The sequence below is a fragment of the Mediterraneibacter glycyrrhizinilyticus genome, from assembly GCF_015560805.1.
Classification (GTDB): Bacteria; Bacillota; Clostridia; order Lachnospirales; family Lachnospiraceae; genus Schaedlerella; species Schaedlerella glycyrrhizinilytica_A.
Window position 1 is genome coordinate 1 of the sequence record NZ_JADMSO010000018.1, and the last position, 41,073, is coordinate 41,073.

At 45.0% G+C, this 41,073-nt stretch carries 33 protein-coding genes and 3 tRNA genes; 4 read left to right on the plus strand and 32 right to left on the minus strand.

Translation table 11 applies throughout. From position 1 onward, the window contains the following. Positions 1 to 854 precede the first annotated feature (854 nt). From xylB to I2H87_RS13070, 3 genes are all read right to left on the minus strand, one after another. The gene (gene xylB, locus I2H87_RS13060) at positions 855 to 2,324 is read right to left on the minus strand and encodes a xylulokinase (protein WP_195610242.1); all 1,470 of its coding nucleotides are present in this window, start codon (positions 2,322 to 2,324) and stop codon (positions 855 to 857) included. Positions 2,325 to 2,426: 102 nt separating this feature from the next. Then, positions 2,427 to 3,911 carry an L-fucose/L-arabinose isomerase family protein gene (locus tag I2H87_RS13065; protein ID WP_009266987.1) on the minus strand — a complete coding sequence of 495 codons (1,485 nt, stop codon included), beginning with the start codon at positions 3,909 to 3,911 and terminating at the stop codon, positions 2,427 to 2,429. Between the two features lie 100 nt (positions 3,912 to 4,011). Continuing rightward, on the minus strand, positions 4,012 to 4,629 hold the full coding sequence (locus tag I2H87_RS13070) for a DUF4867 family protein (RefSeq protein WP_009266988.1): 618 nt from the start codon (positions 4,627 to 4,629) through the stop codon (positions 4,012 to 4,014). 184 nt (positions 4,630 to 4,813) lie between these two features. On the opposite strand from I2H87_RS13070, the gene I2H87_RS13075 reads away from it, so the two are divergent. After that, positions 4,814 to 5,644, plus strand: a complete 831-nt coding sequence (locus I2H87_RS13075) for an AraC family transcriptional regulator (protein ID WP_009266989.1) — start codon at positions 4,814 to 4,816, stop codon at positions 5,642 to 5,644. A gap of 122 nt (positions 5,645 to 5,766) precedes the next feature. Here the strand turns inward: I2H87_RS13075 and I2H87_RS13080 are convergent. The 11 genes from I2H87_RS13080 to I2H87_RS13130 all read right to left on the minus strand — a co-directional run bounded on the left by I2H87_RS13080 (position 5,767) and on the right by I2H87_RS13130 (position 14,890). Next, a tRNA-Cys gene (locus I2H87_RS13080) sits at positions 5,767 to 5,838 on the minus strand. Between the two features lie 26 nt (positions 5,839 to 5,864). After that, positions 5,865 to 5,936, minus strand: a tRNA-Glu gene (locus I2H87_RS13085). A 104-nt stretch (positions 5,937 to 6,040) separates the two neighbouring features. Further along, on the minus strand, positions 6,041 to 7,411 hold the full coding sequence (locus I2H87_RS13090) for an MATE family efflux transporter (protein ID WP_009266990.1): 1,371 nt from the start codon (positions 7,409 to 7,411) through the stop codon (positions 6,041 to 6,043). A 39-nt stretch (positions 7,412 to 7,450) separates the two neighbouring features. Continuing rightward, positions 7,451 to 8,851, minus strand: coding sequence for a DUF6612 family protein (locus tag I2H87_RS13095; RefSeq protein WP_009266991.1), 1,401 nt, complete (start codon positions 8,849 to 8,851; stop codon positions 7,451 to 7,453). A gap of 128 nt (positions 8,852 to 8,979) precedes the next feature. Beyond that, complete coding sequence (locus tag I2H87_RS13100; protein ID WP_117549900.1) at positions 8,980 to 9,714, minus strand: DUF3810 domain-containing protein; 735 nt, start codon at positions 9,712 to 9,714, stop codon at positions 8,980 to 8,982. Beyond that, the gene (locus I2H87_RS13105) at positions 9,711 to 10,394 is read right to left on the minus strand and encodes an ABC transporter ATP-binding protein (RefSeq protein ID WP_022151204.1); all 684 of its coding nucleotides are present in this window, start codon (positions 10,392 to 10,394) and stop codon (positions 9,711 to 9,713) included. The genes I2H87_RS13100 and I2H87_RS13105 overlap by 4 nt, the downstream gene beginning before the upstream one ends. Positions 10,395 to 10,396: 2 nt before the next feature. Beyond that, on the minus strand, positions 10,397 to 11,206 hold the full coding sequence (locus I2H87_RS13110; protein WP_117549902.1) for an ATP-binding cassette domain-containing protein: 810 nt from the start codon (positions 11,204 to 11,206) through the stop codon (positions 10,397 to 10,399). A 29-nt stretch (positions 11,207 to 11,235) separates the two neighbouring features. Then, complete coding sequence (locus I2H87_RS13115; protein WP_117549904.1) at positions 11,236 to 12,051, minus strand: ABC transporter permease; 816 nt, start codon at positions 12,049 to 12,051, stop codon at positions 11,236 to 11,238. Beyond that, positions 12,048 to 13,040 carry an ABC transporter permease gene (locus tag I2H87_RS13120; RefSeq protein ID WP_117549906.1) on the minus strand — a complete coding sequence of 331 codons (993 nt, stop codon included), beginning with the start codon at positions 13,038 to 13,040 and terminating at the stop codon, positions 12,048 to 12,050. The genes I2H87_RS13115 and I2H87_RS13120 overlap by 4 nt, the downstream gene beginning before the upstream one ends. A 62-nt stretch (positions 13,041 to 13,102) precedes the next feature. Further along, the gene (locus I2H87_RS13125; RefSeq protein WP_117549909.1) at positions 13,103 to 14,749 is read right to left on the minus strand and encodes an ABC transporter substrate-binding protein; all 1,647 of its coding nucleotides are present in this window, start codon (positions 14,747 to 14,749) and stop codon (positions 13,103 to 13,105) included. A gap of 68 nt (positions 14,750 to 14,817) precedes the next feature. Next, a tRNA-Ala gene (locus tag I2H87_RS13130) sits at positions 14,818 to 14,890 on the minus strand. Between the two features lie 345 nt (positions 14,891 to 15,235). Between I2H87_RS13130 and I2H87_RS13135 the strand changes: the two genes are divergently transcribed. After that, positions 15,236 to 15,742: a QueT transporter family protein gene (locus I2H87_RS13135; RefSeq protein ID WP_009266998.1), complete on the plus strand. Its 507-nt coding sequence runs from the start codon at positions 15,236 to 15,238 to the stop codon at positions 15,740 to 15,742. A gap of 184 nt (positions 15,743 to 15,926) precedes the next feature. On the opposite strand, the gene I2H87_RS13140 is transcribed toward I2H87_RS13135, so the two are convergent. The 17 genes from I2H87_RS13140 to I2H87_RS13220 all read right to left on the minus strand — a co-directional run bounded on the left by I2H87_RS13140 (position 15,927) and on the right by I2H87_RS13220 (position 37,676). Next, on the minus strand, positions 15,927 to 17,813 hold the full coding sequence (locus I2H87_RS13140) for a heavy metal translocating P-type ATPase (protein WP_022151725.1): 1,887 nt from the start codon (positions 17,811 to 17,813) through the stop codon (positions 15,927 to 15,929). A gap of 130 nt (positions 17,814 to 17,943) precedes the next feature. Continuing rightward, positions 17,944 to 18,162, minus strand: coding sequence for a cation transporter (locus I2H87_RS13145; protein ID WP_009267000.1), 219 nt, complete (start codon positions 18,160 to 18,162; stop codon positions 17,944 to 17,946). A 214-nt stretch (positions 18,163 to 18,376) separates the two neighbouring features. Continuing rightward, positions 18,377 to 20,851 (minus strand): C39 family peptidase, encoded by a 2,475-nt coding sequence (locus I2H87_RS13150; protein ID WP_195610244.1) that lies wholly within the window; start codon positions 20,849 to 20,851, stop codon positions 18,377 to 18,379. After that, positions 20,841 to 22,037 carry a class I SAM-dependent methyltransferase gene (locus I2H87_RS13155; RefSeq protein ID WP_022151713.1) on the minus strand — a complete coding sequence of 399 codons (1,197 nt, stop codon included), beginning with the start codon at positions 22,035 to 22,037 and terminating at the stop codon, positions 20,841 to 20,843. Before I2H87_RS13155 ends, I2H87_RS13150 begins: the two co-directional genes overlap by 11 nt. A gap of 123 nt (positions 22,038 to 22,160) precedes the next feature. Next, complete coding sequence (locus tag I2H87_RS13160; RefSeq protein ID WP_195610246.1) at positions 22,161 to 22,757, minus strand: TIGR04100 family radical SAM protein; 597 nt, start codon at positions 22,755 to 22,757, stop codon at positions 22,161 to 22,163. 2 nt (positions 22,758 to 22,759) lie between these two features. Beyond that, a complete protein-coding gene (locus tag I2H87_RS13165; RefSeq protein WP_009267004.1) occupies positions 22,760 to 23,665 on the minus strand; it encodes a pyridoxamine kinase in 906 nt (301 codons plus the stop codon). A 251-nt stretch (positions 23,666 to 23,916) separates the two neighbouring features. Beyond that, complete coding sequence (locus I2H87_RS13170) at positions 23,917 to 24,423, minus strand: transcription repressor NadR (protein ID WP_009267005.1); 507 nt, start codon at positions 24,421 to 24,423, stop codon at positions 23,917 to 23,919. Positions 24,424 to 24,430: 7 nt separating this feature from the next. Continuing rightward, the gene (nadC, locus tag I2H87_RS13175; protein WP_009267006.1) at positions 24,431 to 25,288 is read right to left on the minus strand and encodes a carboxylating nicotinate-nucleotide diphosphorylase; all 858 of its coding nucleotides are present in this window, start codon (positions 25,286 to 25,288) and stop codon (positions 24,431 to 24,433) included. Beyond that, entirely contained in the window at positions 25,281 to 26,474 is a 1,194-nt protein-coding gene (locus tag I2H87_RS13180) for an L-aspartate oxidase (protein WP_009267007.1), read from the minus strand. Before I2H87_RS13180 ends, nadC begins: the two co-directional genes overlap by 8 nt. A 41-nt stretch (positions 26,475 to 26,515) precedes the next feature. Next, entirely contained in the window at positions 26,516 to 27,421 is a 906-nt protein-coding gene (gene nadA, locus I2H87_RS13185; protein WP_009267008.1) for a quinolinate synthase NadA, read from the minus strand. Positions 27,422 to 27,650: 229 nt separating this feature from the next. After that, a complete protein-coding gene (gene pgmB / locus I2H87_RS13190) occupies positions 27,651 to 28,280 on the minus strand; it encodes a beta-phosphoglucomutase (protein ID WP_195610249.1) in 630 nt (209 codons plus the stop codon). Between the two features lie 33 nt (positions 28,281 to 28,313). Next, a complete protein-coding gene (locus I2H87_RS13195) occupies positions 28,314 to 31,067 on the minus strand; it encodes an alpha-L-rhamnosidase (protein WP_195610252.1) in 2,754 nt (917 codons plus the stop codon). A 72-nt stretch (positions 31,068 to 31,139) separates the two neighbouring features. Next, positions 31,140 to 32,831 carry a glycoside hydrolase family 3 protein gene (locus I2H87_RS13200; RefSeq protein WP_195610254.1) on the minus strand — a complete coding sequence of 564 codons (1,692 nt, stop codon included), beginning with the start codon at positions 32,829 to 32,831 and terminating at the stop codon, positions 31,140 to 31,142. A gap of 80 nt (positions 32,832 to 32,911) precedes the next feature. Further along, complete coding sequence (locus I2H87_RS13205) at positions 32,912 to 33,907, minus strand: ABC transporter permease (RefSeq protein WP_195610256.1); 996 nt, start codon at positions 33,905 to 33,907, stop codon at positions 32,912 to 32,914. Positions 33,908 to 33,990: 83 nt separating this feature from the next. Then, positions 33,991 to 35,151 (minus strand): sugar ABC transporter substrate-binding protein, encoded by a 1,161-nt coding sequence (locus I2H87_RS13210; protein WP_195610257.1) that lies wholly within the window; start codon positions 35,149 to 35,151, stop codon positions 33,991 to 33,993. Between the two features lie 52 nt (positions 35,152 to 35,203). Then, positions 35,204 to 36,163: an ABC transporter permease gene (locus I2H87_RS13215; protein WP_195610258.1), complete on the minus strand. Its 960-nt coding sequence runs from the start codon at positions 36,161 to 36,163 to the stop codon at positions 35,204 to 35,206. A 10-nt stretch (positions 36,164 to 36,173) separates the two neighbouring features. Then, complete coding sequence (locus I2H87_RS13220) at positions 36,174 to 37,676, minus strand: sugar ABC transporter ATP-binding protein (RefSeq protein ID WP_195610259.1); 1,503 nt, start codon at positions 37,674 to 37,676, stop codon at positions 36,174 to 36,176. 178 nt (positions 37,677 to 37,854) lie between these two features. Here I2H87_RS13220 and I2H87_RS13225 point away from each other — a divergent pair, with 178 nt between their 5' ends. Both I2H87_RS13225 and I2H87_RS13230 read left to right on the plus strand, forming a co-directional pair. Then, positions 37,855 to 38,583 carry a LytR/AlgR family response regulator transcription factor gene (locus I2H87_RS13225; RefSeq protein WP_195610260.1) on the plus strand — a complete coding sequence of 243 codons (729 nt, stop codon included), beginning with the start codon at positions 37,855 to 37,857 and terminating at the stop codon, positions 38,581 to 38,583. Beyond that, on the plus strand, positions 38,577 to 39,959 hold the full coding sequence (locus I2H87_RS13230) for an ATP-binding protein (protein ID WP_195610261.1): 1,383 nt from the start codon (positions 38,577 to 38,579) through the stop codon (positions 39,957 to 39,959). Before I2H87_RS13225 ends, I2H87_RS13230 begins: the two co-directional genes overlap by 7 nt. A 239-nt stretch (positions 39,960 to 40,198) precedes the next feature. Here the strand turns inward: I2H87_RS13230 and I2H87_RS13235 are convergent, their stop codons facing one another. Beyond that, complete coding sequence (locus I2H87_RS13235) at positions 40,199 to 40,933, minus strand: helix-turn-helix domain-containing protein (RefSeq protein ID WP_022151716.1); 735 nt, start codon at positions 40,931 to 40,933, stop codon at positions 40,199 to 40,201. Between the last annotated feature and the right edge of the window lie 140 nt (positions 40,934 to 41,073).

The window sequence follows — 41,073 nt, forward strand, 5'->3', positions numbered from 1 at the left end:
AATGGTAATTTCAGCTGACGAGCTGTATAATTATCATTGGTATTTTGATTTAGTAGCATAATTCATTATACCAAAAATCGCCCAGACCGTAAGGTCTGAGCGATTTTCTATTAGGGGAGTTTTTTTACAGCCCCTTTATCGTATAGTGCATGGAATCTTCGGCTGTTACATTTCTTGGCTGTCAGATATAGTTTGTTTTGAAGTTGTCGAACTTTTTCTTTGGAGTTGTTAGTCTTCATGACATTCTCTCACTCTTCCCCTCTCTACAAACATGAATGAAGTAAGGAGCCTTCCCATAAACTGCGTTTTCTTGCACAATCATTATCGGTACTATGTTCCTCTCCGACTCCCTCCCATCAGAAATGCGATTTCGCCAAGCTTATACGCTTTCTCTTTACCTTTCGGTGATGGGTAGGGTCTCTCCAGTTCCGAACCACACTTTCCATACATACCGTTTCCTATATACCGAGAGATTCTTCCGTGCTGCTTTCCAGTTTCTTCACACGTTCCATGGTTTTCGCCTATATACACAAGACTCAACTTCTCTTTACTCTCTTTCGAGACCTTTTTAACGATACGGCAGAATTCACTTTATGTTACGGTCTGCATGTTTGCTCGCTCCTCTTATCAAGGTTACTTTATCCACTCGCTTAGCACCCTGTATTACTACAACGCACCGAGTTTAGCTACACGGCTCACTGGCGATTACCGTGACCGGACTTGCACCGGCAAGTGTGGTCCAGCTTCGCTGGACACACTATACAAAAAAGGGGAAAGCACCTATTTTGATGTTTTCCCCAAAAACTTCCATTCTTCCACTTTTCTTGCCGAATACCGGATTTTTAATCCTTTCCTTACGCCAGTTCCCGGAACAGTCCTTTCACCGCCGGATAGATCTTTCTGAATTTCTGATACCGTTCCTCATATTTTGCCGCCAGCTCTGCATCCGGCTCCACGGTATCCACAACTTTTACCAATTTCTGTGCCGCTTCTTCCACAGACGCAAATTCACCGCAGCCGACCGCCGCAAGAATCGCGCCGCCGTATCCCGGTCCCTCCTCGCTTTCGATCACATCTACTTTCAGATTCATCACATTTGCGATGATCTTTTTCCAAAGCGGACTCTTCGCGCCGCCGCCGCAGATCTTCGTGCGCTCGATCCGGATACCGAGACTTTTCGCCACTTCCAGCGAATCGCGAAGTCCGAATGCCACGCCCTCCAGCACTGCCTGCGTCATCTCCTCCCTTGTCGTATCCATCGACATTCCGATAAATGCCGCGCGCGCTTTCGGATCGTTGTGCGGAGAACGCTCTCCCATCAGATACGGCAGATAGAATACGTTATTCTCGCCGAGTTTCGTGATCGCTTCCTGCTCTTTGGAATACTCCGCCGTCTTCAAAATCTCATCCATCCACCATTTGTTGCAGGAAGCCGCGCTCAGCATACATCCCATCAGATGATAATATCCGTCCGCATGGTCAAACGAATGAAGCGCATTGTGTTCATCCACACCGAACGTTTTGCTGGAAATAAAAATCGTACCGGACGTTCCGAGTGAAATGTTGCACATTCCGTCCCCGACGGTTCCTGTTCCGACTGCCGCCGCCGCATTGTCTCCGGCGCCCGCAACTACTTTGACATTCTCCGAAAGCCCCAATTCTGCCGCGATCTCCGGCTTTAATGTTCCGACAACTTCATAACTCTCATATAATTTCGGAAGCTGCTCTTCTGTCACTGAACAGATTTCCATCATCTCTTTTGACCAGCATTTATTTTTCACATCCAAAAGCAGCATGCCGGACGCATCCGAATAATCGGTGCAGTGTACGCCGCTTAAGCGGTATGCCAGATAATCTTTCGGAAGCATGATCTTTGCGATCCGCGCAAAATTTTCCGGCTCATTTTCTTTCATCCATAGGATCTTCGGCGCTGTAAATCCTGCAAATGCAATATTTGCCGTGTACTCTGACAATTTTTCTTTCCCGATCACCTGATTCAGATAATCGGTCTCTTTCTCGGTTCTTCCGTCGTTCCAGAGAATTGCCGGGCGGATCACCTCGTCATTTTTATCCAATGCGACAAGCCCGTGCATCTGTCCGCCGAAACTGATTCCGGCTACTTGACTTTTATCACACTCCGCCGTCAATTCCCGGATTCCCTCCATAGACTGTGTAAACCAGTCTTTCGGATCCTGCTCCGACCATCCCGGATGCGGAAAATACAGCGGATATTCTTTTGACACGATTTTGTGGATCTTTCCGTTCTCGTCCATCAACAGCAGTTTTACCGCAGAAGTTCCGAGATCAACACCAATATACAACATAACGTTTCCCTCCTTGTTTTTATTGAAAAGGGACAGCTCTCTCAAAAAGAGGGAACCGTCCCCTTGGGATTATCCTGATGATTTATGTCCTTTAAAATTTTCTTATTTCCACGGATTCTCCGTCGGATAACGTACGCCTGCCGGCTGGTTATATCCGATCTCCTCAACCGGAACGCCGATGTATTTGAATACTTCAAACAATGCTTTTCCATGGTTGCCAAATGCCACTGCACCGTGATGCGGATAGTTGCCCTCGATCAATACATGACGGTAGAATCTTCCCATCTCCGGAATTGCAAATACACCGATGGATCCGAAAGAGCGTGTCGCTACCGGAAGCACTTCTCCCTGTGCGATGTATGCGCGCAGTTTGCAGTCTGCTGTGCTCTGCAGACGGAAGAATGTGATATCTCCAGGTGCGATGTCACCCTCAAGTGTTCCCTGTGTCACTTCTTCCGGAAGAGATCTCGCCATGATCAGCTGATATCTCATCTCACAGAATGAAAGCTTGCTGGACGCTGTATTTCCGCAGTGGAATCCCATAAATGTATCTTTGTGTGTATATGGGAATTTGCCCTCGATCTCTTCTTTGTACATATCTGCCGGAACGTTGTTGTTGATGTCAAGCAGCGTCACTGCATCCTGGCTGACTACGGTTCCGATAAACTCGCTCAACGCTCCGTAAATGTCTACCTCGCAGGATACCGGAATGCCCTGTGCGGTCAGACGGCTGTTCACATAACACGGAACAAATCCGAACTGTGTCTGGAATGCCGGCCAGCATTTTCCTGCGATCGCAACATATTTGCGGTATCCTCTGTGCTCCTCTACCCAGTCTTTTAAGGTCAGTTCGTACTGCGCCAGTTTTGCGAGGATCTCCGGTTTCTTATTTCCTGCACCAAGTTCTTCTTCCATCTCTTTCACCACTGCCGGGATTCTTTCGTCTCCTGCATGTTTGTTGAATGCCTCAAACAGATCCAGCTCGGAGTTCTCTTCAATCTCGACGCCCAAATTGTAGAGCTGCTGGATCGGTGCGTTACATGCGAGGAAGTTCAACGGACGCGGTCCGAAGCTGATGATCTTTAAGCTGTTCAATCCGATGACTGCACGGGCGATCGGACGGAATTCCGCGATCATATCCGCACATTCCTCTGCGGTTCCGATCGGATATTCCGGAATATATGCTTTTACATTTCTCAGTTTCAGGTTGTAGCTTGCGTTGAGCATACCACAGTATGCGTCTCCTCTTCCCTGAACAAGGTTGTCGCCTCTTTCTTCCGCTGCCGCAACGAACATCTTCGGCCCGTCAAAATGCTTTGCAAGCAGTGTCTCGGAAATCTCCGGTCCGAAGTTTCCAAGATATACAACAAGCGCGTTACATCCTGCTTTCTTGATATCCTCAAGAGCCTGTACCATGTGGATCTCGCTCTCTACGATACAGATCGGACATTCGTAAATATCCGCGTCTCCGTATTTTTCTTTGTATGCTTTCATCAGAGCTTCTCTTCTGCTTACAGACAGACTCTCCGGAAAACAATCTCTGCTCACTGCAACAACTCCGATTTTCAATTCTGGCATGTTATTCATTGTAATACTTCCTTTCTTTGCTTTCTTGACTTTCTTTGCTTTCTTGACTTTCTTTGTTTTATCTTTGCGTCTTTCTTCACCTTACCCGTTTTCTCTCGGCTCAGATCTCGATATTCTCGCCTTTCAATCCGCAAAACGCACCGTCAATCCCGGCTTCCTCATGGGCGATCAGCCATTTATTCTTTGCGGTAATCAGACGTTCTTCACCGTCCTCCCCTGCCGGGAATGTCAGATCGGTGTTTGTTCCCGCCGGAAGTACGACTACGCAGCGAAATCCGCTCTCGCCCTCCGCTGTACACGGCGCATAGTGCAGCGTCGTCGCATATACTTCGATCACCGTTCCCGCCGGAACGAGGAACGCCTCCACAAGCGAAGTGTCATATGTATAGTCCGCCTGAATATCCTGCTCTGCTCCCAGCAAAAGCACAAGATCATTCACTGCGATATTGATCTCCGAAGAACGGTGATATTCCAGCGCATTCAGCTTCTTGTTGTCTCCGTTGCAATACCCGATCTGGATCGGCAGTCCTCCAAACGCACGGTTCTTCATCTCCTCCGCGTCCGGCAGCGCCTCCATCTCTTCAACTGACGGAACATATACAACCTCTTTTGTGAGTGGTGTGTGTTCCATTTCTTTTAAGATACCGGCTACATGATATCCGTTCAGAACTTTTCCGTATTTTTTGAATGATTCGTCATTCACATTTTGGATCTTCATCAAAGTCCTCCTTTCCGATTTCCCTGTATGCCAATATCATAGCAAGATTTTTTGTGAAACTCGACCATTTATTTATCTAAAACATGGCACTTTTTTGTCCTTTTTTATGTTACAATAAAGCAAGAAATACAAAACCAGATAATATAAAGAGTAATCATTAAGAAACATCATTCAGGAGGTCACCATGCAGTACAGTCATGAACTGATCATGCCAAATAAAGATCTGCCGTTTAAAATGTTCCTTTTCGAGGGAAAGGACGGCAACTATTTTCGGGACAAGCACTGGCACCGTTCGATCGAGATCTTCGCAGTGCTTGACGGAGGACTCGTTTTTCATATCGGAGACCGTACTTATCCGCTCTCCCGCGGTGAATTTATTCTTGTCAATTCCAACGAGATCCACTCCGTCGATTCGCCAAAACCGAACCGCACCGTTGTACTTCAAATACCGCTGAAAACATTTGAAGAATATTTTACCGGCGATCAATTTATCTTATTTTCGCACGACCCGAAAATACAGGATGAACAGGTCATGGCGCTGATCCGCGAAATGTACGACGCGTACACCGGAAAAGACTGTGGCTACGAAATGAAAGTGAAGAGTCAGTATTATATGCTACTCTATCTTCTTGTCACAAAATACCGGGAACTCGATGTCAGCCGTGACGCTGTAAAGCGCAGCAAAAAACTGACGAAATTGTCCGCAATCACGAACTACATCAAAGAAAATTATACCGAAGACCTCTCTCTTGAAACGCTCGCGGAGATCTTCGGCTATTCTCCCGCCTACCTTTCCCGAATGTTCCAGAAATACGCCGGAATCAACTACAAGTCCTATTTACAGGGAATCCGTCTGGAATATGCCTACCGGGAACTGCTCGAAACCAACCACACGATCAGCGATACCGCTTTGAACAACGGCTTTCCGAACAGTAAAGCATTTTCCAAAGCATTTACAGAAAAATACGGACGGCTCCCAAGTGAATTCCGGCGGGAGCAGAAAAAACGATTCTGAAAATACAAAGCCCCTTGAGATGCAAAAAACATCATCTCAAAGGGCTTTCTTTTTCATTTTTCTGTAAAATGCAAACACCCCCGGAACGCTGTACTTCCAACGTTCCGGGGGTGTCTAAGACGAGGCGCAGACCGGATTTGAACCGGTGAATCAGGGTGTTGCAGACCCACGCCTTACCACTTGGCTACTGCGCCTTATAACACTTATTCATAAGTGTCAGTGACTCCAACGGGAATCGAACCCGTGTTACCGCCGTGAAAGGGCGATGTCTTAACCGCTTGACCATGGAGCCATTATCGGTCAACCGCTAAGCAGTGACCGATAATTATATTAACACATCTACATGTAGATTGCAAGTGTTTTTTCATTTTTTTACAATGAATCTCTTTTCTGCTTCTAATCCACGGACATATTATCCTGATATTTCTTAAAAATGTGCCTCAGCATGATCACTGCGCAAATACTCAGTACCAGTTCCGCTCCTGCCTGTGCGTATGCCAGTCCGTAAAGCGGAAACAGATAATTCAGCAAAAACAGCAGCGGGATTTCCAATATGACTTTCCGCATGATCGCAAAGATCAGCGCATATTTGCCAAATCCCAATGCCTGAAATACACCCACAGATAAGAAGTCCACACACAGGAATACAAATCCCAGACTGAACCCTCTCAAAAATGCCGCTCCATAGGAAACGATCGCCTCATTATCCATAAACGCACGGACGATCCCACCGGCGCCGATGTTGTAAAGAACGGTCATCGCCGCAAGGATCGGAAGCATGATCTTCATCGCAAACAAGATCGTGTCTTTCATTCTCCGCCGGTTTCCGGAAGAAAATGTATAGCTGACCAGCGGCATGATCCCCTGTGAAAATCCAAGCGTGATCTGCATCGGAACCATATAAATCTTATAAGAGATTCCCATCGACGCCACCGCATCCGCACCGTAAACAGAAGTAAAATTGTTCAGGATCGTCATTCCGGTCACGTTCAGAAGATTCTGGATCGACGCCGGGATTCCGACACTGCATATCTCGGCTGCGATCGCTTTCTTAAAGCGGAACCGCTTCGGGTTCACACAGACAAATGTTTTCCCCCTTTTTACATACAGCAGAACGAAGAAATAAAGACACGCCGCACAATTGGAAATAAAAGTAGCGCATCCGGCGCCTGCCGCCCCCATATCCAATCCCCAAGGCAAAATAAAAATGGGATCCAGTATAATATTGAGGATACAGCCGCTCATCGTTCCGATACTCGCATGAAGTGAAGCGCCCTCCGACCGGACCAGATATGCCATGACCACATTTACGATCGCCGGAGCTGCTCCTAATGATACTGTCCAGAACATATACCCCTGTGTGGCGGCTCTCGTCGTCTCATCCGCACCGATCAGCGTAAGAAGCGGACTGCCGAATACCGTGCAGAGAATCCCGAAGATAATACCGCTGACCAAAGCGCAGTAAAATCCAAATGCCGAGCTCTCCTCCACCGTATTGTAATCTTTTCGTCCCATCGCACGGCTCATCATGCTGGATGTGCCGACGCCGAACAGATTATTGACCGCATTGAACGCCAGCAGCACCGGAGCTGCCAGCGCAACTGCCGCATTTTGTACCGGGTCGTTGAGCATTCCTACAAAATAAGTGTCCGCCATATTATAAAGTACCATGACAAGAGAACTAAACACCATCGGAATACTCAGTTGGGCAACCGCCTTTGGAATCGGCATACTTTCAAATAATTGGATCTTCTGATTTTGTTCCATAAAATAACTACTCCTTTTTCTTCCCCTTTCCCGCCGATACTATTCCTGACAATTCATCTGCATGGACAATACTTTTCCGTCCGGGTCAAAGTTGATCTGACAGCTGCGGAAGAAATGTTCTGCATCATGCCATGTATACATACTGACAGACTCATTTTCAAATACGTCCTCACATTCCCCGTATTTTTTCAGCACATCTTCTTTCAGACTTCCGATCTGTACGCCGCCCGGAAACTGTACCGTCAGCCCTCCGGCTTCCAGCGCCTTTGTATCCACGGAAATACTTCCGATCAGACATTGACTGACCGGCAGAGCTTCCGCCGACGGATTGACTAATGTAACTTTCAGTCGGTTTCCCGCCGTATCATTGTAATATCCCGTTATATATTCTCCGATCTCCACGGTCTGATCTTCCGCTGTCACAGACTGATCCATCTTAAGTCCCGCGGCTTCCAGATCTGCCGCCGCACACGGCAATGTTACCACCGCGTCATTGAGCTGAACCGTATAACTGTCCCAGCTTTCACCAAGCGCTTCGGACTTCGATGCCGCATCCATTTCACCGACGTCTTCCGCCGTAAACTGATCGATCCCGGTCACGACCGGTCCGTTTTTTACCTGTGTACGGACTTCCTCCGGAACCTGCACCTTTTCCGCCGTATTATATTCCAGGATCGTCAGATCCATATAATAAGTATTGATCTCATTTTCCCCAAAACCAAGCGTCTCTGCAGCACTTTCTTTCAGATCCACAAAGATTCTGGCCGGAAGCAGTTCCTCCTGATAAACCAAAATCTCGCATGGGAACCGCATCTGCTCCAACGCCCCCTCTGTCAGTCTTCCGCCTAACCCGAGTGAATTGAGCATCTTCGCATCCGCCGCGCCCTCAAGAACGTCTCCTGCGACAGCTCCGGTCAGCTTATAGCAGGCTTTTCCGTTTACCTCCGCAGTTTCCTCTTCCAGCGTCAGCGATCCCGCTTCCTCGGCAAATTCTTCTGCGATCTCTTCCGCAATCTCCGGACTCAATTCGATCTCCGCATCCTCCGCCGGACTGCGCGACCATGTATTCTGCATATTGGTATAAGACACCGTCTCATCCTTTTCTTCGGTCTGGTAAATCTCCGTGTCCAGCGTATAGCCTCCGCCCTGTACGTTCACTTCGATCTGCCCTTTTGCATGGACCGCCTCCGACTTCCGATCCGTTTCCATATCCAGATCCATTTTTACACCGGATGCCGATCCCGCATTCCCGGTTTCCGCCTCCAAGATCAGATTACATTTCATCGACTTCACAAATTCGCTCTCTTTTTCCATCATCTGCAGAAGCGTCTCCGCTGTCTTTGGGTCCTGTTCTCCCGCGCATCCCGTAAATACTGCTGTCATCACAAACACGCCGATCCCCAGTACGATCCGACGACATTTTTTTATTTTCCGATCCAAAAAATCACTTCCCTCTTTTTTCAAACACTGTTGTTAGCGTCGATGTACAAGGGAAAACACGCCTGCTTGTACACCGACGCTACTTCTTTATTATAGACTGCCTTTACATCGTTGCACAAGAAAGAATTTTATCTGCTTCCTTCCTGCTCCGTCTTCCGGTAAGAAACCAGCAGATCCACCATCCGGTCATAACTCTTTACCCCGTCGCTCTGCCCGTTCACTTTCAGGTAAGTATCATTGATCTGATTGGCGACCTCCGACACTTTCCCCTCATACGAATCCCAGAACCGGCTGTTTGCTTCCAGATCCGGCTCCACGCTCTGATCCAGACCGGAACGTACTTCCTGCCAGACCTCATGATCCGCGCGATACAGCGCATTGGTGCTGTAAATCCATGCCATCAGATATCCGCTGTACTGAAAATCGATCCTCTCTGCATGCTCGCATGCCAGAAACGCGATAAAATTCGCTTCCTGTTCCTGCATAAATCCACGCAGATGCGACAGTTCGTGACATGCAGTGAACGGAATGTTATAAGACTGCATATCTCCGTTATAATTTGCCTCGACCGTAAACGGCGCATAGATCCCCGTCAGACTCTGATAGGAAAGGATTTCCGAAACGATCAGCTTTTTCGGACGCGGATAAAATCCCTGTAAAGATTCATACTTTGCGGAAAGCGCCTCCATCGCCCGCACTGCATCCGTCTCCTCCGGCGCATCCAGTCTCATTTCTCCGTCTGCAAATCCCGGTATCTTCGCCGCACAAAAAAGCAGGATTCCGGAAACCAGAAGCAACACACACGAAAGATACGGCAGAAAATAAGAAATCTTTTTCCGTCTTTGTCCCTGTTTTTCTTTCATCTCCCAGCCCCCTGTTCCGCCTGAAGATCGATCTGCCGCGTACAGATCCGATCCAGCAGTTCCCGGTCATGGCTGACTGCCAGTAGCCCGATCCCACGACGCCGGATCTCATCCATCAGAAAATGCCAGATCTCACTCTGTGTCACAAGATCCAGCATTGTCGTGATCTCGTCCGCAAGCAGAAAACGGGTGCGCTTCCCAAGCGCCCGCGCAATGCAGAAACGCTGCAGTTCTCCGCCGGAAAGTTCCTGCGGATACCGTCCCATCCATTCTTCTCGTATCCCCAATGCATCCAGCACACGAAGTTCCACCTCATCGCCCTCCGCGATCATATTCCGCATCCGCATTTTCGGATCCACTGCCAGCTCCGGCTGCTGCCAGATCATCTGCACCGGACAATATCCGCGATACGAAGCAAGCGGCTTTCCATCCAGAAGAATCTCTCCGGCGGACGGTTTCAAATATCCCGCCAGCAAACGGCACAACGTAGTCTTTCCAAATCCACTCGGTGCTGCTGCGCCAACCAGTTCTCCGCTCTCAAGCGTCAAATCGAAACGGGATAAAATTTCCCTCGTCGTTCTGTTTCTTTTCGTTCGTTTGCTCTCATTTCCCGGAAATCCGATCTCATTCATCCCGGACATATCATACGAAAAACAAAGCGCTTTTGCTTCCAGTTTCATCTTCATCTCTCCTCATCATTTGCACCACGAGCCGATACAGACCAATGAGACGGCATCGCCCTCCAAAGTGCCTTTGTGTAAGGATGACGCAGTGTTTCTTCCGCCTGAAAATCCGCAGGAAACGCCTCTTCCGCCACACGCCCCTCATGCATCACCAAAATACGGTCTGCCGTCTCGACCGCCAGTTCCAGATCATGGGTGATCACAAGCACGCTGCTCCCCATCTCCGCCAGTTCCCGAAAATGTCCCATGACCATCTTGGCTGTCTTCTTTTCCAGTCCCGGTGTCGGCTCGTCCGCGATCATCAGCTTCGGTTCTTCGATCGTCGCCGCCGCGATCAACACCCTCCTGCTCATTCCTCCTGACAGCTCAAACGGATACAGCGCCGCCGCATCCTCCTTTAAATGATAACGTTGAAAAATTTCTTTCAGCTTTGCTTTTTTCTGTGGATCCCGGCTTCCCTTTAATATCTGTGCGCCCGATTTCATCAGCGGATCCAAATAAGACGCCCCCTGCGGAACCAGTAAAATTTCGCTTCCGCGCAGTTGTTCGATCTGTTCTTTCTCCAGCAGTCTTCCACGATAAAAAATCTCCCCATCCATCGAAGCATTATAAGGAAGAAGCCCCATCACGGCATGTGCCAGCAGACTTTTTCCCGACCCGCTCGCACCGACAAGGGCGGTCACTTCTCCGGCATATGTGGAAAAAGACAGCCCACATACATTTTCGATCGTCCGCCGCTGTAGCCCGCGGGTATACTGCGTAAAAGAAATATGTAGTTCTTTCAACTCCAAGATTTTCTCACTCTGCATCTTTTTCCTCCCCTTAATCATGCACGTCCTTAATCATGCACGCTGCCCGGATCCGTCAGTTTCCGCAGATTCTGTCCGACCGCATAAAACAGTCCGGTCACGATCGTCAAAAATACCCCCGGGAACACCGCAAGCCACCACTGCCCTCCGAGCAGATACCGCATGGATTCCGCCAGAATATTTCCAACCGCCGGCTGGTTCGACGGCAAGCCAAATCCAAGGAATGTCACACTGGATTCATGCAGCACCGCGTGCGGAAACAGGAGAACCGTCCCGACAAGAAACTGCGGCAGCACATGTGGGATCACATGACGCCGGATCAGATGCCATTTACTTTTCCCCAATTTCTCGGCAACCTGAATGTACGGACTTTCCCGCAATTGGATCACCTCCGCCCGGATAACACGGGTCAGCGCCGGCCAGTGCGTCAGAGCGATCCCCACAGCCACCCCGAAAAATCCTCTTCCCAATGCCACGGTGACCAAGATCAAAAGCAGGATATGCGGGATCCCCAGCACAAGATCGATCAAAAAGGATATCACAGCATCCACTTTCTTTCCAAGGACTGCAGCCGCGATCCCCAATATCAGTGCGATCCCGGCGCTCACAGCCGCAGAAACGATCCCAAGCCCGATACTGAGCGCAAGTCCCCGTAGCGTCCTTGCAAACATATCTCTCCCCATCCAGTCTGTGCCAAATGGATGTGCAAGACACGGCGCGATATTTTTCGCGGTAAAATCAGTCGCCACCGCCACATCCGCAAAGTAAATCCCTCCGATTCCGACCGCAAGCAAAAAGAACATCGCGCCAACCAGCCCGATCAGACTCCGTTCTCTCATCGTCATCTCTGTGCGCCTCCTTTCCGGATACGCGGATCAACCAGCCCATACAAGATATCCGCGGTCAGATTTCCTGCCGCCGCCAGCGCCGCGCAGATCAGCGTCACAGCCATCAAAAGCGGCATATCGCTTCCAAGTCCTGCCTGCACTGCCGCCTGTCCCAATCCCGGATAAGAAAAAACCTGTTCCACCAGCACCGAACCGCCGATCAGCTCCCCGATGGAAGCCGCCTGTAATGTGATCGCCGGGAGCAGGATATTGCGCAGTCCGTGCCGCCAAAACAAACGAAACCCACGCTCCCCTCCCGCACGGGCAAACAGCATATAATCGCTGTCCATTACCTCGATCATTTTTTCTCTCGTGTGCAACGTAATATTCGCGGTTCCGGTCAGACTCAACGTCAGCGCCGGAAGCACAAAATGTGAAATCCGCTCCGCCAGAGACACTTCGGACGCCGCAACACCGATCGGTACGCTCATCCCGATCGGGAACCATCCAAGCCAGACTCCGAAGACGATCAAAAGCAGCATAGCGACCCAGAATGCCGGAGTGTCCGAGATCAACAGGCTGTACCCGCGGATCAGCCGGTCGCACCACTTTCCACGCCGCATCCCTGCCACCGCGCCGAGCATTACGCCGAGAAGTCCCGACAATGCCCACGCAAAAAGCAGCAGCGGCAGCGAGTTTGCCAGCCGTACCGCGATCACCTGACTGACCGGCTGCCGATATAAAAGAGACGTTCCCATATCCCCTTTCAGAAAATCTGTGATCCATGCAAGGTACTGCTGAACCGGAGAGGCATTCGTCCCCCAGTATGTTTCCAGTTTTTCAATCTGCTCGGCGCTCATACTGCCAAGCGCAGTCTGTCCCACATTTGCCTGAAGAGGATCCACCGGCGAACATTTCATCAATGCAAATGCGGCGATGCTCGTACAAAAAAGAAGCAGCAAAAACCGTATGCACTTTTTCCCGATACGAATCCATGTATCTCTCACAGCGATCCTCCTTCATTTCTTCTATTTCTTATGTGTTTTCCACATTCACTGCTTTTTTCAGATCAGTTTTCCACATTCCATGACCACTGATCCACATTATTCACGATCGACCACCCATGTCCGTGTGGATGGATCTTCTGCTCCGCAACCTGCAGTCCGTCCCGCACAAAATACAGATGATCGATGTTGCAAAGCCAGATCCACGGAATATCTCCCTCCTGCGTAATTCCGGTCGTACCATCCCACTGTGCTTTTTTCCATAATTCATAAGATTCCGTCTCCGAAGATGCGGCAAGCGCCTGATCCATATACGAATCTACCGATGCATTTGCATAAGGAGAGTACTGTGCCGTCTTTGCATCTCCCATCGTATGGTAAATGTTGTAAAGTTCCATCGGCGTATGCGCTCCCCAGCCCCATATCATCGGATCCGACTGCGCCCGGTCATACGCGGTATCCCAGCCGACTCCCTCAACCGTCACTTCAATGCCGAGTTTGGCAAGCTGATTCGCTGTGTCCTCCGCAAGCGCCTGCCTGACAGAATCTCCGTTATTAAACAATAATGTGAACGCTGCTTTCTCTCCGTCTTTCCTCCGGATCCCGTCTTCAGCCATTTTCCATCCGGCTTCGTCCAGAAGCTGTTCCGCCTGTTCCGAATCATAAGAAACGGCGCTCTTTTCATTATACCACGGCATCTGATCGCAGACACTGTACGCCTCAGTTCCGTATCCATTCAGTACATGCTCGATCATTTCCTCCCGGTCGATTCCGATGTTGATCGCGCGGCGCACGTTTACATCCGCGGTAAATGCATTTCCATACACAATACCGTCACGCGTCTCTTCCTCACTGCACGGCAGATTAAATCCGCGGTTATCCACCGTATGAACTGCCATCAGATGATATCCCTCGATTTCCTGATCGCTGTACGAAGCTGCCGTGTGCGCTACATCTGCCTGACCTGCCAGCACTGCCGCAAGCGCCGCATCCTCCTCCATGAACAACACCGTCACGGTTTCCATTTTCGGAGCCTCCCCGTAATAGTCCGGATTTGCCTCAAAAATCATCTGCTGTCCTCTATCCCATTGTTTCAGCTGATATCTTCCCGAGCCAATCGGATTCTGCCCGTAATTTTCGTCGTATGCATGCTTGGGCATGATCCCCACGACCGCCATCGTATACGGCCAGATCGAGTATGGTTTTGTCATGGAAAATTCCACCGTTGTCTCGTCCAGCGCTCTCGCTTCTTTCAGCATCGTAAAGTCTGCCACAGTGCTTTCATCCCGGCAATGATTGTATGTAAACGCCACATCTTCCGCGGTCAGTTTTTCCCCATCTGTAAACGTCACGTCATCCCGGATCGTCACCGTCCACGTCAGACCGTCCTCGCTGACTTTATAATCGACAGCAAGATCTTTTCCGATCTGCAAGTCTTTTGTTGTAGTCGTCAATGTGCTCTGGATCAGCGGTTCATGGGTATGTTCCCCGGCACCCCAGCCATATGCCGGATCGAATCCCGCCTCCGGCTCCGACGTCTTCGGCATCGTCACGACCACTGAATCTTTGCTTTCCCCTGTCAAATGTTCCTGTCCTGTCTTCTCCGATACTGCGTCCTTTTTTCCGCAGCCTGCCGCCAGACTTCCGGTCATCCCGATCAAACAGACCGCCGCCAAACCTGCCAGCACAGCCCTCTTCTTTCTCATCTTCATTTTCTCTCCTGTAAGTTCAAACTATCTCAGAATACAATAAAACCCGGTACAAACTGTACCGGGTAAAGTGGAGAATACGAGATTCGAACTCGTGACCTCCTGCTTGCAAGGCAGGCGCTCTCCCAACTGAGCTAATCCCCCATATCCATTCTATATTGCTTCATCGAACTTTTATAAAATAGCATATTCCAAACGTTCTGTCAACTGTTTTGAAGTGATTTCGTTGTTTTTCTGTGACAAATTCCGGACAAACCTTGATTTTCCACTTTACTCATGATATACTACAACACGTTGCAAAGCCCACAAAAACAAGGTCTTATAAGGGTTTCGCCGATTTCCGGCGCAAGCCAAATACCTACGGTATTTGACTCTCGCGACATTCGCCAAATGGATGTGCAAGCACCTCCACATGGCTCATTGTTTCACGGAAATGAATCGAGTGTTCGTGACCTTCCACTCGTAAAACAAAACTAAAGGAGCTTAAAAATGAAAGAAAAGAAAACCTTCTCTGTGCTCTTCATGGCACAGGCAGCGATGATCGCTGCAATCTACGTCGTAGTAACTCTTGTGTTCGCGCCATTCAGTTATGGTGAAGTGCAGGTTCGCCTGTCCGAAGCACTGACGATCCTCCCGGTGTTCACTCCGGCTGCAATTCCAGGACTTTTTATCGGCTGTCTCATCAGCAATATCTTAGGCGGATGCATCATCCCGGATATTATTTTCGGTAGTCTTGCCACTTTGCTTGGAGCGGTCTTCACTTACATGCTTCGCAATCGGAACAAATTCCTTGCACCGCTGCCGCCGATCCTGTCCAATATACTGATTGTACCGTTTGTACTTCGTTATGGATACCAAGTGCCGCTGCCGATCCCATTTATGATGCTGACCGTCGGAATCGGTGAAGTCATCTCCTGCGGTGTGCTCGGCATGATCGTCTATGCCGCATTGAACCGTTATAAACATACCATTTTCAGAACGGCTTCGCTTTCATAGATTGAAGCAGATAAATCACCGGAAGTGCCAAAAGGCACATTCCGGGATTGTAAGCAGTCGCCAAGGTCTCGGGCAAGCCCGGACTTTGGCTCGTCGCCTCTACAAGAAAAGACGTCGAAACAATCTTTCCCCGGAACTCCAAGGGACACGATTGTCTCGACGTCTTTCTTTTATTTCATTTGTTTTATAAATTTTGTACCCGCAGGGCACGGATCGCGTTCAGGATCGCAAGGATCATCACTCCGACGTCCGCAAAGATCGCCGCCCACATATTTGCGATTCCCAATGCCCCCAACCCAAGGCAGGCAAATTTGACAACAAGCGCAAATACAATATTCTGATAGACGATCCGCAGACATTTTCTCGAAATCCCGATCGCTTTCGCTATCTTTTGCGGATCATCATCCATCAGCACAACATCCGCAGCTTCGATCGCCGCATCCGATCCCATCGCTCCCATTGCGATTCCGATATCCGCCCGTGTCAACACCGGAGCGTCGTTGATCCCGTCGCCGACAAATGCCAGTTTCTCTTTCTCCGATTTTTTCGCAAGCAGCTCCTCTACCTTTTCGACTTTATCTGCCGGAAGCAATTCACTGTATACTTCATCAATTCCAAGTGTTTCTGCCACCTGTTCCGCTACACGCCCGGCGTCTCCGGTCAGCATGACCGTCTTTTTCACTCCGGCTTTTTTCAGTTCCGCAACGGCTTCTTTTGCATGTGGCTTCACAAGATCGGAAATCACGATATGCCCTGCATACTCGCCGTCGACCGCCATATGGATGATCGTCCCGACTTTATGGCAGTCACGATATTTTACATGCAGCCGCTCCATCAATTTACTGTTTCCTGCTGCGACTTCCTGCCCGTCAACCTTTGCAAGAATACCATGACCGCTGATTTCCTGAATCTTGGTCACACGGTTCCGATCGATTTCTTTTCCGTATGCTTTGCGGATACTTTTACTGATCGGATGGGACGATGCACATTCCGCAAGCGCCGCATACTCCAACAATTTTTTCTCATCCATTTTGTTATGATGAACCGCGCTCACCTCAAACACACCCTGTGTCAAAGTTCCTGTTTTATCAAACACAACGTATTTTGCCTGCGACAATGTTTCCATATAATTAGAACCTTTGATTAAGATTCCTGCTTTGCCGGCGCCGCCGATTCCGGCAAAAAAGCTGAGCGGAATACTGATCACGAGCGCGCACGGACAACTGATCACCAGAAATGTCAATGCACGGTAAATCCATACGCTCCACTGTGCAGTCTGCCCCAAAAACAACATCTGGACAAGCGGCGGAAGAATTGCCAGCGCAAGCGCTCCATAACAGACTGCCGGCGTATATACTTTCGCAAACTTCGAGATAAAATTCTCCGATTTCGATTTACGGGAACTGGAATTTTCCACAAGTTCCAGTATCTTAGATACCGTAGACTCACCGAATGCTTTTGTTGTCCGCACTTTCAGAACACCTGTCATGTTGATACAGCCGCTGATGATCTCATCTCCCGGTTTTACATCTCTCGGAAGACTTTCACCAGTCAATGCGCTCGTATTCAGGCTCGCCGTTCCTTCGGTCACGATACCGTCCAGCGGAACTTTTTCTCCCGGCTGCACAACGATGATGCTTCCGATCTCCACCTCATCCGGATCCGCCTGTTCCAACTTGCCGTCTCTTTCCACATTGGCATAATCCGGACGGATATCCATCAGCGCGCTGATATTTTTCCGGCTTTTCCCTACCGCATAACTCTGAAAAAGTTCCCCGATCTGATAAAACAGCATCACAGCGATCGCTTCATTATAGTCGCCGCTTCCGGAATAAATCGCCAGAGCAAATGCGCCGACGGTCGCAACTGCCATCAGAAAGTTTTCATCAAACATCCGGCGGTTTAAAATTCCTTTTCCCGCTTTCCGCAAAATGTCATAACCGATCACAAGATATGCCGCCAGATAAAGAGTCAACTGCAAGACTCCCTCTATTGGGATCAGATTTAGCACAAGTACCATCGCCGCAGTGATCAGAATCCTGTAAAGCATCTTTTTCTGCTTCTTATTCATAGCCGTTCTCTCCTTTTCATTTTCTCCACTTTATGATCTCACTCGTTTTATCATATGTTCAATCATTCATATGTTATCTTTAAATTTACACCCCTTTTGCTCTCGCAGCCGGGGTGCTCTTTTCCATTTCCTATAATTCGATCTCGCAGTCTGGTTCTACCTTTTTACAGGCTTTCAATACGTCTTTCATAACCGCTTTTGCATCCTGACCGTCTTCAAATTCAACGATCATCTTCTGTGTCATAAAATTCACGGTTGCATCCGCAACTCCTGCCGTTTTCTTTGTAGCTTCCTCCATCAGGTTCGCACAGTTTGCACAGTCCACTTCAATTTTGTAAGTTTTTTTCATGATGATTACCTCTCCTTTTATCATTTTATCAATTAATCATTTGTTTAATCTTTGTAAGATTAATATAGTCCTTTTCTTGCAAAATGTCAACTGCTATTTTCAAAATTTTCGTATCGGTATATCAAAAAGCAGATCTCGCAAACGGCAATTTCAATTCCGAAAACTCACCGCCCTGCAAAGTCTGCTTTTCCTGTTTCTTCTTTTTTTACTTTTTTTATTTCATATACGCAACAAATGTATTTCCGCTTCCCGCAGTCATCGCTTCCATCTCTTCCATTGTCACCGTATATTCTGCCGCGCTTTCCGGATCCACATAAGTCACCGTGTCCGTACTGTATCCGGTCAAAAGGATCGTATGGCTCGCATCCGTCATCGCCAGCACCGGCGTTCCCCTGTTGATAATGTAGAGCACCTGACTCAATGTACATCCGCTCAGATCAATTTTCTTTAAGCCGTACTGTTTTGCAAATTCCGTACATGCATCGAATGACGTCTGCCCCTCCGCAAGTCCAAACGGCTGGATCTCATTATAATAGACAAGATCGCGATTTCCTTTTTCCCAGATGTAAGCCTGTTCCGAAGAAATCACCACTCCGGATACCTGTTCCGCTTTCTGGATCGCATACGCCGCTTTGTCGTAGATTGCTACAAGCTCGCCCATTCCATACACATAATACTGATCGGACGGTATCTTATCATTCAGGGCGATCGTCACCGCCTGATCGATCATGACCTGTTTCGGGCGTAAAATGTGCGGAGACAATTCTTTGATCTTCTTTGCAAATGTCAGACGCATCTGTCTTTGCTTTCGCTCCGTATCATAAGATTCCAGCGTCACCGCGCTTTCTTTCCGCTCTTCATTGCTCGTGATATAATCCTGACTTGTTCCTGTATAGATTTCGCCCTCTTTTGTTACCCGGTTCAATGTCACCATATTTTCTTCCACGATAATATCGGAAATATAAATGCCCTCCTGAGCATAGTTCATCTCCGCCTTATTATCGGCACCGCGGATCTCCAGTTCATACATCGGGATCACTTCTTCGCCCGCAGTTGTTTTTCCAAGATCACTCTCCCGCACATATCCGCATATGAAATCATTTTTGATAAATCCAAGCGGACGGATCGCTTCCCCTTTCCGGGCTTCCACCTGATAAGAGGAACCGTCTGCAAGATCCATCACCTGAACCGTCTTCGCAGTGTTCAATTCTCCGTCCGTCTGGTACGCCAGCAGATGGCCGTCCGAAGACGCCACATACTGTCCCTCTTCCAGACCGGTCGCAAGCTCTTTCTGTGAATTTTTTGTCACATCCACCTGATAGAGCACACCCCCGGCAAGCACATAGAGAAGCTGTTCCCGATGATTATAGTAGACCATCTTGCCCAGTTCCTCTTCCGCGATCGCAAATGATTTCGTGCTCGGGATAAATGCGATCTCATTGACGGCATTTTCCTGAATATCAAAGTAATAGACGTCCACGCCGACTTCTCCCTCGTGCTCTCCGCGGTTCATATAGCCGTACACAGCAAATACGGTACTTCCGTCCTCTTCCATGCTGATGATCCGGACCGCATGCTCGTCGTTGCGGCTCCGCACATCATGTCCCTCCATGTTGGCAAAGCTGAATACAAGAGACAATTCGTCCGTCTTCTGATTGTACGTCCACAAATCCCGTTCCTGCACAAAGGAGACGACCGTCCCTTTTTTATTTACCGCAAAATCCAGATCCGGCTCTGCCATTCCAAGCAGGATCCCCGTCTCATCCAGCACATGTTTGTTGCCGTTAAATACTTGATTCATACTGCGGTTATAGTCCAGAAGATACATCTCTCCGCCGCTGTACCGCACGCGGAAAAATTCTTTCACATTAAATGTCTCGACTTCCCCAGCATCACCTTTGCAAGTCACCTGATAACCCGCCAGTAATGACGTATAAACACTGTTGCTCTCTTTGATACTCCACTCCACTTCCGTTGAGATCTGCGGTTCTAATTCCCCCCATTTGACCTGCGAAAGATCCGAATGGATATTGACGGTCTGCAGCGTCGTGTTGTCACTCTCTTCTCCCGGCTCCAGATATCCTCCAAGATTCAGACCATTCTCCGCTCCGAACGTCGCGTCGTGGAACTGCACGGCAAAATCCAGACATTCCGCAATGGACAGCCCGGACTGCCACTCGATCCTCGTATAATAAAAAATCTGTTCTTTTTCAGCAGTTTCCAGGATCACTTTCAGAACTGCCTCCTGCACGCCCTCCGGCAAGCCCCGGTTCACATCCAGCGTCACGCTGCTTCCGGTCAGATCCCGCACCGTATCTTGCAGATAGGTCGTACCACCGTCCAGTGAGTACACCTCATACTGCACATTTTCAATCTCGTTTCCTTTCTTCTCCAGACCCAGCCTCAGGATCCCATTGTCCGGAACCGGTGTGATCGTATCCCGCATCGCGGTAATATCCATCTCATCCACATATCCGGCAAGGATGTTGACCGTATGATCTTCCACGGAAAATGAAACTCTCGGCAGTGTCGGATCCCCCAGACTGATTGTCTGATCCGCGGTCCCGCGGTTCGTCAAAAGACTGCTTACAACAAGCGCAAGAAGAAAAACGCCGCTTAAGATTCCGATCCGCGTCCAGATTCCGCCTTTCGTCTCCCGCTTATTTTTTTCATTCTTCTTATTCTTCATACGCACCTCCTGCTTTCAGCAGTGCACCAAGTGTCGGTTCCACATGAAGAAATGCTTCACAGTCACGGATCTGCCGCACACACTTCTCTGTCTCCGCGCGCTTCGCCGGCTCTTTCTCTCCGTTTTTCTCCCGGATCGGTTTTACCGCGCGGATCAAAATATTTTTCGGCGTGTGCTCCATATCGATAAACTCCAAAATCTGCGTCTCATAGCCGACGCTTTCCAGATACTGCGCGCGAAGCCCGTCTGTCACAAGCGCTGCGAACCGCTCCTTTAAAAGTCCGTATTTCATGACAGGAGCAAGAATATCGTTTCGCATCTGTCCGTTCAGCTCATGCTGGCAGCACGGCACTGACAAAATGACTTTCGCATTCCAGCCAACCGCTTTTGCAAGCGCATGATCCGTCGCCGTATCACAGGCATGAAGCGTCACGACCATATCGACCTTGTCGACTCCGTCGTAATCCGCAATATCCCCCTCCAAAAAAGTCAGTTTTTCATATCCGTATTTTACTGCCAGTTCACTACAATGGCGGATCACCTCTTTTTTCAGATCCAGCCCGATGATCCGAACGTCGTAATTCTGAAGTTCATGCAGATAATAGTACATTGCAAATGTCAGATAAGACTTCCCGCATCCGAAATCCAGGATCGTCACTTCCCGTTTCTGATCCAGCCTCGGAAGAATATCCTCGATAAATTCCAAAAAACGGTTGATCTGCCGGAACTTATCAAACTTTGTGCGCACGATTTTCCCATCCTGCGTCATCACGCCGAGATCCTGAAGAAACGGAACCGGGATCCCCTCTTTCAGAATGTATTTCTTACTCCGGTTATGGGAAAGATCCGCCTGCTTTTTCCCGCCTTTTGCCTGATGTTTCTGGATCGTCACTTTCCCCTTTTTACTCACGAGAACCGTATATTCCATGTTCCCCGAATCAAGCTGCATCTGCCGGAACTCTTCCATATAGGACAGAATCCGCTCCGCCGCCTGCTCCGTCTCCAGATTCTCATGAAACGCCTGTGTTTTCGTAAAGGATTCCAACTGGTAAATCCGCTTTCCGCGCATCTCCACCGGGCGTACTTTGATCTTCAGAACGCCGTCTTTTTTACGCGGATTGCTCAAGATCGCCTGTACAAATTCTTTATTCAATACGTCATTTAATAATTTCTGAATTGCTTCCATAATTTCCTCATCTATTCTGTCAAATCAATCAAACTTATTTTCACTCTCCTATTGTAAAGCAAAACCCGGGAACACGCAAGCATCCGCCGTGCATTCCCGGGTTCATCCCCACTCCACTGTATTTCATACATATTTTCTTACACGCAGTTCTACGCCGACCGACTCCGCCAGTTTCCGGCTCGCCTCGATCTCCTCCGGCGTAAGTACGTCCACAACCGTCATCTTTACCTTTGGTATCTGTTTTCCACATTCCTGTGCAAATGCGAGCATTCCCTCAAACGCATTTTCAAACTGCGGGCGCGTGATCTCCATGTAGCTCTCTTTGGTCGGTGCGTTCAGACTGATCGATACGACGTCCGCAACCTCTGCCAGCTCCGGAACAATATCCCGTTGATGATAGAGATTTCCCAATCCGTTCGTATTGACGCGGATTTTCAGACCGTAGGTTTCTTTTGCGTACTTCGCAGATGCATTCAGCACGTCCAGTGCACAGGTCGGTTCCCCGTAACCGCAGTATACAAGTTCGGATCTCCCCGTAAAGTCGTATGCATCGATCGCCGCTTTTACCTCTTCAAGTGTCGGGTCTGCTTTGTGCCAAAGCGTCTGTGCATCCCCGACTGTGTCATGGTGCATCCGAATACAGAATTTACAATTACAGTCACATTTGTTCGTCAGATTTACATAAACCTGATCTTGATAAGTATACAATATCTCTGCCATTTTTATGCGCCTCGCTTCCCGAAATTTTTCCAGTCTGCACCGGGGATCAACATTCCCAGATATTTTTCGTAGTTCGCCCCCTCATTGCGCGGGACCTTCTCTTCCGCCGCGTCCGCCATCGCCGCCCCGATCAATGTGCCCGCCAGTTCCACCGTCTCAAACAAATCCTCGCCGCGCGCCATTCCTCCTGCCAGGATCGACGCAAACAGATCTCCGGTTCCCGAGAAACTGCCGCCGATATATGGAAATGCAAGAAGTTTCGTCTGCCGCTTTGTCACGACCAGGTTTCCGATCTTCATTGCCCCTGTTGTCTCGTCTTTGAAACGGATCCCGGTCACGACAACCGCCTTTTTCACATGGCTGTTCGATCCTTTCCGCAGAAAATTCTGCCCCATCTGCTCTGCGATCGTCACAAGATGTTTTTCGTCCGTCATCTGCTCCAGCATCCGATAATCCGTCCCGGTCAGAAGACACAGTTCCGTCAGATTCGGCGTGATCAGATCCGCCTCCCCCGCAAGCTCTTTCATACCCACAAGCAATTCGGGGGTGAAGATTGAAAATATTTTCCCCTCATCTCCCATAATCGGATCCACGAGCAAAAATGCCCCTTTTTTATAAAACGTATCCAGAAACCGAAGCATCTGTCCGATCTGCGCTTCGTTCCCCGCAAACCCGGTATAGATCCCGTCAAAGTGAACGTCCATCTTCTCCCATTCTGCGCGGATCTTTTCCATTTTCTCTGTATAATCATCGTAAAAATAGCTCGGAAATCCGGTCTGTGCACTCAAAACCGCTGTCGGAAGCGGACACGGCTGCACACCCATCGCCGCGATCACCGGGATTGCCGCAGTCAGGGAACATTTTCCGAATCCGGACAGATCATTGACAACTGCTATTTTCTTTATCATAAACTTCCTCTTTTCTACCAAACACAATGTTCCTATCCGTAAATCACCGGAAGTGCCAAAAGGCACATTCCGGGATTGTAAGCGGTCGCCAAGGTCCCGGGCAAGCCCGGACTTTGGCTCGTCGCCTATACAAATAAATCGGGCGTCGGCACATACCGACGCCATGCTTTTACAATATCACAAGTCTGGTTCTGTCAAAATATCCACTATCTTTCAATTCATCCAGTCCAGTTCATTGCCGCAAACTATTTTCACGATACAAGAAAATGTTTCTGCCGCAGTGCCTCCTCGATCAGATCCAGCGTTTCCTCCGAGTCTGCCGCCACTTTATGATAATGGTAGTTGGAAGTGATATTTTTCAGCGGACTTGATTTTCCGCTCCGGATATCCTCCATAAATGCTTCTACTTTTCTGCGGGAGTTGATCCGAAGTTCCGCTTCCATATGCCCATATACCCGGTGATTCACCATAACGTTGACGACCGTACCGCCCAGATCGATGATCGAATATAGCTCTTCCTCCAACTGTTCATCCGTATGATTGACTTTAAAGACCCGCTCTCTCACAAGTGGTTCCTGTATGATATATCCACGGTTCGTAGAAATAATATCATATCCGGACGCCCGGATCAGAGCTATATCCTGTACGATCACCTGACGGCTCACATCACACTGTTTTGCGAGCGCAGTTCCGGAAAGCGGCTTTTCACTGTTCTGGATCAGTTCTACGATCTTTGTTCTTCGCTCCGTCCCTGTCATGTCTTCTTTAAGCCTCCGTCGGATGCAGATTTTTCAGGGAAATATCAAGGATCGGTGCGGAATGCGTCAGCGCGCCGCTGGAAATGTAATCCACGCCGAGACTTGTCAGTCTTCCGATATTTTCCTTTGTCACGTTTCCGGAACATTCTGTCTCCGCCCGTCCGTCAATGATGCGGATCGCTTCCTGCATCTCTTCCGTGGACATATTGTCGAGCATGATAATGTCCGCTCCGGCTTCCACCGCTTCTCTTACCATATCAAGATTCTCCACTTCCACCTCGATCTTCCGTACAAATGGCGCGTACTCTTTTGCCATCTGCACTGCCTTTGTCACGCTTCCTGCCGCTCCGATGTGGTTATCTTTCAGAAGTACGCCATCGGAAAGATTATAACGGTGATTGAAACCGCCGCCGACACGCACCGCGTATTTTTCAAAAATACGCATATTCGGCGTTGTCTTTCTCGTGTCCAGCAATTTTGTCTTGGATCCCTCCAATAATTTTGCTACATTACTTGTATAAGTCGCAATTCCGCTCATCCGCTGCAGATAATTCAGCGCGACACGTTCGCCGGACAAAAGCACACGGATATCGCCGTAAACTTTTCCCATCAGATCTCCGTTCTTCACATGATCTCCGTCTTTACAGAAAAATTCCACCTTTGTCTCTGCATCCAGAAGTTCAAATACCCGTTTGAAAATGTCCAGTCCCGCGATCACACCGTCTTGCTTGCAGATCAGATCCACCTCGCCTGCCACTGCTTCTTGCATCACGGAATTGGTCGTCACGTCTTCACTGGAAATATCCTCTCTCAATGCTTCTAAAATCAAATGATCTACCTGTAATGTTGTTGTAATCTTATTCATCTCTTCCACCTCGTTTTTCTATTTCATCTGCGGCACGTTTTGCAAATACAAGACTCTCCAGCAGAGAGTTACTTGCCAGACGATTTGCTCCGTGCACGCCGTTGCAGCTTGTCTCCCCGACCGCATACAAATGCGGCATCGAAGTCCTGCTGTTGGAATCCACCCAGATCCCTCCCATAAAATAATGCTGCGCCGGCACAACCGGGATGCATTCTTTCGTCACATCATATCCCTCTTCCAGACAGTGCCGGTAAATATTCGGGAAATGTCTCAGGATCGTCTCTTTTTCAATATGTTCCATCGAAAGCCATACAAAATCAGTTCCGTCTTTTTCCATCTGTTCATGGATCGCCTTTGTCACGACGTCCCGCGGCAAAAGCTCATCCACAAACCGTTCCATATTTTTATTATAGAGCACCGCGCCCTCTCCCCGAACTGATTCGGAGATCAGAAAACGCCGTCCCGGCTTCGTCGAATACAGTGTCGTCGGATGGATCTGCACATAATCCAAATGCTCCAGACGGATTCCGTATTTCTTCGCCAACTCAATCGCATCTCCCGTCAAATGCGGAAAATTCGTCGAATGCCGGTACAGTCCGCCGATCCCTCCGCTTGCAAGGATCGTGTTCTCTCCATAAATTTCCAGTTCTTCCGTTTCTCCCGAACCGTCTTCATTCCGACGCACTGCCTTGATCCCTTTGCAGATCCCATCGTCGATCAGAAGATCCGTCATCGTCGTATATTCGTATAACGTCACATTTTTTAACGCTTTTACCTGTTCCAGAAGTTTGCTCGTGATCTCTTTTCCGGTCACATCTTCATGGAACAAAATCCGCGGTCTCGAATGCGCGCCCTCCCGTGTAAATGCAAAATCTCCGTCTTTCTTCTCAAAATCCACGCCGTATCCGACCAACTGCCGGATGATTTCCTGAGAGCTGCGGATCATAATGTCCACCGACTCTTTTCGGTTTTCATAATGTCCCGCGCGCATCGTGTCTTCAAAATAACTGTCGTAATCATCCTCATCTCTGAGCATGCAGATCCCCCCCTGTGCCAGGAACGAATCACTGCTTTCCAGATCGGATTTTGTGATCATCACGATCTTTTTTTCCCTCGGAAAACTCAGCGCGCCAAATAGCCCGCCGACTCCGGTACCGACGATCACAACGTCTGCCTTTATTCTCATGTTTTTAAATTCCTTTCCGACCGGCTTCCTATTTTGGCTTCCTATTTTGCCAATTCCAGCATTTTTTCCAGCGGGCGCTTGGATAATTCTCTCAATTCCTCACTGATTTGAACTTCATTCTCCCCGGTCTTCAGTACATGCAGGATCTTCTCAAGCGTGATCTTCTTCATATCCACACATACCGGTTCCGTCTCTGTAAAATAAAACTTCTTTCCCGGATTCTCTTTTTCCAGTTTGTGCCGCACGCCGTTTTCCGTACAGATGATAAATTCTTCTGCATCGCTGTTTTTTGCATAATTGATGATCCCCGATGTGCTTCCTATGTAATCGGAAAGCTCCAATATTGCTTTCGTACACTCCGGATGTGTCAATACCAACGCATTCAGATGTGCTTCTTTTGCACGCTTCAATTCTTCAAGCTGCATCTTCTCGTGGATCGGACAGAAGCCCTCATTATATACAAAATGCTTTTCCGGTACCTGCTCTGCAACAAAATGTGCCAGATTCCGATCCGGGATAAAGAAAATATTCTTATTCGGCAGCGCCTTTACGATCTGTACCGCATTTGCAGAAGTCACGCACACGTCCGAATACTGCTTTAATTCCGCGGTGGAATTGATGTAGCAGACAACCGCCAGATCTTCGTATGTCTCGCGCATCCGCTCGATCGTCTCCCGGTCTGCCATATGCGCCATCGGACAGTCTGCCTCTGCGTCCGGCATCAGAACGGTCTTCTCCGGATTCAGAACTTTTGCGCTCTCTCCCATAAATGACACGCCGCAGTATACGATCGTCTGCTCTTCTAATCCGACCGCAATCTTGCTCAAATAAAAAGAATCTCCGATATAATCTGCAATATCCTGTACTTCCGGCGTCACATAATAATGCGCCAGGATCACTGCATTCTTCTCTTTTTTTAACTGTTTGATTTCCTCTGTAATTGTCATTGTCCTTGCCTTTCTCAAATGAATTCCCTTTGAGTTGTTTTCATTTGCCGCGGTCAGCACATAAATCGATACTGACAGAAAAAAGCGGAGACATTTGCTCCGCTTTCCGCATACAAATTCATTTGATTATAGCACATAACTTTACAGGTGACAAGACAGTAATCTTCCTACCATTCAGTCCCTACAATTTTTATTAAACCTTCACTCACATAAAAACCAGTTTTTATATTCAGATACTTAACAAATCAGTAATTTTTTTCATTTTATAGTTTACACGAGGATGTTCATTAGCCTCCCCCAGACCTGCACTGTCAAATCCACCCCGAAAGGCTCCCTCAATCCCAGCCTTAGCATCTTCAATAATAAGACAATCTTTTGGGTTTTCACCGATCAATTCTGCTGCCTTTAAAAACACCTCCGGATCCGGTTTGGAATTCACAATATTTGTACCGTCACTGACAGCATCAAAAAAATTATTGAGCCCAATCCGCTCCAAAATCATTTTCGTATTTTTGCTTGACGAGCCAATCGCAAGTTTGCATCCTTTTTTTCTTAACTCCATAAGTGTTGTTTTTACATCAGCCGGTAAATCTTCCGGTGTCATTTTTCTCAGCAATTTTTTATATATTTTATTTTTCTCTTCTGCAAAAGCCAGTTTCTCTTCAACCGTATATACTTTACATGATCTTTCGAGAATAATCTCAAGACTATCCATTCTGCTGACCCCACGAAGCCGATTATTTATTTCTTCATCAAAGTATATATCTAATCGATCAGCGAGTTTTTTCCATGCCTGATAATGGTACTGGTCTGTAAAACAAATCACTCCATCTAAATCAAAAATATATCCCGCGTACATTTTAACCCTCCATCTCGTACCATAAATTTTTCATTAGACCGTTAACTCAAATACTCTCTTTGTACCTTCCTGTATCATTTGCGGATCCAATCCAAAAAAGAACATAAACTGAAGTTCCTCAAAACTCATTGCATGGCTCTCCTCGTCATTTCCTACTGCCAACCCATAAACGATTGGGAGATCTTCTTTAAGAATCGACAGAGCTTCTTCATCTCCCCTCAATTCCTGGATCCGAGTTGCCATCGTATATCTTCTTCTGTAATCCACATTGGGCTGATATGTTTCTTCATAAATTCCGGCAGTAAGCATAACCTCCCGTCCGTTTGTCCCCGGTAATATGGCTACAGCCTCACAGTGAAACGGAACTTCAAAATGTACAGTAACCGTTCCATCTGCATTTACTCTCCAATCAGAAACATATTTTCCACTTAATGAATCATATTCTATATGACAAAACTGCAGTTTTGAACAAATCTTCGGTACAAATCTTACCCTTGTAAATCCTGGTTCTGCCGCATTAATTCCACCAATATATCTGTAAACAAATTCCATTACAGATCCATAAGAATAATGATTCAATGAATTCATCTCTGTCCCGCTGATCATTCCATTATCTAAAACAGAATTCCATCTTTCCCAGATTGTTGTCGCTCCAAGATTGACACAATGCATCCATCCCGGAAATCCTTCCTGAAACAGAATGTAATATGCCATATCGATCATTCCATTTTCAGCAAGAACCTGACACATCATAGGCGCACCCACAAATCCGCCTTTTATTTTATAGCAATCACGTTTTAACCTGCTTTTTAATCCATCAAGAATTTTTTTCTTATCCTTGTAAACTCCGAATTTCAGGGAAATCAGATACGCTGTTTGTGTATCAATACAAAGTCTGCCGCTTACAGAAAAATATTCGTCTAAAATAGCATTAACAATCTTTTCCGCTAACATTTCATATTTAATCCTGTCATTGTTTTTTCCTAAAATTTTAGCGGCCTCAGCCAGTTTTACTGTTGATGCATAATAGTAAACAGAAGCAATATAATAGTCATCTGTTCCCCCTTTCATGCTCTGCGAAGTAACACCGTCTTGTGCAAGCCAGTCGCCAAAATGAAAGCCAAAACTCCAAAGATGTGTATTGCCATGTTCCTCATCCCCCTGAATAATCCAATCCACCCAGTCTTTCATCATTGGATAACAGCATTCCAGTTCATCTTTATCTCCATACGCATTATAAACCGCCATAGGAATAAATGTCGCTGCATCTCCCCAAACGCTGCTTCCTCCCGGCATTGAAGAATTGTTTGGAATGTAATTAGGAATAGCGCCGCCAAGTCTGACCTGCTCTGTTCGAAGATCCCTTAAAAACTTTCTGTAGAAAGCCCGTGTATCCATATTAAAACATGCCGTAGACGCAAAAACCTGTGCATCACCGGTCCATCCAAGACGTTCATCACGCTGCGGACAATCCGTCGGATGATCAAGAAAATTCGATTTTTGGCTCCATATACAATTCAAAAACAATCTGTTCAGCTTTTCATCCGCACTTTCAAACTTTATCGTTGTATCAAGATCTGAGTAAACCACATGTCCTGTAAAATCCTTTTTCGTGATTTCACCATTCCACCCTGTAACTCTCACATAACGAAATCCAAAATACGTAAAATGAGGTCTCACATTTTCCTTTCTTCCGTCAGAAATATAAACAAACTGAGATTTCGCTGTTCGATAGTTATCATTATAAAAATTATCATCCTGCAAAATTTCACCAAAATCTAAAACAATCTTTGTTCCTTTTGCAAAATCTGCATCAAATGAAACATATCCTGTAAAATTTTGCCCAAAATCAAGAACCGTTTCTCCTTTTGGTGTCTTAATAATTTCCTTTACTTCAAGTTCTTCCTTAGGGCACACTGTAATACTATATCTTTCTACAAGCTTTGACTTATCAAAATCAGCTACTTCTACTGACTTTAATCTATTTTCCTTTTCACTCCATAACATACGGTCAATGATCTCACCATCATAAATGTCTGACTCTGCAATTTCACTTCCTCTATACTCCCATGTATTATCTGTTCCAAGAAGTATATCATGCCCCGCTTTGTCCCACATATGAATTTCAGCAATTATCCCAAATCTATTGCCAAAATATTCCACATCTCCTTCGTAGCCAAAGCGCCCTTTGTAAAAACCATTTCCACACAAAATTTCGATCCTGTTATCATCCTCTAAAAGTTCTGTAATATCATATGTCTGATATTGCACTCTCGTACGATAATCATTAATAAATGGCGCCAAAAAATCATCTCCGATTTTTTTCCCATTTAAATAAGCCTCGTAAAGCCCAAGACCAGTCAAATAAATACATGCTCTTTTTATACCAGACGGGCGAGAAAAATTTTTAATAAAAATCGGATGAAACTTATCTTCTTCTTTTGTACTAATAAACTCTGCCCTCCAAGGATCATCCATCTTTCCGGTTTCAAAAAACGCCGGAGCGCTGACTGTGTGATCGCCCTCTTTTCCCCATACTTCGATCCGCACATAATATCTGGTATACGGCTCCGGCTTAATATCAATAAGCGTACCAATCGAGGAAAGTAATTCTCCTTCCGTTTCGAAAATTTGTTCTGTAAATCCTACATCTTTTGCAACCATAATTTTTGCTCTTAACTGACTCTTATTTGCAGTATCTACAACTTTCCAACTACATTTTATTTTGGGATAAGAAAATCCAATCGGATTTGAAATTCCATTTATTTTAATGTCTGTAATTCTCATCTTTTTCCTCTTCTAAAACGAAATAAAAGGGGATATTTATCACAAAATCCCCTTTTATTTCGTTTGCTTCTCCTATAATTTTGTATCCCATCTTCCGCAGAATGCATCCACTGGAGATATTCCTTTAAATTCACTTTTCCCTAAAAGCTTATCCATTGTTGCGTCAATAACGTGCGGCATATTGTTGTAACTATTGATAAACGTTTTCATCATCGGCACGTCAAGTAAATGATACGGATTTCCAAGACTTACAAAAACCGTAGGTACTTCCTTTACGAACCATGGCAGATTATTTCCTGCTCCAAATAACGTATGCCAGTTAATACGAGCAACTGTCTTATTAGAAGCCGTCTCTACATTACAGATATACAACACGAGATCATACTTATTTTTGAAGTCACAAACTTTACCATCCAGAAAAATTGTCTCAGGTGTCTCCGGAACATAAAGTGTCACCTCAAACCCTTCTTTCTCCAGCCGATCAACCACCTGCGTTCTGACAGCATCATTATCTCCTTCTCCAAGAATTTCAAGAAAGATACGTTTTGTCTTCAGTGGTGAAATCGGAAGGGTTCCTTCCAAATTCTTAACAAGTGTAATTCCTTCATCCGCAACTTCCTTCGCCCACTGGTTATGTTCATCACATCCTACGATCGCAAGTGCCTCTGGCTTATTATATATGCTTCCTTCTTCTTTCTTTTTATGAAGATTAATAGCCGCCTTTGTCGCAAGAACTCGCGTAACGGCATCATCCAGACGTTCTCTGGAAAGGAGACCATTTTTGATTCCCTCTACCATGTACATAATATCTTCATCTACATCCTTATTGAAGAGAAGCACATCACAACCTGCCTCAATACATCCCGGGACAGCCTCACGTCTGGTTGTATTCGAAAGAAATCCCACCATCGGAGATGCATCGGTTGAAATAAGACCATTAAATCCAAGTTCTCCTCTTAGGTAACCTGTAAGAATATTTTTCGATACGGATGCCGGTATCACCTGATTACAAGGCTGACCAGAAATTTTCTCCTCCATTGCCGGCATTGCAATGTGTCCGATCATCGCTGTGAGAGCTCCATCCTCTATTAAACTTCTGTAAACCTTACCATAGGAATCTTCCCACTCTTCTATTGAAAGATCATTAACAGATGTCAAAAGGTGCTGGTCTCTCTCATCAACGCCATCTCCTGGGAAGTGCTTAATACATGGCGCAAGACCTTCCTCGGTAAGCCCTTTATTATAGTTCTTTGCCATACGAATTACTCGATCAGCATCACTGCCAAAAGTTCGTACATTTGTAATTGGATTATGACAATTCATATCAAGATCAAGGATTGGCGCAAATGACCAATTAAATCCAAGAGCCCCGCCTTCTCTTCCACATATCTTTCCAAGTCGGTATCCATTTTCATCTTTATCTGTTGCCGCCACAAGCATCTGACGCCCGAAACTTGTCCCTTCAAATGCAACACCGGTTCCGCCGTCTTCCAGATTTGCCGCAATAAGCAAAGGAATTTTTGACACTTCCTGCATCGCATTCAGATTTTCCTGAACTTTAGCCGCCACTCCTGTTCTAAACATTACAGATCCAAAATTATGTGAAGCGATTATTCCTTTCAGAACCTCCTTGTCATCTGAAAACATCAACGGACACATAATCTGTTCCGCCTTCTCTTCATCTGTCATAGAATTTCTTGTCTCTTCTACCCATTTGATTGCTTCATCATCGAGGTAAAATGGTTTTGCTTTTAAATTTACCATACCAAAACACTCCTTTCAAAATTCCTTTATATATTTTCAGCCAGTCCTTATCCGGCTGGCTGTTACATTCTAATTTATTCTTAACCTTCTGCCATTCTAGCTTTTTTAGCTCTTGCAGCCTGAATTCTCGGCCACTGTGCAGTAATAGTATAAAATGCTAACATAAATGTTCCGACAATAATTTGCTGCCATCCTCCGGAACCATATCCGATACAACTCAGACCAAAGTTTAAAATCTCCATGGCAAACGCTGCAACAACAACGCCGATAGCATCTACGGAAGCCGCCCCGACAAACATTCCCATGTATGCCGGAATAATATTCTGGAATAATGTACCTGCTGTCGAAAGACCTGACTGCGGTTTTACCTGATTGTTTGATCCGTAAATACATGCTGCACATCCAAGAAGGATTCCACAGATCAGAAATGTCTGAATAACATTTCTCTTCTCATTTATTCCGATATTAACTGCAGATTGCTGATTATTTGCAAGTGCCTTTGATCGCTTGCCCGCAACTGTACAGTATGAATAAACTACAAATACTGCAACAGCGATTGCAAGAACAATAAGTATATACGGCATACGTCCAAACAATGTAATTTTAGCATTACTTAATATACTAAGTCCTTTTGCATCAAAAATAAGATATGTGACAGATTCATACAAAAGCGCAACCCCTATCGTACAAATCATAATCGGCAATCGTCCGTAAATATATATAATTGCTGTGAATCCGGAAAGCGCTGTGCCCATAACAATGCAAAGAATCATAAATACGAAAGGTCCAAGCTCTGCATTATATGTAATATTACCGGCAACGATTGCTGCAAGTACCATTGTTGCACCGCCCGAAAAATCAAATCTTCCATTTTTAACCTGTAACCAGATTGCTAGGGCAGCTACCGCTGTACTAGATGTATTTACAAGGACTGTCCGCCACATGTCAACAGTAAGACCATAATATGTTACACCCTTACTCTTTGCCAATATGTACATAACAATGTAAACCACCAGTGGGAATAACATCGTTAATATAAATCTTTTCATAAAATCAACTGCTTTATTCGTCTTCATAATAGCTGCTCCATTAACTATAATTGTTTCTTTTTATCTGCTATGGGGCACCTTCCCCATAGCAGAAACCATTTTTTATAAATTTAGTTAAGTCCTGTTTTACTCATAGCTTCAACAAGCCCCGCATAAGTTGCCTCTGAATTATAAGAAGCGCACATATTCAAAACATCTTCTCCAGAGAATACGGCATCTGCCATATCTAATGTACATGTTAAAGTTTTCTGCATCTTGTCCATATCTTCATTACTTAAAATGATATAAGGCTCACAATCAACGCGCTCAGAAACCTCCGGAAGATCTGCATACTGTGTACCATTTAACTTGTCGATCAGTAAGCAAAGTGGATAAACAATTGTCTCAGCAGCTGAACACATAGCACCCTTGAAACATCCATTTCCGTTTGTACCAAAGTTTTCAATATCATCTGTTGCCTCAAAACCAGTTGTATAAAGGGCAATATCTGTTTTTCCAGCCCCCACAAGAATTGGATATACAAATGACGCTCCTGCTGCTACCGAGAATAAACAGTCCATCTCCGGATGCTCTGAAAGATATGTCTCTTCAAGCGGGCTGAACTGAAGTTCTACTGTATCATAAACATTTGCTTCCGGATTAAGCTCTTTAAGTTTTGCTCTGAACGCTGCATCTACTTCTGCCTGATTCGGATATGCCCATGATGGGAAAGTCAAAACTCCAATATTCTTGTATCCTGCTTCTGCTACTTTTTCAGCTACCATCTCACCATATTTTGTAGGTACTGCATAACCATCGCATACTGTACCAAGAAAATATTCGTTACCAAATACTTCGTCATGTGCTGTCGCATAAGACTGGTTAAAATCACAAAGGAAACCTGCTGTGTAAACACCAGCCGACTCACATTCAGCAAGAATACTATTTGTACCCATATCAGCCGTCATAATAATTCCTTCGCAACCTGATGAAATAAGATCCTGTACCAACGAAAGGTTTGTAGCTTCATCATATGTAGAAAGAGTTACATATTGAAATTCACAGTCAATCACATCCTGTATTCCATCAAGATACGCATGAATAGCTTCAACACTTTGCCCTTGGTCCGTATAAAGACCAACTCCGATTTTGTGATGTTTTGTCTCTACTTTTGTTCCTTCTGTCCCATCCGTCGATGCGCTATCTGAATCACTTGATGAACCACATCCTGCCAAAAGTGACACACTCATTACTGCTGCGAGTCCAAGCGCTACCATTTTTTTTAGTTTCATTTCTTTTTCCTCCTTTTTATAAAAACTCCCAAATGGGTAGTTATCTAAATAATTATCTCGGCAATACTCCGTCTTTTTTGCGACAAGTTACTAAAATAACCGCTAAAAATACAACTGCCTTGATTACATATGAATATTCCACTTTTACCCCTGCAAGATTCAGGCCATTTGATAAAATAACATAAGTGAAAGAACCAATTAGTGAACTCGACATTTTTGATTTCATACCACCGGAAAGAGGCATTCCGCCCAAGAGAAGTGCAACCATAATATCCATTGCATATCCCGTACCTGTTCCCTGTCCGGCAGACCCCGTTCTCGCTGTTAGCATAAATGCCCCAACAGCAACACAAATGCCAAAGAAAACATAAGCCAAAACCTTCCATTTTACGGTTTTCACACCTGAATACGAAGTTGCCAGCTCATTTGCACCAATGCTTTTCACATACTCTCCTAATTGTGTATAGTTATAAAGATAAATCGAAATGAGCGCAATCACTACGATTACAAAAATCATAAATTCTGTACTTTTGAAAAAAGTCATATCATATTCAATACTGATTGAGTTAATTGCAAGCTTTTCCATGATCAATAATTGTGCACCACCAAAAATGGACATTAGAAATATGGAAGTAACAATTGACGGCAAGCCTAACATTACTGCTACATACCCATTGATCAATCCACAGATAAGCGATAATGCCAAAATTGTTAAAAAGCCTGCAAGTAAAGATCCTGTTTTATTTGTAACTACGATGCAAAGAATACAATAAACACCTACTTGTGAACCAACGCTGATATCCATATATCCCATCGAATAGATAAATATCGCCCCCATAGCCATGATCGCGTACACGCAAACAGCCTGAACTAGTATCTTGATATTGTAGGCATTAAATAATCTTCCTTGACTTAATATCGAGAACACAACTATGCAAAGTACCAAACCTCCATAACTTAAAATGTCAGAAATATGTTCTGAAAACCGTACCATACTAACATGTTTCTTCATCATGTACCTCCTAAATCATGTATTCGATTACATCTGATTCAGAAAGACTTTCTGAACGAGTAAACTCTTTGCTGATTTTTGAATCTTTCATAATAATAAGTCTGTCTGACATACCAATAAGTTCTGATAATTCCTCTGAAATCATGAGAATTGCTTTGCCCTCGCACTTCATCTGATTGATGAGTTCATACATTGCCTGTTTTACACCTATATCAACGCCTCGCGTCGGACAATCCATGATTACGATCTCAGATCCTTTCGCAATCCATTTCGCAAAAGATACCTTCTGCTTATTTCCTCCCGATAACGTGTTTACCCATTGCTTACCGGACTTACATTTAATTTCAAGCAAATCAATCTGCTCTTTTGCCAATTTTGCTTTTTTCTTCGGTGAAATAAACCCTGCTTTTGAAATATCCGCCAAAGAAGCCATCGTAATATTAGTATCAATTGATCCTTGAAGGATCAAAGCCTCCGTATCACGATTTTTTGAAATGTAGCCAATTTTATTATCAGTCGCTTCCTTTGCACTAGAAATTTCATGACCACCGCTTCTTACATGTCCTTTGTCAATATTTTCCATTCCAAATCCCATCTTTCCTACCTCATGCATTCCGCATCCGGAAAGACCACCGATTCCTACGATTTCTCCTTTGTGGAGCTGCAGATTAAATTCTTTTACATTAGGACCGCTTACATTTGAAAATTCAAGCGCAACTTCATCCAAATGTCCGGAATCAAAATCCCCTCGGAAAAATTTATCTCCTATATCCCGTCCAACCATTAATTGTCTGATCGTCCCTAAACTTTGGACTGATTTTATTTCATCTTCATTAAGCACTCCTCTGATTTCACCATCTCGAAGAACTGTAAGAATCGTACACTTTTCCAGAATTTCATCCATGTCATGAGATATAAAAATAACCGCCTTATTTCTCTTAATCATGTCATCCATCAGTTTGTATAAAATCTGACGACCTTCCAAAGAGAGTGCTGTTGTTGTCTCATCTACAACAAGAATTTCGGTCTTATCATCCACTGCCCTTGCAATTTCAATAAGCTTTCGATCTTCAAACCCAAATTGATCTATTGGATCTTTTCCTCTCATATGCGTGATACCAAACTTATCGAGTATCTCATCCGCAGCTTTATTCATTTTTTTTGAATTTACAAACCCCCATTTTGCAAATTCATTTTCCCGACCGGCAAATAAATTTTCAGCAACCGTACACCCCGGAATGGTATTTGCTTCTTGGAGAATCATCGACAAACCATTATGCTGTGCCTCAATCATAGATGATGGATTCCATTCTTCTCCTAAAAATATCATCTCACCAGATGTTCTTGGCTGCATACCTGCCGCAATTGAAGTAATCGTTGACTTACCACTTCCATTTTCGCCTACAAGTCCATGAACCTCTCCTCTGGATATTGTAAGGTCTACATCTTTCAATGCCACGATAGGTCCATACTTCTTGTTCATTTTTTTCACTTCAAGTAAAATCTCACCCATTTGATTTTCTCCTAACGCAAAAAGCTTGATTTGATGTTCAGAGTATAGCAGATATTTTTTTCATTTGTGATTTTTGGTACGAGATGTTAAAATATAGCACGAACTGTAAAACAATTATCTAATGTTTTATTGTACAATATGCTTATAGAAAATACATTTCAAAAAACAGGAGTTCGTTATGCTGTACGCCGCCATTTGTGAAGATGAGCAAGATATTGCTGTTTACATCCAAAAAACTTTAGTCAATGAATTTTCCAAAAATAATATTCCTATTGAATTTACTATTTTTAATGATGGAAATAAATTATTAAATATGTTTAACGATCATTATCATTTTGACGTTGTTTTCATGGATATCGAAATGCCAAAGATAGACGGAATTTCTATTTGTAAAAAGATACGTCAGATTAATAGTAATACATTGGTTGTCTTTATCTCAAATAAGGATGAGCTTGTCTTTTCTACTTTTGAAGTACAACCCTTTAGATTTGTCAGGAAAAACCATTATGATGAACTGCTTCCCGATCTGGTTTCCGCACTACAAACAGAATTTTCCAGACGAAATGATGCAAATATTACAATTGTTGAACCAGGATCCGGCGATATTTTTTCTTTTGATATCAACCAGATTGTATATATTGAAGCTCAGAGAAAGAATTGTGTCATTCATTGTGTAAATAATTCTTCTGAACTAAAAATTAAATTAATGGAAATTGCAGAACAAATTTCAGAACATGATTTTATCAAACCTCATCGAAGTTATCTTGTTAATTACAAATTTATTTCTATTATAAAGAAAAATGAATTAGAACTGACTGATGGTTCCTGTGTTCCAATCAGCCGTAACAGAATTGACGAAGTAAAAAGAAACTTTATTAAGTATACAAACAGGAGTCTCTCATGTTAGAATTTATATATTTTATCTATACTCATTCGGGTGTAGCAATGATCATAAACATTTTTTTCCTGAATATGATGGCTTCATTATTTGCAAAACGAAAATATACAAATTTTTTTACATACTACATTCTTCCACTTGTTATTTACTCAGCAATTTATTTTTATCCTGAGTATGCCCTTCATTATAATTTGATTCCCTATTTTTACCACTTTATGGTTTTAATGGGCATAAATTTAATATGGATACTTTTATTTCTGAAAGGCTCTATTCCACAAAAAATGATTTACTATTTGTATTTCTTTACTGTTTATAAATGTATCGTATTTTTCCTGGGCGCCTTTATTTATGACTACCAGTATATTCTCGATCGAAATACATACATTCTGCTTGATATGGGTTCATCTGTTATTCCGATTGTAAGTTTATGGAAATTTAGCAAATTTTTTCTTGCTCATCCGCTTAATACCGTTGCTAAATCCTTGGATCGCAAACAGATTCTACTCATGGCATACTGTCCGCTTTCAATTTTCATAACCTTTCAGATGGCTGATCCATCTGTACAATTTAATCCAAGTTATTTTATTTCCATATCTGCCTGTTTACTGATTTTTAATCTTCCAATTTTTTATTATTTATTTACAAAATTTGGCGAAAATAATGAGTCCAGACTCCAGCTCGAAAAAGCATTAGCAGAGACAAACGCACAAGTAGCAAGATATCGCTACACTATTCTCATTGAAGAACAGGCTCGGAAAGAACGCCATGAATTAAAAAACAAGTATTTCTATATCCAAACACTTCTAAAAGAGAAAAAATTGGACAAACTAAATACTTTTCTGGTCGATCACATTGGAGAACTATCTCAGGATGATTCCGGCATTTACACTCATAATGTTTTAATCGACCACGTCCTTAATACTAAGTTGTTACAGGCAAAAAAATATGGTATTAAAACCTATACTGAAATTCTTCTTCCGGAAAAGTTCTCTATCAATGAAGAAGATTTCTGCACGATTATCTTAAACTTATTGGATAATGCTATCGAAGCCAGTATAAAAGAAAAAAATCCGGATATTCAAATATATCTTAATATAAAAAATAATTATCTGGTCTTCTGCATCAAAAATAAAGTTGGACACGACATACTTAAAACTAACCCCAAACTTCATACTTCTAAAAATAATAAATCTGCACATGGGTTGGGAATAAAGATCATAAAAAAAGCTGTCCGTAACTCAAACGGAATGTTTGATGTCACAACAGAAAGTAACTATTTTGTAGCAACTGTAATGATCCCAGTAGAAACCTATGAAGAAAAAGCTATAAATAAGGTCTTTTATAATAGTAACAAGCAAACAGATGAAGTAACATTAACAAGATAATTAAGAATCTTTCTTTTTCTTTTATATATTGAACACGGTTTATACACATTTTCTGGCTATACTAATAACCAGATAGTTGATAAACAACTATCTCCCCCCTCATAAAGTATAGGTATCCCGGGCAACCGGGGTACCGCACTTTACTCTCATTCCTTTATAACTATAATAATTACAAAAAACCGCCTATACAGGCGGTTTTTTGCATACTTATTCATACCAAGTTTTTGCATATCTGAGCTCTACGAATCCAAGATTCCCTGAACTTTACCAAGTATTTTCCCAAAACATTCAAATCGATCATTCTCATGAACTTCCACATCCGGATCCATGACATTCAATGCACGCAGCCTGATCACACCATCTTTTCGGTAAAACAGGCGAATGTAACATGCCCCATTCAATGAAAAAAACCCGATTTCATTTTCTCCTACCGGCTGCTGTGCCAACGCAATGACATCATTCTTTTTAAATACCGGTTCATATCGATCAATTTGAATCTGGAAGCAATACTCCATCCCGTCCACGATGTTCTCCCGTCTGACACGGAACACATCGGGGTGAGGCGTCATAAGAAATGCTGCATCGCCATTTCGTTCGCCCGGTTGATAACAAGGAAATACAACCCATTCCTCATGCTGCATCCGGTCGTATTCCTCATCAATCACAGTTCTCACGAACCGCTTTCCCTTATTGCTCAATTCTCGATATTTTGTTATGGCATCCTTTTCTTCCGCTGACAACTCCTGACCATATGTCGTTAAAACCATTTGATCTTTTAAATAATCCTCAAACAAATAGTTTGCGTCTATTTTAAGTGCCAAAATTAGTGAAATCAAAATATCGGGTTTCGGATAGCTGATACTATTCTCATAATTTGCTATTGCCGAGGCTGTCACATGAACCATCTCTGCCAGCTGCGCTCTGGACAGATTCAGTTCCTTGCGGCGTTTCTGCAGTCTTTTACCAATTACCATAAAACACCTCCTTCTAGTCATTACCACCACTTCAAGTGGTGGTTTGAATTGGCCCTAATAAGTGCCGGTTACATGCTCGCCCAAAAGGGCGGGTATCGCAAGCATTGTTACTGGTCCGCTATAAAGCGGTACTTCTTAAA

What these genes read in the sequence shown, in the direction of transcription:
- xylB (WP_195610242.1), bottom strand. Translation starts at nt 2,324, where the DNA reads ATGTTGTATATTGGTGTTGATCTCGGAACTTCTGCGGTAAAACTGCTG.
- I2H87_RS13065 (WP_009266987.1), bottom strand. Translation starts at nt 3,911, where the DNA reads ATGAATAACATGCCAGAATTGAAAATCGGAGTTGTTGCAGTGAGCAGA.
- I2H87_RS13070 (WP_009266988.1), bottom strand. Translation starts at nt 4,629, where the DNA reads ATGAAGATCCAAAATGTGAATGACGAATCATTCAAAAAATACGGAAAA.
- I2H87_RS13075 (WP_009266989.1), top strand. Translation starts at nt 4,814, where the DNA reads ATGCAGTACAGTCATGAACTGATCATGCCAAATAAAGATCTGCCGTTT.
- I2H87_RS13090 (WP_009266990.1), bottom strand. Translation starts at nt 7,411, where the DNA reads ATGGAACAAAATCAGAAGATCCAATTATTTGAAAGTATGCCGATTCCA.
- I2H87_RS13100 (WP_117549900.1), bottom strand. Translation starts at nt 9,714, where the DNA reads ATGAAAGAAAAACAGGGACAAAGACGGAAAAAGATTTCTTATTTTCTG.
- I2H87_RS13105 (WP_022151204.1), bottom strand. Translation starts at nt 10,394, where the DNA reads ATGAAACTGGAAGCAAAAGCGCTTTGTTTTTCGTATGATATGTCCGGG.
- I2H87_RS13110 (WP_117549902.1), bottom strand. Translation starts at nt 11,206, where the DNA reads ATGCAGAGTGAGAAAATCTTGGAGTTGAAAGAACTACATATTTCTTTT.
- I2H87_RS13115 (WP_117549904.1), bottom strand. Translation starts at nt 12,051, where the DNA reads ATGACGATGAGAGAACGGAGTCTGATCGGGCTGGTTGGCGCGATGTTC.
- I2H87_RS13125 (WP_117549909.1), bottom strand. Translation starts at nt 14,749, where the DNA reads ATGAAGATGAGAAAGAAGAGGGCTGTGCTGGCAGGTTTGGCGGCGGTC.
- I2H87_RS13135 (WP_009266998.1), top strand. Translation starts at nt 15,236, where the DNA reads ATGAAAGAAAAGAAAACCTTCTCTGTGCTCTTCATGGCACAGGCAGCG.
- I2H87_RS13140 (WP_022151725.1), bottom strand. Translation starts at nt 17,813, where the DNA reads ATGAATAAGAAGCAGAAAAAGATGCTTTACAGGATTCTGATCACTGCG.
- I2H87_RS13145 (WP_009267000.1), bottom strand. Translation starts at nt 18,162, where the DNA reads ATGAAAAAAACTTACAAAATTGAAGTGGACTGTGCAAACTGTGCGAAC.
- I2H87_RS13150 (WP_195610244.1), bottom strand. Translation starts at nt 20,851, where the DNA reads ATGAAGAATAAGAAGAATGAAAAAAATAAGCGGGAGACGAAAGGCGGA.
- I2H87_RS13155 (WP_022151713.1), bottom strand. Translation starts at nt 22,037, where the DNA reads ATGGAAGCAATTCAGAAATTATTAAATGACGTATTGAATAAAGAATTT.
- I2H87_RS13160 (WP_195610246.1), bottom strand. Translation starts at nt 22,757, where the DNA reads ATGGCAGAGATATTGTATACTTATCAAGATCAGGTTTATGTAAATCTG.
- I2H87_RS13165 (WP_009267004.1), bottom strand. Translation starts at nt 23,665, where the DNA reads ATGATAAAGAAAATAGCAGTTGTCAATGATCTGTCCGGATTCGGAAAA.
- I2H87_RS13170 (WP_009267005.1), bottom strand. Translation starts at nt 24,423, where the DNA reads ATGACAGGGACGGAGCGAAGAACAAAGATCGTAGAACTGATCCAGAAC.
- nadC (WP_009267006.1), bottom strand. Translation starts at nt 25,288, where the DNA reads ATGAATAAGATTACAACAACATTACAGGTAGATCATTTGATTTTAGAA.
- I2H87_RS13180 (WP_009267007.1), bottom strand. Translation starts at nt 26,474, where the DNA reads ATGAGAATAAAGGCAGACGTTGTGATCGTCGGTACCGGAGTCGGCGGG.
- nadA (WP_009267008.1), bottom strand. Translation starts at nt 27,421, where the DNA reads ATGACAATTACAGAGGAAATCAAACAGTTAAAAAAAGAGAAGAATGCA.
- pgmB (WP_195610249.1), bottom strand. Translation starts at nt 28,280, where the DNA reads ATGTACGCGGGATATATTTTTGATTTAGATGGAGTGATTTGTTTTACA.
- I2H87_RS13195 (WP_195610252.1), bottom strand. Translation starts at nt 31,067, where the DNA reads ATGAGAATTACAGACATTAAAATAAATGGAATTTCAAATCCGATTGGA.
- I2H87_RS13200 (WP_195610254.1), bottom strand. Translation starts at nt 32,831, where the DNA reads ATGGTAAATTTAAAAGCAAAACCATTTTACCTCGATGATGAAGCAATC.
- I2H87_RS13205 (WP_195610256.1), bottom strand. Translation starts at nt 33,907, where the DNA reads ATGAAGACGAATAAAGCAGTTGATTTTATGAAAAGATTTATATTAACG.
- I2H87_RS13210 (WP_195610257.1), bottom strand. Translation starts at nt 35,151, where the DNA reads ATGAAACTAAAAAAAATGGTAGCGCTTGGACTCGCAGCAGTAATGAGT.
- I2H87_RS13215 (WP_195610258.1), bottom strand. Translation starts at nt 36,163, where the DNA reads ATGAAGAAACATGTTAGTATGGTACGGTTTTCAGAACATATTTCTGAC.
- I2H87_RS13220 (WP_195610259.1), bottom strand. Translation starts at nt 37,676, where the DNA reads ATGGGTGAGATTTTACTTGAAGTGAAAAAAATGAACAAGAAGTATGGA.
- I2H87_RS13225 (WP_195610260.1), top strand. Translation starts at nt 37,855, where the DNA reads ATGCTGTACGCCGCCATTTGTGAAGATGAGCAAGATATTGCTGTTTAC.
- I2H87_RS13230 (WP_195610261.1), top strand. Translation starts at nt 38,577, where the DNA reads ATGTTAGAATTTATATATTTTATCTATACTCATTCGGGTGTAGCAATG.
- I2H87_RS13235 (WP_022151716.1), bottom strand. Translation starts at nt 40,933, where the DNA reads ATGGTAATTGGTAAAAGACTGCAGAAACGCCGCAAGGAACTGAATCTG.